Annotated in this window: 53 protein-coding genes, 2 pseudogenes and 1 riboswitch (2 of these 56 running past the window's edge); of the genes and pseudogenes, 34 read left to right on the forward strand and 21 right to left on the reverse strand. The window is 71.6% G+C overall.

Annotation, left to right across the window (positions count from 1 at the left end):
• The 4 genes from AB0K80_RS19625 to AB0K80_RS19640 all read right to left on the reverse strand — a co-directional run.
• Positions 1 to 163: the start of a hypothetical protein gene (locus tag AB0K80_RS19625; protein WP_365671215.1), read on the reverse strand. The gene continues 5,021 nt to the left of window position 1, outside the view; only the first 163 of its 5,184 coding nucleotides appear in the window; its start codon is at positions 161 to 163; its stop codon lies beyond the left edge, outside the window.
• Entirely contained in the window at positions 156 to 812 is a 657-nt protein-coding gene (locus tag AB0K80_RS19630) for a hypothetical protein (RefSeq protein WP_365671217.1), read from the reverse strand. Before AB0K80_RS19630 ends, AB0K80_RS19625 begins: the two co-directional genes overlap by 8 nt.
• 115 nt (positions 813 to 927) lie before the next feature.
• On the reverse strand, positions 928 to 1,545 hold the full coding sequence (locus AB0K80_RS19635; protein WP_365671219.1) for a sigma-70 family RNA polymerase sigma factor: 618 nt from the start codon (positions 1,543 to 1,545) through the stop codon (positions 928 to 930).
• Positions 1,542 to 2,303 (reverse strand): hypothetical protein, encoded by a 762-nt coding sequence (locus tag AB0K80_RS19640; protein WP_365671221.1) that lies wholly within the window; start codon positions 2,301 to 2,303, stop codon positions 1,542 to 1,544. Before AB0K80_RS19640 ends, AB0K80_RS19635 begins: the two co-directional genes overlap by 4 nt.
• 205 nt (positions 2,304 to 2,508) lie before the next feature.
• Between AB0K80_RS19640 and AB0K80_RS19645 the strand changes: the two are divergent.
• From AB0K80_RS19645 to AB0K80_RS19660, 4 genes and pseudogenes are all read left to right on the forward strand, one after another.
• A pseudogene (locus AB0K80_RS19645) lies at positions 2,509 to 3,027 on the forward strand (ATP-binding protein); the annotation flags it as partial.
• A 290-nt stretch (positions 3,028 to 3,317) separates the two neighbouring features.
• Positions 3,318 to 4,457 carry a DNA-processing protein DprA gene (gene dprA, locus AB0K80_RS19650; protein WP_365671378.1) on the forward strand — a complete coding sequence of 380 codons (1,140 nt, stop codon included), beginning with the start codon at positions 3,318 to 3,320 and terminating at the stop codon, positions 4,455 to 4,457.
• A gap of 271 nt (positions 4,458 to 4,728) precedes the next feature.
• Positions 4,729 to 5,577, forward strand: coding sequence for an RNA polymerase sigma factor WhiG (gene whiG, locus AB0K80_RS19655; protein ID WP_365671223.1), 849 nt, complete (start codon positions 4,729 to 4,731; stop codon positions 5,575 to 5,577).
• 107 nt (positions 5,578 to 5,684) lie between these two features.
• Positions 5,685 to 6,242 carry a helix-turn-helix domain-containing protein gene (locus AB0K80_RS19660; protein WP_365671380.1) on the forward strand — a complete coding sequence of 186 codons (558 nt, stop codon included), beginning with the start codon at positions 5,685 to 5,687 and terminating at the stop codon, positions 6,240 to 6,242.
• Between the two features lie 27 nt (positions 6,243 to 6,269).
• Here AB0K80_RS19660 and AB0K80_RS19665 read toward each other — a convergent pair whose 3' ends face one another.
• Positions 6,270 to 6,863 (reverse strand): M23 family metallopeptidase, encoded by a 594-nt coding sequence (locus tag AB0K80_RS19665; protein ID WP_365671225.1) that lies wholly within the window; start codon positions 6,861 to 6,863, stop codon positions 6,270 to 6,272.
• A gap of 272 nt (positions 6,864 to 7,135) precedes the next feature.
• Between AB0K80_RS19665 and rpsB the strand changes: the two genes are divergently transcribed.
• The 6 genes from rpsB to AB0K80_RS19695 all read left to right on the forward strand — a co-directional run bounded on the left by rpsB (position 7,136) and on the right by AB0K80_RS19695 (position 12,447).
• On the forward strand, positions 7,136 to 8,014 hold the full coding sequence (rpsB, locus tag AB0K80_RS19670; RefSeq protein ID WP_365671227.1) for a 30S ribosomal protein S2: 879 nt from the start codon (positions 7,136 to 7,138) through the stop codon (positions 8,012 to 8,014).
• 158 nt (positions 8,015 to 8,172) lie between these two features.
• Entirely contained in the window at positions 8,173 to 9,009 is an 837-nt protein-coding gene (gene tsf / locus AB0K80_RS19675; RefSeq protein ID WP_365671229.1) for a translation elongation factor Ts, read from the forward strand.
• 188 nt (positions 9,010 to 9,197) lie between these two features.
• Positions 9,198 to 9,956 (forward strand): UMP kinase, encoded by a 759-nt coding sequence (gene pyrH / locus AB0K80_RS19680; RefSeq protein WP_365671231.1) that lies wholly within the window; start codon positions 9,198 to 9,200, stop codon positions 9,954 to 9,956.
• Between the two features lie 237 nt (positions 9,957 to 10,193).
• The gene (gene frr, locus AB0K80_RS19685; RefSeq protein WP_365671233.1) at positions 10,194 to 10,751 is read left to right on the forward strand and encodes a ribosome recycling factor; all 558 of its coding nucleotides are present in this window, start codon (positions 10,194 to 10,196) and stop codon (positions 10,749 to 10,751) included.
• Complete coding sequence (locus AB0K80_RS19690) at positions 10,751 to 11,872, forward strand: phosphatidate cytidylyltransferase (protein WP_365671236.1); 1,122 nt, start codon at positions 10,751 to 10,753, stop codon at positions 11,870 to 11,872. Before frr ends, AB0K80_RS19690 begins: the two co-directional genes overlap by 1 nt.
• A gap of 125 nt (positions 11,873 to 11,997) precedes the next feature.
• Positions 11,998 to 12,447 carry an SRPBCC family protein gene (locus AB0K80_RS19695; protein WP_365671239.1) on the forward strand — a complete coding sequence of 150 codons (450 nt, stop codon included), beginning with the start codon at positions 11,998 to 12,000 and terminating at the stop codon, positions 12,445 to 12,447.
• On the opposite strand, the gene AB0K80_RS19700 is transcribed toward AB0K80_RS19695, so the two are convergent.
• Positions 12,416 to 12,685 carry a helix-turn-helix transcriptional regulator gene (locus AB0K80_RS19700; RefSeq protein WP_365671241.1) on the reverse strand — a complete coding sequence of 90 codons (270 nt, stop codon included), beginning with the start codon at positions 12,683 to 12,685 and terminating at the stop codon, positions 12,416 to 12,418. The two genes, AB0K80_RS19695 and AB0K80_RS19700, sit on opposite strands and share 32 nt — an antisense overlap.
• Positions 12,685 to 13,182: a DUF2975 domain-containing protein gene (locus tag AB0K80_RS19705; RefSeq protein WP_365671243.1), complete on the reverse strand. Its 498-nt coding sequence runs from the start codon at positions 13,180 to 13,182 to the stop codon at positions 12,685 to 12,687. Before AB0K80_RS19705 ends, AB0K80_RS19700 begins: the two co-directional genes overlap by 1 nt.
• A gap of 548 nt (positions 13,183 to 13,730) precedes the next feature.
• Between AB0K80_RS19705 and AB0K80_RS19710 the strand changes: the two genes are divergently transcribed.
• From AB0K80_RS19710 to AB0K80_RS19745, 8 genes are all read left to right on the forward strand, one after another.
• Complete coding sequence (locus AB0K80_RS19710) at positions 13,731 to 14,216, forward strand: NUDIX hydrolase (RefSeq protein WP_365671245.1); 486 nt, start codon at positions 13,731 to 13,733, stop codon at positions 14,214 to 14,216.
• Entirely contained in the window at positions 14,213 to 14,440 is a 228-nt protein-coding gene (locus tag AB0K80_RS19715; RefSeq protein ID WP_365671247.1) for an e9imm peptide, read from the forward strand. The genes AB0K80_RS19710 and AB0K80_RS19715 overlap by 4 nt, the downstream gene beginning before the upstream one ends.
• A 389-nt stretch (positions 14,441 to 14,829) precedes the next feature.
• Positions 14,830 to 15,030: a dehydrogenase gene (locus AB0K80_RS19720; protein ID WP_365671250.1), complete on the forward strand. Its 201-nt coding sequence runs from the start codon at positions 14,830 to 14,832 to the stop codon at positions 15,028 to 15,030.
• 178 nt (positions 15,031 to 15,208) lie between these two features.
• Complete coding sequence (locus AB0K80_RS19725) at positions 15,209 to 15,526, forward strand: hypothetical protein (protein ID WP_365671252.1); 318 nt, start codon at positions 15,209 to 15,211, stop codon at positions 15,524 to 15,526.
• A gap of 125 nt (positions 15,527 to 15,651) precedes the next feature.
• Positions 15,652 to 16,758 (forward strand): 23S rRNA (adenine(2503)-C(2))-methyltransferase RlmN, encoded by a 1,107-nt coding sequence (gene rlmN, locus AB0K80_RS19730; protein ID WP_365671255.1) that lies wholly within the window; start codon positions 15,652 to 15,654, stop codon positions 16,756 to 16,758.
• A gap of 75 nt (positions 16,759 to 16,833) precedes the next feature.
• A riboswitch (TPP riboswitch) is annotated at positions 16,834 to 16,940 on the forward strand.
• Between the two features lie 81 nt (positions 16,941 to 17,021).
• Positions 17,022 to 18,113 (forward strand): thiamine ABC transporter substrate-binding protein, encoded by a 1,092-nt coding sequence (locus tag AB0K80_RS19735; RefSeq protein ID WP_365671257.1) that lies wholly within the window; start codon positions 17,022 to 17,024, stop codon positions 18,111 to 18,113.
• Positions 18,114 to 18,151: 38 nt separating this feature from the next.
• Positions 18,152 to 19,753, forward strand: a complete 1,602-nt coding sequence (locus tag AB0K80_RS19740; RefSeq protein ID WP_365671389.1) for an iron ABC transporter permease — start codon at positions 18,152 to 18,154, stop codon at positions 19,751 to 19,753.
• Positions 19,753 to 20,775 (forward strand): ABC transporter ATP-binding protein, encoded by a 1,023-nt coding sequence (locus tag AB0K80_RS19745; protein WP_365671259.1) that lies wholly within the window; start codon positions 19,753 to 19,755, stop codon positions 20,773 to 20,775. Before AB0K80_RS19740 ends, AB0K80_RS19745 begins: the two co-directional genes overlap by 1 nt.
• A gap of 60 nt (positions 20,776 to 20,835) precedes the next feature.
• Here the strand turns inward: AB0K80_RS19745 and AB0K80_RS19750 are convergent, their stop codons facing one another.
• The 7 genes from AB0K80_RS19750 to AB0K80_RS19780 form a co-directional block, all read right to left on the reverse strand.
• Positions 20,836 to 21,567, reverse strand: coding sequence for an LAETG motif-containing sortase-dependent surface protein (locus AB0K80_RS19750; protein WP_365671261.1), 732 nt, complete (start codon positions 21,565 to 21,567; stop codon positions 20,836 to 20,838).
• A 147-nt stretch (positions 21,568 to 21,714) separates the two neighbouring features.
• A complete protein-coding gene (locus AB0K80_RS19755; RefSeq protein ID WP_365671263.1) occupies positions 21,715 to 22,839 on the reverse strand; it encodes an LOG family protein in 1,125 nt (374 codons plus the stop codon).
• A gap of 33 nt (positions 22,840 to 22,872) precedes the next feature.
• Positions 22,873 to 23,292, reverse strand: coding sequence for a VOC family protein (locus tag AB0K80_RS19760; RefSeq protein ID WP_365671265.1), 420 nt, complete (start codon positions 23,290 to 23,292; stop codon positions 22,873 to 22,875).
• A gap of 103 nt (positions 23,293 to 23,395) precedes the next feature.
• Positions 23,396 to 24,769, reverse strand: coding sequence for a hypothetical protein (locus AB0K80_RS19765; protein ID WP_365671267.1), 1,374 nt, complete (start codon positions 24,767 to 24,769; stop codon positions 23,396 to 23,398).
• Positions 24,751 to 25,491, reverse strand: a complete 741-nt coding sequence (locus tag AB0K80_RS19770; RefSeq protein ID WP_365671269.1) for an ATP-binding cassette domain-containing protein — start codon at positions 25,489 to 25,491, stop codon at positions 24,751 to 24,753. Before AB0K80_RS19770 ends, AB0K80_RS19765 begins: the two co-directional genes overlap by 19 nt.
• Before the next feature lie 192 nt (positions 25,492 to 25,683).
• A complete protein-coding gene (locus AB0K80_RS19775) occupies positions 25,684 to 27,063 on the reverse strand; it encodes an aspartate aminotransferase family protein (protein WP_365671271.1) in 1,380 nt (459 codons plus the stop codon).
• The gene (locus AB0K80_RS19780; protein WP_365671273.1) at positions 27,048 to 27,566 is read right to left on the reverse strand and encodes an Lrp/AsnC family transcriptional regulator; all 519 of its coding nucleotides are present in this window, start codon (positions 27,564 to 27,566) and stop codon (positions 27,048 to 27,050) included. The genes AB0K80_RS19775 and AB0K80_RS19780 overlap by 16 nt, the downstream gene beginning before the upstream one ends.
• A gap of 163 nt (positions 27,567 to 27,729) precedes the next feature.
• On the opposite strand from AB0K80_RS19780, the gene AB0K80_RS19785 reads away from it, so the two are divergent.
• The 3 genes from AB0K80_RS19785 (at position 27,730) to AB0K80_RS19795 (ending at position 30,358) form a co-directional block, all read left to right on the forward strand.
• Positions 27,730 to 29,169 carry a gamma-aminobutyraldehyde dehydrogenase gene (locus AB0K80_RS19785; protein ID WP_365671275.1) on the forward strand — a complete coding sequence of 480 codons (1,440 nt, stop codon included), beginning with the start codon at positions 27,730 to 27,732 and terminating at the stop codon, positions 29,167 to 29,169.
• Positions 29,170 to 29,244: 75 nt separating this feature from the next.
• A complete protein-coding gene (locus AB0K80_RS19790) occupies positions 29,245 to 29,790 on the forward strand; it encodes an HXXEE domain-containing protein (RefSeq protein ID WP_365671277.1) in 546 nt (181 codons plus the stop codon).
• A gap of 46 nt (positions 29,791 to 29,836) precedes the next feature.
• The gene (locus tag AB0K80_RS19795; protein WP_365671279.1) at positions 29,837 to 30,358 is read left to right on the forward strand and encodes a hypothetical protein; all 522 of its coding nucleotides are present in this window, start codon (positions 29,837 to 29,839) and stop codon (positions 30,356 to 30,358) included.
• Here the strand turns inward: AB0K80_RS19795 and AB0K80_RS19800 are convergent.
• Entirely contained in the window at positions 30,324 to 31,502 is a 1,179-nt protein-coding gene (locus tag AB0K80_RS19800; RefSeq protein ID WP_365671281.1) for a serine hydrolase domain-containing protein, read from the reverse strand. The genes AB0K80_RS19795 and AB0K80_RS19800 overlap by 35 nt on opposite strands.
• A 306-nt stretch (positions 31,503 to 31,808) precedes the next feature.
• Here AB0K80_RS19800 and AB0K80_RS19805 point away from each other — a divergent pair, with 306 nt between their 5' ends.
• On the forward strand, positions 31,809 to 33,455 hold the full coding sequence (locus tag AB0K80_RS19805; protein ID WP_365671283.1) for a sigma-70 family RNA polymerase sigma factor: 1,647 nt from the start codon (positions 31,809 to 31,811) through the stop codon (positions 33,453 to 33,455).
• A gap of 169 nt (positions 33,456 to 33,624) precedes the next feature.
• Here the strand turns inward: AB0K80_RS19805 and AB0K80_RS19810 are convergent, their stop codons facing one another.
• Both AB0K80_RS19810 and AB0K80_RS19815 read right to left on the reverse strand, forming a co-directional pair.
• On the reverse strand, positions 33,625 to 34,320 hold the full coding sequence (locus AB0K80_RS19810; RefSeq protein WP_365671285.1) for a glycerophosphodiester phosphodiesterase: 696 nt from the start codon (positions 34,318 to 34,320) through the stop codon (positions 33,625 to 33,627).
• A 5-nt stretch (positions 34,321 to 34,325) separates the two neighbouring features.
• Positions 34,326 to 35,454 (reverse strand): annotated as a pseudogene (locus AB0K80_RS19815) (adenosine deaminase).
• A gap of 188 nt (positions 35,455 to 35,642) precedes the next feature.
• Here AB0K80_RS19815 and AB0K80_RS19820 point away from each other — a divergent pair.
• The gene (locus tag AB0K80_RS19820; RefSeq protein WP_365671287.1) at positions 35,643 to 36,362 is read left to right on the forward strand and encodes a DUF4190 domain-containing protein; all 720 of its coding nucleotides are present in this window, start codon (positions 35,643 to 35,645) and stop codon (positions 36,360 to 36,362) included.
• A gap of 102 nt (positions 36,363 to 36,464) precedes the next feature.
• Positions 36,465 to 36,923 (forward strand): DUF4190 domain-containing protein, encoded by a 459-nt coding sequence (locus tag AB0K80_RS19825; protein ID WP_365671289.1) that lies wholly within the window; start codon positions 36,465 to 36,467, stop codon positions 36,921 to 36,923.
• A 460-nt stretch (positions 36,924 to 37,383) separates the two neighbouring features.
• On the opposite strand, the gene AB0K80_RS19830 is transcribed toward AB0K80_RS19825, so the two are convergent.
• Complete coding sequence (locus AB0K80_RS19830; RefSeq protein WP_365671291.1) at positions 37,384 to 37,944, reverse strand: NADAR family protein; 561 nt, start codon at positions 37,942 to 37,944, stop codon at positions 37,384 to 37,386.
• 231 nt (positions 37,945 to 38,175) lie between these two features.
• Between AB0K80_RS19830 and AB0K80_RS19835 the strand changes: the two genes are divergently transcribed.
• The 7 genes from AB0K80_RS19835 to AB0K80_RS19865 all read left to right on the forward strand — a co-directional run bounded on the left by AB0K80_RS19835 (position 38,176) and on the right by AB0K80_RS19865 (position 45,982).
• Complete coding sequence (locus tag AB0K80_RS19835; protein ID WP_365671293.1) at positions 38,176 to 39,714, forward strand: gamma-aminobutyraldehyde dehydrogenase; 1,539 nt, start codon at positions 38,176 to 38,178, stop codon at positions 39,712 to 39,714.
• Positions 39,715 to 39,790: 76 nt separating this feature from the next.
• Entirely contained in the window at positions 39,791 to 41,038 is a 1,248-nt protein-coding gene (locus AB0K80_RS19840) for a spermidine/putrescine ABC transporter substrate-binding protein (protein WP_365671295.1), read from the forward strand.
• 5 nt (positions 41,039 to 41,043) lie between these two features.
• Entirely contained in the window at positions 41,044 to 42,225 is a 1,182-nt protein-coding gene (locus tag AB0K80_RS19845; protein ID WP_365671298.1) for an ABC transporter ATP-binding protein, read from the forward strand.
• Positions 42,222 to 43,151 carry an ABC transporter permease gene (locus AB0K80_RS19850; protein WP_365671300.1) on the forward strand — a complete coding sequence of 310 codons (930 nt, stop codon included), beginning with the start codon at positions 42,222 to 42,224 and terminating at the stop codon, positions 43,149 to 43,151. The genes AB0K80_RS19845 and AB0K80_RS19850 overlap by 4 nt, the downstream gene beginning before the upstream one ends.
• Positions 43,152 to 43,952, forward strand: coding sequence for an ABC transporter permease (locus AB0K80_RS19855; protein ID WP_365671302.1), 801 nt, complete (start codon positions 43,152 to 43,154; stop codon positions 43,950 to 43,952).
• A 22-nt stretch (positions 43,953 to 43,974) separates the two neighbouring features.
• Positions 43,975 to 45,393, forward strand: a complete 1,419-nt coding sequence (locus AB0K80_RS19860; RefSeq protein WP_365671304.1) for an FAD-dependent oxidoreductase — start codon at positions 43,975 to 43,977, stop codon at positions 45,391 to 45,393.
• Between the two features lie 130 nt (positions 45,394 to 45,523).
• Positions 45,524 to 45,982, forward strand: coding sequence for a hypothetical protein (locus tag AB0K80_RS19865; protein ID WP_365671306.1), 459 nt, complete (start codon positions 45,524 to 45,526; stop codon positions 45,980 to 45,982).
• A gap of 91 nt (positions 45,983 to 46,073) precedes the next feature.
• Here the strand turns inward: AB0K80_RS19865 and AB0K80_RS19870 are convergent, their stop codons facing one another.
• Together AB0K80_RS19870 and gabT are read right to left on the reverse strand one after the other, a co-directional pair.
• On the reverse strand, positions 46,074 to 46,724 hold the full coding sequence (locus AB0K80_RS19870; protein WP_365671307.1) for a phosphatase PAP2 family protein: 651 nt from the start codon (positions 46,722 to 46,724) through the stop codon (positions 46,074 to 46,076).
• A 416-nt stretch (positions 46,725 to 47,140) separates the two neighbouring features.
• Positions 47,141 to 48,475 (reverse strand): 4-aminobutyrate--2-oxoglutarate transaminase, encoded by a 1,335-nt coding sequence (gene gabT, locus AB0K80_RS19875; protein ID WP_365671309.1) that lies wholly within the window; start codon positions 48,473 to 48,475, stop codon positions 47,141 to 47,143.
• A 246-nt stretch (positions 48,476 to 48,721) separates the two neighbouring features.
• On the opposite strand from gabT, the gene AB0K80_RS19880 reads away from it, so the two are divergent.
• The 3 genes from AB0K80_RS19880 to AB0K80_RS19890 all read left to right on the forward strand — a co-directional run bounded on the left by AB0K80_RS19880 (position 48,722) and on the right by AB0K80_RS19890 (position 54,223).
• Positions 48,722 to 50,854, forward strand: coding sequence for an ATP-binding protein (locus AB0K80_RS19880; RefSeq protein WP_365671311.1), 2,133 nt, complete (start codon positions 48,722 to 48,724; stop codon positions 50,852 to 50,854).
• A 115-nt stretch (positions 50,855 to 50,969) separates the two neighbouring features.
• The gene (locus AB0K80_RS19885; protein WP_365671313.1) at positions 50,970 to 52,643 is read left to right on the forward strand and encodes a PucR family transcriptional regulator; all 1,674 of its coding nucleotides are present in this window, start codon (positions 50,970 to 50,972) and stop codon (positions 52,641 to 52,643) included.
• 134 nt (positions 52,644 to 52,777) lie between these two features.
• Complete coding sequence (locus AB0K80_RS19890; protein ID WP_365671315.1) at positions 52,778 to 54,223, forward strand: aldehyde dehydrogenase family protein; 1,446 nt, start codon at positions 52,778 to 52,780, stop codon at positions 54,221 to 54,223.
• 127 nt (positions 54,224 to 54,350) lie between these two features.
• Here the strand turns inward: AB0K80_RS19890 and AB0K80_RS19895 are convergent, their stop codons facing one another.
• Positions 54,351 to 55,867, reverse strand: the 3' portion of a protein-coding gene (locus tag AB0K80_RS19895) for a glycoside hydrolase family 3 C-terminal domain-containing protein (RefSeq protein WP_365671317.1). The gene runs 1,321 nt beyond the window's last position; only the last 1,517 of its 2,838 coding nucleotides appear in the window; its start codon lies off the right edge, out of view; its stop codon occupies positions 54,351 to 54,353.

The raw sequence follows: 55,867 nt of genomic DNA on the forward strand, positions 1-55,867 counted from the left end.
AGACTTCCCGCAGCGAGCTAGCCACCTCCTGCTCTGGTGCCTGGCTCGATCCTGACTTCGGAATCTCCCGGGCACACAGATCCAGCCGCAGGAGTGCCTCCTGCAGGCGGAGGGCAAGCTCCCATTGCTGTGAGCCGATCACGGAAGTGGACTGATCAGCCATAGCTTTCCCTGCTTAGCGCCAGTTTCGTGCGCAGCAGCTGAGATGGGGCTTCATCGCCCGGGTTAGAGAGAATGAAGGGTTCCGCGCTGCTTGGCAATGCCTCCATCGATTCCACAACTACCACTTTGTCGGGGCCGCTGCGCTGCCACAGCCAGTACTCCGGGCCAACTCGGATTACCTCCACCGTTGCACTGGCCGCTTCGGAGCTTGGTGACAGTTCATACACCACGGCACGCTCCTTTCCGCTCTCCTCGTCATCGGTGGCGGCCGCGGCTAGGTCGCGTTCGCCGACCGGGATGATTCGGGCGATCTGCCGAAGGCTGCCGACTTGCCAGGCGTTGTCCGGGGCCTCAGGGATCGAGGCCGATGGGTGATCCGCCAGCCGCTCCGAGACCAGCCGGCCCCGTTCGGTTAGCCCTCCGGACCTGCCGGTTTCCACGAGACGCAGGGCCTCCAGTACTAGCCGGGATCCGGGCCCGAGCATCTCAAGAGCTAGTTGCTGGCCAGTTGGCGCGAGGTACGCCAGCCGGGACAGAAATTCTGCGAGTCGTGGTGGCACAGTGCGGGCCAGCTCATCGACTTCGGCTGAGGCGCTCTCGGGCTGGCCCGTCAGGCCTCGCGTGCTCTGAAAGCGTTCTGCGCGCTCCACTGGGCACCTCCATACGTCATTACCGGTCGTATTCGACGTCCCTTGAAGGGGCGCCATAGACGAGTACGGAAGTTGGTCGCCGTTTGGCCACCTGTTCCGGGACTGATCTGGAATGTCAGTCCTGTTCCTCCTGGAGGAGGCTTCGGAACCGTGCCAGCACGTTGGCCACGGTGGTCTTGCTGATCCCGACCATCACGGCGACCTCTCGGCTTGTTGGCTCCCTGCCGTTCCTGTGGGCGAGGTCGAGCCAGGCGGCCACCACGTCCAAGACCATCTGGTCGTTGGAGGCGCGGGCCAGGGCCCGGCGCACTGTCGAAGCGGATGCCAGCGCGTCGAGCATCCGGGTGACCTGGTCGATCTCAGTCCCCAACACCGGGACAGCGTCCTCGAACGGAGTGGTGTCAGGCCCGCGTTCTTTGTCGCGAGCGACGTTCATGGCGACGGTCAACAGGTAGCCGGCTGGCGACCGGTCTGGATCTACACGTCCGGCGCGCACCGCTTTGATGAAGCGTTCGAGTGCTTCCTGGGCGATGTCCTCCGGTTCTCGACCGATCTTCCGGATCCGCTGACCGAGCAGCCGGGGTAGGGTGGCGGTCACATTGGACAGCGCTGAGAACAGCGCCTGCTCATCGGCTGGCTCGAGGAGTTTTCCGCCTTCTTGGTCCTTGAGCAGCCTGGTGAGCGTCGCGCAGTCGGTTGCGAACTGTGTCTGCTGGGGAGCGGTATCAGTCACTGGCGCTCCTTCGGTGTTTCCTTGATCGCGGGTGGTCGGTTCCACCGGCGCTGTTCCATCTCATTGGCGATCAACTCGGCCAAGGCGGCCGCAGCCCGCCTTACCGTGCGGTCATCGGCGTAAGGGTCAATGACCAGGTCCATCTGCTCCCGGAGGGAGTCCAGACGGGTTTGGCAGGCCTGGCGGTGCTTGGTCGGCTGTAGGGTCTTGATCTCCTGGCTGATGACCCCCTCGATCTCTTCAGCGGTCGTCACGAGATTCCTGTAGTCGGCCCCTGGCTTCCGCAGCTGCGACATGAAGGCCACGATGCTCTGGCGTGCACGTGCGTCGAAGCGCCGACATGCCTGCTTGTAGATCCACGAAAGCGCCGAGGCGCTTTGTGCTGACTCAGTACTCCGAATGCCTCGCACCCGGAGGTGGGGGTCAGCACGCAGCATGGCCGCAGCCGACACGCCGGTCACCAGCCCTCTGCCGAACTGTTGTGCGATTCCTCCGCCTGTGGAGACGGCTTGGCACAGCAGCATCGCGAGTACTACCGGGACCAGGGCGAGCAGGGCGCGGCGCCAGAGGTAGCCGAACGGGCCCAACCAGCGCCGCCAGTAGGCGGTGTGGTCAGCGTCGAACGCCAGTTCGCTGAGGAGCACGGCGGTCACCGCGGCTACGGCTACTGTTACGGTCACTTCATCACTACTCTCACCATCTTGGCTGATCTGCACCTCGATGACGAGTACGGGCGATATCGACATGCTGGCCAGCACGCAGGTGCGCCGGAGACGACGCCGCGTCCCCATGGATTTCTGCCGAGACGTAGTCAGCCGTGGAGAGTCTCAGATCACGCGGAGTGACATCAGAAGGAGCGGGGAGTTCGCACCGCGCGTCGTGGGGGCTCCGTGTGCGCGGAGGAAGATCTGAGGTTGTAGCTCCAGGTACGGACAACGGACAGTATTGAAGGACCCCCATAAGCTCGCCGCCAACCCGTGCCCCTGCGGGCGCTTCTCGCAGCGGGACGCCGAGTGTGAGTGCCCGCCCTCGGCGATCCGCCGCTACCAGGCCCGGCTGTCCGGTCCGCTGCTCGACCGGGTCGACCTCCGGGTCGAGGTGGACCGTGTCACCCGCAGCGAACTGACGGCGTGCGGCGCCCAGGGCGAGTCCACCGCCGTGGTCGCCGACCGGGTTCGCGCGGCCCGGGAACGCGCGGCGGCCCGTCTCGCCGGCACCCCCTGGCACACCAACAGCGAGGTGCCCGGACGCGAGCTGCGCAGCCGCTGGTACGCCGCACCCGGCGCCATGGACGAGGCCGAGCGGAGCCTGGAACGCGGCGTGCTGACCGCGCGTGGACTCGACCGGGTGCTGCGGGTCGCCTGGACGGTGGCCGACCTGGTCGGCCACGACCGGCCCGACGCCACGGACGTCGCCCTGGCCCTGCAACTGCGCACCGGGGTGCCACGTGGCGTTCCCATGGCCATCGGGGCGCTGACGTGACCGCCGGCGGTGAACCGGGCTTCGAGCTGCCCGGCCGGAACGGGGAACGCGCGCCGGGCGGGACCGGGGAACGCCTCGGCGAAGCCAGCTCGGGGTGGAGCAGCGAGGACGTGTCCGGCCGGAACGTCGGGGGCCAGTCCGGCGCGAGCGGCCATGACGTGCCCGGCCGGCATGCCGGCGACCTGTCCGGCGCGAGCGGCGATGACGTGTCCGGCCGGCATGACGGGGACCTGTCCGGCCGGAACGACGAAGACCTGTCCGGCCGGAACGACGAGCACCCGCCGAGCCGCATCACCGAGCGGCTCGGCCGGATCTTCCTCACCCGTGTCATCGAACCCGGTGACGAGGCCGGCGGGCGGTGGGTGCGGGAGTTCGGGGTGGCAGAAGTGGTCCGGCGGCTGCGGCAGGGCGGCCCGGCCCTGCCCGGCGTGAGCGGCAAGCGGTGGGCGGGGCTGCTGGCCAGGGCCGAGCAGGCCGAACCGGGCAGGGATCTCGCCGTCGCCCGGGACGCCGGGGTCCGCTTCGTGTGCCCGGGGGACACCGAGTGGCCCGGGCAGCTCGACGACCTCGGCGACGCCCGGCCCCTGGGCCTGTGGGTGCGCGGCGCTCCCAGCCTGCGCATGTGGGCGCTCAGGTCGGTGGCCGTCGTGGGTGCCCGGGCCTGCACCGAGTACGGGGCCCACATGGCGGCCACCCTCGCCGCCGGACTCGCCGAACAGGGCTGGGTCGTGGTCTCCGGCGGCGCCTACGGGATCGACGGCGCCGCCCATCGCGGCGCCCTCGGCGCGGGCGGCGCCACCGTCGCCGTACTCGCCTGCGGGGTCGACCGGCCCTACCCGCGCGGCCACACCGGGCTGATCACCCGGATCGCGGAGCAGGGGCTGGTGGTCGGCGAACTGCCGCCCGGCGACCATCCGACGCCTGCCCGGTTCATCCTGCGCAACCGGGTGATCGCCGCGCTCACCAGGGGCACCGTGGTCGTCGAGGCCGCCCACCGCAGCGGCTCACTGGCCACCGCGCGGGCGGCGCAGCGCCTCGGCCGTCACACGATGGGAGTACCCGGACCGGCCACCAGCGGACTCTCCGCGGGCGTGCACGAACTGCTGCGCGGGGACGCGGTCCTCGTCACCGACGCCGCCGAGGTCGTCGAACTGGTCGGCGACATCGGAGAGCTGGCACCGGAGCGCCGCGGCCCGGTGCTGCCCCGGGACCTCCTCGGGCCGGCCACCCGGCAGGTCCTGGCCGCGATCCCGGCCCGCCGGACGGCCCGGCCGACCGAGATCGCCCGGGGCGCGCAGACCAGTCCGGACGACGCGATCGCGAGGCTGTACGAACTCAGAGCACTCGGATACGTCGAACGACACGGCGACGGCTGGAAGTTGACACGCCAGGCGATGACCTCGCCCCATGGCGGCCACGGAGCGTGGTGAACGGGCTGGTTCGGCCGTCCGGGGGAAGGCCGACAGCCCTTGCAATTCGCTCAGTTGGGCTCGTTCGACGATCACAAAGAGTGATCGCCGTGTCGCGCGGGACGTCGTGAGGAACGTATCTGCGCGCCGTCAGGCCCCCGTTCCTAGCGCACCGCGACACGTCAGTCACGCTACGCTCACGAGAATCCGCGACACGGACAGGCAACCCGACATCAGACAGACAGCTCACCCAGACGCCAGCACTCCACGGCAGAACGGCACAAGGCGACGAATGCCCCAGCACACCTCCGGGTCCGACCGGGCGGCGATCCCCCCAGCCGCCCGCGACGGTGGCAGCGTGCGGCCGCCCGCTCCCTCGACGCTCGACGAGCTGTGGCGGTCGTACAAAGCGACGGGAGACGAGCGGTTGCGAGAGCAGCTGATCCTGCACTACTCGCCGCTCGTGAAGTACGTCGCGGGACGGGTCAGCGTGGGCCTGCCGCCCAACGTCGACCAGGCGGACTTCGTCTCCTCCGGGGTGTTCGGGCTGATCGACGCGATCGAGAAGTTCGACATCGACCGGGAGATCAAGTTCGAGACGTACGCGATCACCCGGATCCGGGGCGCGATGATCGACGAGTTGCGGGCGCTGGACTGGATCCCGCGGTCGGTGCGGCAGAAGGCGCGCACCGTGGAGCGCGCGTACGCGACGCTGGAGGCGCGGCTGCGGCGGACGCCGACCGAGAGCGAGGTCGCCGCCGAGATGGACATCACGGTCGATGAACTCCACGCCGTCTTCAGCCAGTTGTCGCTGGCCAACGTCGTGGCGCTGGAGGAGTTGCTGCACGGCGGCGACGGCGGCGACGGCGGCGACGGCCTGAGCTTCATGGACACGCTGGAGGACACGGCCGCCGACAACCCGGTGGAGGTGGCCGAGGACCGGGAGCTGCGGCGGTTCCTGGCCCGGGCGATCAACACGCTGCCCGAGCGGGAGAAGACCGTGGTCACGCTGTACTACTACGAGGGGCTCACGCTGGCCGAGATCGGGAACGTACTGGGCGTGACCGAGAGCCGGGTCAGTCAGATCCACACCAAGTCCGTGCTCCAGCTGCGGGCGAAACTGGCGAGCTTCGGACGCTGAGGCCGCCGGCCCGGGGGCCGGACCGGAGGCAGGGTCGCGCAGTGACTCCCGCCGCGGGTGGCGCGTCCGTAAAGTGGGTTGACGTGCCAAGGATTCGAGCGGCCTCCGTGGCCGAGCACCGGTCGATGCAGCGTGCCGCCCTGCTGGACGCGGCACGCACCCTGCTGTCCGAAGGCGGGACGGAGGCGCTGACCTTCCCGGCCCTCGCCGAGCGGACGGGACTCGCGCGGTCCTCCGTGTACGAGTACTTCCGGTCACGGGCGGCGGTGGTCGAGGAACTGTGCCAGGTCGACTTCCCGGTCTGGGCGGCGGAGGTGTCGGCGGCGATGGAGCAGGCCGTCGCCCCCGAGGCCAAGGTCGAGGCGTATGTGCGCAAGCAGCTGGAGCTGGTCGGGGACCGGCGGCACCGGGCCGTGGTCGCCATCTCCGCCAGCGAGCTCGATGCCGGTGCCCGGGAGAAGATCCGGGCGGCACACGGGGGGCTCGTCGCGATGATCGTCGAGGCGCTGGGGGAGCTGGGACACGAGCAGCCCCGGCTGGCGGCGATGCTCGTGCAGGGAGTCGTGGACGCGGCCGTGCGGCGGATCGAGCTGGGCGCCGCGGAGGAACCGGCGGTCGTCGCGCAGGCCGCGGTGGGGATGGTTCTGCGGGGTGTGCGGGGCTGAGGCCCGGGCCGAGGGTGCTGAGCACGCCTATGACGGCAACGGCACCCCCAGGACCGGCAGCAGTCTCGACGGACCGTCGTTCAGCAGCCACGGGGGCAGCAGCAGGAGCGGGTTCAGGTAGGTCTCGCCGCTGAGGAGGCCCCAGTGGAGGCAGGGGGACGTGCAGTGCGAGCCCGTCGGCTCCACCGTGCCGATCACCTCTCCGGCGCTCACCTCGTCCCCCTCGCGCACCGACGCACGGACCGGCTCGTAGGTCGTGCGCAGAGGCGGGTCGCCCGTATCGGCCAGGGCCACCGAGACGACGCCCTTCCCGGCCACCCGGCCGGCGAAGGCCACCCGGCCGGGCGCCACCGCCCGTACCGGGGTCCCGGGCGCTGCCGCCAGGTCGACGCCGCGGTGGCCCCGGGCGTACGGCGTCGGCGGAGGGTCCCAGCCGCGCAGGAGGGGTGGGCGCGCCCCGACCGGCCAGGCCCGGCCCACGGCCGGGATCTGCGCGTCCACACCGGTCACGGCACCGGTCGCCAGCAGCAGGTGCGGCGGCGGGGCCAGCAGGGCCGTCACCGTCAGGACCACCAGCAGCACCGATCGTGCACACACCCTCACGCATCGTTTCGTTCGCATGGCGCCAGGGTCCCCGAAATCGGCGATCACGGCGCGGAGCTGTGGACCACCGGCTGGTTGTGGACAACGGCGTCACCCGGCGCCCCGCGGGTCCCGTACACTTCTGGTGGCGACCCGGGCCACCGGGTCGACTTCGCACGCCCCGATACGAGGCCCTCACCAGGCCCGTATCAGCGCCTCTCGGTCCTTCGCGGCACGGCGCACCGGGGCGTCAGGCGCGGAAGCCGTCCGGCATCCGCGGCACAACCGGGAAACACAAGGAGAGTACGGCCATGGCCGTCGTCACGATGCGGGAGCTGCTGGAGAGCGGCGTCCACTTCGGTCACCAGACCCGCCGTTGGAACCCGAAGATGAAGCGCTTCATCTTCACCGAGCGCAACGGCATCTACATCATCGACCTGCTCCAGTCGCTGTCGTACATCGACCGCGCCTACGAGTTCGTCAAGGAGACCGTCGCCCACGGCGGCACGGTCATGTTCGTCGGTACCAAGAAGCAGGCGCAGGAGGCCATCGCCGAGCAGGCCACCCGCGTCGGCATGCCCTACGTCAACCAGCGCTGGCTGGGCGGCATGCTCACCAACTTCTCGACCGTCTACAAGCGTCTGCAGCGCCTGAAGGAGCTCGAGCAGATCGACTTCGAGGACGTCGCGTCCTCCGGTCTGACCAAGAAGGAGCTCCTGGTCCTCTCGCGTGAGAAGGCCAAGCTGGAGAAGACCCTCGGCGGTATCCGCGAGATGCAGAAGGTGCCCAGCGCCGTCTGGATCGTGGACACCAAGAAGGAGCACATCGCCGTTGGTGAGGCCCGGAAGCTGAACATTCCGGTCGTCGCGATCCTCGACACCAACTGCGACCCCGACGAGGTCGACTACAAGATCCCGGGCAACGACGACGCGATCCGCTCCGTCACCCTGCTCACCCGTGTGATCGCCGACGCCGTCGCCGAGGGCCTGATGGCCCGCTCCGGTGTCGCCGAGGCCGGCAAGGGTGACAAGGCCGCGGGCGAGCCGCTCGCCGAGTGGGAGCGCGACCTGCTCGAGGGTGAGAAGAAGGCCGACGAGGCTGCTCCGGCCGCCGAGGCCGCCCCCGCCGCGGAGGCCGCCGAGGCCGCTCCGGCCGAGGGCGAGAAGGCCGCCGAGGGCGAGCAGGCCTGACCGTCAGCGTCAGCGTTGACGGCGGGAGCGGATGACATGAAGTCCGCTCCCGCCGTTCACCCGTAGGTCAGCGGCGAGTCGCCGGTCTGCATCTCCACGCAGGTCGCGGACCCCGCAGATCTTCGATCCTCCAGACTTCGAGAAAGATTCACAGACTCATGGCGAACTACACCGCCGCCGACGTCAAGAAGCTCCGCGAGCTCACGGGCGCCGGCATGATGGACTGCAAGAAGGCGCTGGACGAGGCCGAGGGCAACGTCGAGAAGGCCGTCGAGGCGCTGCGCATCAAGGGCCAGAAGGGCGTCGCCAAGCGCGAGGGCCGCTCCGCCGAGAACGGTGCCGTCGTCTCGATCATCGCCGACGACAACTCCTCCGGTGTCCTGGTCGAGCTGAAGTGCGAGACCGACTTCGTCGCCAAGGGCGAGAAGTTCCAGGCCGTCGCCAACGCCATCGCCGAGCACGTCGCCAAGACCTCCCCGGCCGACATCGAGGCCCTGCTCGCCTCCGAGATCGAGCCCGGCAAGACCGTCCAGGCGTTCGTGGACGAGGCCAACGCCAACCTCGGTGAGAAGATCGTCCTGGACCGCTTCGCGCAGTTCTCCGACGGCTACGTGACGGCGTACATGCACCGCACGATGCCCGACCTGCCCCCGCAGATCGGTGTCCTCGTCGAGCTCGACAAGCCGAACGCCGAGGTCGCCAAGGGCGTCGCCCAGCACATCGCCGCCTTCGCGCCGAAGTACCTCTCCAAGGAGGACGTCCCGGCCGACGTCGTCGAGGCCGAGCGCCGCATCGCCGAGGAGACCACCCGCGCCGAGGGCAAGCCCGAGGCCGCCCTGCCGAAGATCGTCGAGGGTCGCCTCAACGGCTTCTTCAAGGACGCCACCCTGCTGGGCCAGCCGTACGCGCTCGACAACAAGAAGTCCGTCCAGAAGGTGCTGGACGAGGCCGGTGTCACCCTGAAGCGCTTCACGCGCATCAAGGTCGGCATCTGAGTCCGTACCCGACGGGCGCGCGACCCCGATAGGGTCGGGGGCAGTCGTTCGGGTACCCGGTCACGCACACGCGCGTGCCCGACGACAGCAGATCTGACGAGGAGGCCATTGCCGCATGGGATGCGAAACACGCCCCACCGGCAATGGCCTTCTTCGTATGTGCAACACGTGAAAGAGGCGGGATCCCCATGACCACGAAGGCCCAGAAGAGCGACGACGGCAAAGTATCCGGCCGGTTTCTGCTGAAGCTGTCCGGCGAGGCCTTCTCCGGTGGCGGGGGCCTGGGAGTCGACCCCGACGTGGTGCACAAGATCGCCCGTGAGATCGCCGCCGTCGTCCGGGACGGCGCGCAGATCGCGGTCGTCATCGGCGGCGGCAACTTCTTCCGCGGCGCCGAACTCCAGCAGCGCGGCATGGACCGGGCCCGCTCCGACTACATGGGCATGCTCGGCACCGTGATGAACTGCCTCGCCCTGCAGGACTTCCTGGAGAAGGAGGGCGTCGACTGCCGCGTGCAGACCGCGATCACCATGGGGCAGGTCGCCGAGCCGTACATCCCGCTGCGCGCCGTACGGCACCTGGAGAAGGGCCGCGTGGTCATCTTCGGCGCCGGTATGGGCATGCCGTACTTCTCCACCGACACCACCGCCGCCCAGCGCGCCCTGGAGATCGACGCCGAGGCGCTGCTGATGGGCAAGAACGGTGTCGACGGGGTCTACGACTCCGACCCCAAGACCAACCCCGACGCCGTGAAGTTCGACCACCTCGGCTACGGCGAGGTCATCACGCGCGACCTGAAGGTCGCCGACGCCACGGCCATCACGCTGTGCCGCGACAACAATCTCCCGATCGTGGTCTTCGAGCTTCTGGCGGAGGGCAATATCGCGCGTGCCGTCAAGGGTGAGAAGATCGGCACGCTGGTGGGTGACCAGGGCAGCCGGGACTGACCGGATGAACCACACCGTCCTGGGGACAGGTGACCGTGGGGCGTCCGCCTCCCGGACACCCGTCCACGGGGCGCCCGTCCACCGGACGCCACCTGTCCGGGGGACGGACGGGACGGAGCCGGGCCGGGGGATGGACAATGTCCTGCCGGTCGGGAACCGTGCAGGAAGAAGACGCGACGCAGCCGGCCGTTGTCCCGAACCGCAGCCGGGCCTACTCAAGACACGCAGGAGCAAGTGGTGATCGAAGAGACCCTCCTCGAGGCCGAGGAGAAGATGGAGAAGGCCGTCGTGGTCGCCAAGGAGGACTTCGCCGCGATCCGTACCGGCCGTGCGCACCCGGCGATGTTCAACAAGATCGTGGCCGACTACTACGGTGCGCCGACGCCGATCAACCAGCTGGCCTCGTTCTCCGTGCCCGAGCCGCGCATGGCCGTGGTGACGCCCTTCGACAAGAGCGCGCTGCGCAACATCGAGCAGGCGATCCGCGACTCCGACCTGGGCGTCAACCCGAGCAACGACGGCAACATCATCCGGGTGGTGTTCCCCGAGCTCACCGAGGAGCGCCGCCGCGAGTACATCAAGGTCGCGCGCCACAAGGGCGAGGAGGCCAAGATCTCCATTCGCTCGGTCCGCCGCAAGGCCAAGGACGCCATCGACAAGCTGATCAAGGACGGCGAGGTCGGCGAGGACGAGGGCCGCCGTGCGGAGAAGGACCTCGACGACCTGACGGCGAAGTACGTCGCCCAGGTCGACGAGCTCCTCAAGCACAAGGAAGCGGAGCTGCTCGAGGTCTGATGAACGACTCTTCCTGGGGCGCGCCGCCACACACCGGGTACTGGGGACCCCCCGGCGAGGGCCCCGCGCAGGGGGCTGCCCCGGCGGGTCCCGCGTACGATGCGCGAGACGCGCAGCAGACTCGCCCCATGTCCATCGTGCCCGACGTACCCGATCACGGCGGAGACCAGGATGACGACCGGGGGGCCGCTCGGCTGGGCGGCCCTCTGTTCCGAGACGAGCGGAACTCGGACGAGCGGAATCCAGACGAGCGGAATCCGGAGCCCATGCCCGACGCGTCGCAGCCGGCGCCGAAGCCGCAGAAGAAGAGCGCGGGGCGCGATCTGAGCGCCGCGATAGGGGTCGGTGTCGGGCTCGGCGCGGTGATCGTCGCGTCGCTGTTCATCGTCAAGGCCGTGTTCGTCGGCGTCATCGCGGTCGCCGTCGTGGTGGGCCTGTGGGAGCTGACCAAGCGGCTCCAGGAGCGCAAGGGCATCCGCGCGCCCCTCGTACCGCTCGCGCTGGGCGGTGCGGCGATGGTCGTCGCCGGGTACGTCCGCGGCGCCGAGGGCGCGTGGGTCGCCATGGGGCTCACGGCGCTGGCCGTGCTCGTCTGGCGGATGACGGAACCGCCGGAGAACTACCTCAAGGACGTCACCGCGGGCGTGTTCGCCGCGTTCTATGTGCCGTTCCTGGCGACGTTCGTGGCGATGATGCTCACCGCCGACGACGGGCCGCGCCGCGTTCTGACGTTCCTGCTGCTGACCGTGGTCAGCGACACCGGCGCGTACGCGGTCGGCTGGCGGTTTGGCAAGCACAAGCTCGCGCCGCGCATCAGCCCCGGCAAGACCCGCGAGGGTCTGATCGGCGCGGTGGCCTTCGCGATGGTCGTGGGCGCGCTGTGCATGGAGTTCGTGATCGACGACGGGGTCTGGTGGCAGGGCCTGCTGCTGGGCCTGGCCGTCGCGGCCAGCGCCACGCTGGGCGACCTCGGCGAGTCCATGATCAAGCGGGACCTCGGCATCAAGGACATGGGGACGCTGCTCCCCGGACACGGCGGCATCATGGACCGCCTGGACTCCTTGCTGCCGACGGCTCCGGTGGTCTGGCTGCTGCTGGTGCTCTTCGTCGGATCGGGCTGAGCGACTCCCCCCGTCGGCAGAAGTCGAGCCCCCGTCCAGCACCGGACGGGGGCTCGACCCTTGCGGGATGCCCCGGCCCTCACCTGGTGAGACGATGTCAGGTGTACGCCGCACAAGGGGGCATCATGTCCGCCATCCGACAGAGCATCGATGTCGACCGCAGCCCTGAGGACGTCTACGCGTACGTCACGGACCCTCCCCGGATGCCGGAGTGGCAGCTGAGCGCGGTCTCCGCGGAGCGCCTCGAGGAGGGACCCTTCGGTGTCGGCTCCCGCGTCCGGGTCACCCGGCACGTGGGCCGCCGCACCATACCAATGATCATGGAGGTCACCGAGTACGACCCCCCGCACAGCTGGGGTATGAGGGGCGTGGACGGTCCCGTCCGGGCGCGCGTCCACGGTGAGATCGAACCGGTCGACGAGGGGCGCCGCTCCCATGTGACCATCGACATCGATCTCGAGGGCCACGGCCTCGGCAAGGTCCTGGTCCCCCTCGTCATGCGCCCGCAGGTCCGCAAGGAACTCCCGCGCAACGAACGGATCCTCAAGGACCGGCTGGAGCATCTCGGGCAGTGACGGCCACCGGGTCCTCCGGGGCGTCGGGGTCGGGCTCGGGTTCCCAGCGCAGCAGGTCTCCCGGCTGACACCGGAGTGCCTCGCACAGTGCGGCCAGGGTCGTGAAGCGCACCGCCTTGGCGCGGCCGTTCTTGAGGACGGCGAGATTGGCGGGCGTGATGCCGACGCGCTCGGCGAGTTCGCCCACGGACATCTTCCGTCGGGCGAGCATCACGTCGATGTCGACGACGATCGGCATCAGATCACCCCGGCCAGCTCGGCCCGCATCCGCGCGGCCTCGACATCGCGTGCGACGGCCTGGGCGAGCAGCATCCGCAGCACCAGCACGATGAGCGCGACCCCGCCGACGGCCAGGGACACCCCGCACACCAGCAGGACGATCCCCGGGGCGACGGCCTCACCCGGCGCGAGGACGACGGCGAGCGCGAACACCAGCACGGCGGCGGCCACCATCGCGCCGATCACGATGTTGACGTAACGGAAGGCCCCGTACGAGAACACCGTGCCGCGCCGCACCATCGTCACCAGCCGCCAGACACAGACCAGGACGACCTGGGCGGTCACCACCCCCAGCACGATGATCGTCAGAACCGGGGTACGCAGGTGCGCGACCTCGGCGTCCAGCCCCCGCATGTCGACGGCCAACAGCGGCACCATCACCGCCTGCACGAACACCGAGCCGGCGAGCAGCACCACGAGGACGGCACGCAGCGCGAGCACTGTCAGGTTTCCCATCGCCTCTCCTTCTGTCGCGGGGCGTGTGGTCCATCGTCCCACGATGCTTTTCTATCGAAAGTCGATAGATGCGGCAAGGGGATGCCGGGCCCCAGGTCACGTCGCCCGATCTGTGACAGAGGGGAGTAGCCCACTGCATGTGCCCAACGCCGGTTCGACGCGGCCACGCAGCTCGTCGGAGATGCCACCCGGTCTGGAGGGCGCAAGCCCCGAGTTCCTGACGCTTTACGGGACGCTGTTCCTCGCAGGCCCCAGGACACCGGCCCGAGCGGAGGGCCGTGCGACGATCCAAGGCTTCCTCGCGGAGGCCGAACGGGCAGCGCAGCCGCCTCGGAACCGACACCAACCACGTGTGGATCGCTGCCGGGTCGACGAACGGGGCTATCCACCGAGTGGCCACCGCGGCAGAAGTGGGCAGGTACGAAGCCACTACCTTGCGCGTGAGCTTGTCCTCACCTGGGTCCGGAACCAGAAAGGCCGGCCGAGCCGCAGCCTGGCGGACCTGGCCAAGAGGCTGCATGTCGTCTGAGCTGGGTACCCTCGGCTGCATGGCGCCCAATGCACAGGAAGCGCAGATGGCGCACCCGCGTATGGCAGCGGGTGCGCTCTTCTTTGATGCCGCCGGGCGGGTCCTCATGGTCGAGCCCTCCTACAAGGACTACCGGGAGATCCCTGGCGGGTACGTCGAGACCGGCGAGTCTCCGTTGCATGCCGCCATCCGTGAGGTCCAGGAGGAGCTGGGCATCACACCGCCCATCGTGCGTCTGCTCGCGGTCGACTGGGCTCCGAACGAGGCCGAGGGTGACAAGGTGCTGTACCTGTTCGACGGCGGCCAGCTCAGCCAGGAGGACCTGGCAGCGATCACCTTGCAGCCCGAGGAGTTGAAAAGCTTCGCGTTCCTCTCCTCGGAGCAGATCACCACGCGAACGATCCCCCGACTGGCCCGACGCATCCTTGCGGCGGCCGAGGCCCGCAACGAAGCTGCGCCGGTCTACCTGGAACACGGGCGCAGGCCCGGCAGCGAGGCAGGATGACCACGCCACGCAGCATGAGCCGAGAGGAAGGCATCCGCCTTGTCCAACGGCTCATGGACGCCGACTACGCCGACGAGGCGGAAGGCGACGAGATCCTGGCCGCACTTGAACGAGGTCTCGTTTGCCCACACATCAGTGACTACATCTTCTGGGAGTCCGACCCCCGACTGACGGCTGAGAAGATCGTGGACCGAGCACCGGCCTACCAGCCGTTCGCCCTGTGATCAGACGTCGTGTAATCGAGGCGCGGTAAGAGTTTCCCTACGTCTATCAAGCCCGCGCACGGCGCGGGTGCGCGCCGCCTTTTCGGCGGGGCCGCCGCTCTGTCTTCGCCAGCGGCGGCCCCGCCCGGCGGCGCGCCGGCGGCAGCGGGCATTACAGCGGGATCGTGCTCACCGTAGCTAGCTGGCAAGACAGACGGTGGTTCTCACTCGCCTCTCGTGTCTGTGGCAGGACATGATGTCCGATCCGTAGGTGAGTGTGTAGCTGCGTGACAACGCCCACGCACGCAGACCAGGGGACCTGACAGCAGGTCAGAGCCACGCCAGCCCAAGGTCAACCGCCCACCCAAGTTGCTTCGGGACGAAGAGGTCGTTCCGTTAGGGTGCGCCGCATGACCAACGATGCCCCGGCCTGTCCCGAGTGCAGCAAACCCATGGAGTCCGGCGGCCTGGTGCTCTCCGAGCGGGAGGACGACGGCCGTCGGACCTGCCGGTCGCTGTGGCGGTGTGCCGATCAGCACGTCTGGTGGAGCTGGACAGACCGGCCGGACGAACCGTTGGAGGTCTGCCCGGTACCGGGGCTGTTCCGCTGACATGCGGTGCTCACGGACGTTGCCGCCGACGGCAGTGACGGCAGCGCTGACGGCAACGACGGCGGACGGCAGCGGCGCTCGGCAGCCCGGCGCGGTAGCGGCACAGGACGATCGGACCGGCTCACCAAGGCGTGCCCGCATCTTCTAAGCACCGGTCCCAAGGCGTCATGATCTACCGATGGATGAGTACGCCTGGCCCACGGGCTCTGAAGCGCCGGCCGCTGATGCGGTCCGGTCGAACTGGGCGGCAACCGTCGCGGCCCTGCCTGTAGGAAGCCGAATCACCGGCGAGGTCATCGGTCGCCAGCCCTTCGGGGTCTTCATCTGTATAGACGGCGTGCCGAACGCCATAACGCTGGCAGAGATCACAGCCATGCCCCACGGGATGGACCTCCCGGCCCTTGGGGCCTTCGTCAGCGGGGAGGTTATCTGGCATGTCGCCCACAACCACCAGGTCAAGCTCCGGCTCGATGAGTGGCTCGCAGCCGACGAGTGATCTCCGCTGGGCCGTCTCTGGGCCGTCCGAGGCCGCTCAGTGCCGACCGACGACGACTACTGACGACCGTCGTAGCGAGCGACAGCCCCAGGTCACCCGATTGGATCTGCGACACTGGTTGAGCCATGCCTAAGCCCGGAGAACTCACTTTCGTCGCCCCGCGCGGAGCCAAGAAGCCGCCGCGGCATCTCGCCGATCTCACGCCCGCCGAGCGCAAGGAGGCGGTCGTCGCGGTCGGTGAGAAGCCGTTTCGTGCCAAGCAGCTCTCGCAGCACTACTTCGCGCGGTACGCGCACGACCCGGAGCAGTGGACCGACATCCCGGCCGGCTCGCGGGACCGGCTGCGCGAGGCGCTGCTGCCCGAGCTGATGACGGTCGTGCGGCATCTGTCGACCGACCAGGGCACCACCCGCAAGACGCTGTGGCGGCTTTTCGACGGCACGCTCGTCGAGTCGGTGCTCATGAGGTACCCGGACCGGGTGACCATGTGCATCAGCTCGCAGGCCGGGTGCGGTATGAACTGCCCGTTCTGTGCCACCGGGCAGGCCGGGCTCGACCGGAACCTGTCCACCGCCGAGATCGTGCACCAGATCGTCGACGGGATGCGCGCCCTGCGCGACGGTGAGGTGCCGGGCGGTCCGGCGCGGCTGTCCAACATCGTGTTCATGGGCATGGGGGAGCCGCTCGCCAACTACAACCGGGTCGTGGGGGCCATCCGGCGCCTGACCGACCCGGAGCCGGACGGGCTCGGGCTGTCGCAGCGCGGCATCACCGTCTCGACGGTCGGTCTCGTGCCGGCCATCCACCGGTTCGCCGACGAGGGCTTCAAGTGCCGGCTCGCCATCTCGCTGCACGCGCCCGACGACGAGCTGCGCGACACCCTCGTCCCGGTGAACACGCGGTGGAAGGTGCGTGAGGTGCTGGACGCCGGGTTCGAGTACACCGCCAAGTCCGGGCGGCGGCTGTCCATCGAGTACGCGCTGATCCGGGACATCAACGACCAGGCGTGGCGCGGCGACCGGCTCGGCCGGCTGCTCAAGGGCAGGCCCGTGCACGTCAACCTGATCCCGCTGAACCCGACGCCGGGCTCCCAGTGGACCGCCTCCCGGCCCGAGGACGAGAAGGCCTTCGTGGAGGCGATCGCCGCCCATGGTGTGCCGGTGACGATCCGGGACACCCGGGGCCAGGAGATCGACGGGGCCTGTGGTCAGCTCGCCGCGAGCGAGCGGTAGTCTGACCGGCGTAAGTACCGTGTAAGGACGCGGGTGAGGACATCCGCGTACGAACATCCACGCAAGAACATCTGCATATTCCGACAGGGGAGCGCCACAGCGCTGAGAGTGCGGCGACCGGCCGCAGACCCTCTGAACCTCGCCCAGGTCATTCTGGGTAGGGAGATCGGTCATCACTCGAGCTGTTGCGCCCTGCTCGGGACATCCGCCAAGGGGTCCCGGGCAGGGCCGCGTCTCTTCCTGGTCCCTCCAGGAGGAATCCAGTGAGCATCACCAAGAAGCGGTTCACGGCCGTGGTCGTCGGGCTGGGCATGGTCGGCGGCCTCGCCGCGTGCGGGTCGTCCGAGGGCGGCGGCCAGGGGGCCGGGACCGAGTCCCGGACGGTGACCCTGGTCAGCCACGACTCGTGGGCCGCCTCCAAGAAGGTCATCGCCGCGTTCGAGGAGGAGTCCGGCTACAAGGTCAGGGTCCTCAAGAGCGGCGACGCCGGGCAGGCCGTCAACAAGGCCATCCTGACCAAGGACAACCCGCAGGGCGACGTCTTCTTCGGCGTCGACAACACCCTGCTCTCCCGGGCGCTCGACAACGGGCTGTTCCAGCCGTACGAGGCGAAGGGCGCGGACCGGATCAAGCCCGAGTACCGCGTCGATGAGGACAAGCACCGGGTCACGCCCATCGACACCGGCGACATCTGCGTCAACTACGACAAGAAGTACTTCGCCGACCACAAGCTCCAGCCGCCGCGGAGCTTCGACGACCTCGTCAAGCCCCAGTACAGGAACCTCCTCGTCACCGAGAACGCCTCGACCTCCTCGCCCGGCCTGGGCTTCCTGCTCGGCACCGCCGCCAGGTACGGGGACGGGGGCTGGCAGGGCTACTGGAAGAAGCTCAAGGCCAACGGCGTGAAGGTCGTCGACGGCTGGGAGCAGGCCTACTACGAGGAGTTCTCCGGCTCCTCCAGCGGCAAGAAGGCGAAGGCCGACCGGCCGCTGGTGGTGTCGTACGCCTCCTCGCCGCCCGCCGAGGTCGTCTTCGCCGACCCGCGGCCGAAGACCGCGCCGACCGGGGTGGCCGACGGCACCTGCTTCCGGCAGATCGAGTACGCGGGGCTGCTGGCCAACGCCAAGAACACCAAGGGCGGCAAGGCGCTCCTCGACTTCCTGATCAGCAGGCGGTTCCAGGAGGACATGCCGCTCAACATGTTCGTCTACCCGGTGCTCGAGGGCGCTCAGGTGCCGCAGGAGTTCCTGACGTACGGACCGCAGGCGAAGGATCCCCAGACCATGGACCCGGCGAAGATCGCCGGCCACCGTGACGAGTGGGTCAAGTCGTGGACGTCACTCGTACTGAAGTAACCGGCCGGATCAGGGGCGCGGGGGCGCGGCTCGGGCTGATGGCCGTGCCCGTCGCGTTCTTCGCGGTCTTCTTCGCCTACCCCGTCGCCGCGATCGTCGTGCGCGGCCTGAAGCTCGACGGGGTCTGGCGGATCGGCCGGATCGGGGACGTGGCGGCGCAGCCGGACATCCGGCACGTGCTGTGGTTCACCACCTGGCAGGCGCTCGTCTCCACCGCGCTCACCCTGCTGCTGGCGCTCCCCGGCGCGTATGTCTTCGCGCGCTTGGAGTTCCGGGGCAAGCAGATCCTGCGGGCGGTGGTGACCGTCCCGTTCGTGCTGCCGACCGTCGTGGTCGGTACGGCGTTCCTGGCGCTGGTCGGGCGCGGCGGACTGCTCGACGAGCTGTGGGGCGTACGGCTCGACACCACCGTATGGGCGATCCTGCTCGCGCACGTCTTCTTCAACTACGCGGTCGTGGTCCGGACGGTCGGCGGGCTGTGGGGGCAGCTGGACCCGCGGCAGGAGGAGGCCGCACGGATGCTCGGCGCCTCCCCGCTGAAGGCCTGGCGGCAGGTCACCCTGCCCGCGCTCGCGCCCGCCGTGGCCGCCGCCGCGCTGATGGTCTTCCTGTTCACCTTCACCTCCTTCGGCGTGGTGCAGATCCTCGGCGGGCCCACCTTCTCCACGCTCGAGGTGGAGATCTACCGGCAGACCTCGGAGCTCTTCGACCTGTCCACGGCGGCCGTGCTCACGCTGATCCAGTTCGTCGCGGTCGGGCTGATCCTCGCCCTGCATGCCTGGACCGTACGGCGCCGGGAGACCGCGCTGCGGCTGGTGGACGCCTCCGTGACCGCGCGGCGGCCCCGCGGAGCCGGGCAGTGGGCGGTGCTGGCCGGGGTGCTGGGCACGGTCGTGGTGCTGCTCGTGCTGCCGCTGGCCGTGCTGGTCCAGCGGTCCCTGGACGCGCCCGGCTTCGGCTACTACCGGGCGCTGACCCGGCAGGACGGGGGCACCTTCCTCGTCCCGCCGATCGCCGCGATCGGCGCCTCCCTGCAGTACGCCGTCGCCGCCACCGCCATCGCCGTCGTGATCGGCGGTCTCGCCGCAGCGGCCCTGGCCCGCCGGGACGCGGGGCGGCTGGTGCGCGGGTTCGACGCGCTGCTGATGCTGCCGCTCGGGGTGTCCGCGGTGACCGTCGGTTTCGGCTTCCTGATCGCTCTCGACCAGCCGCCGCTGGATCTGCGGTCGTCCTGGATCCTGGTGCCGCTGGCGCAGGCGCTGGTCGGGGTGCCCTTCGTCGTCCGGACCATGCTGCCGGTGCTGCGGGCGGTGGACGTGCGGCTGCGGGAGGCCGCGGCCGTGCTCGGGGCGTCGCCGTGGCGGGTGTGGCGGGAGGTGGACCTGCCGATGGTGCGGCGGGCGCTGCTGGTCGCCGCCGGGTTCGCCTTCGCGGTGTCGCTCGGGGAGTTCGGGGCGACGGTGTTCATCGCACGGCCCGACAACCCGACGCTGCCGGTGGCGGTCGCCCGGCTGCTGGGGCGGCCCGGGGACCTCAACTACGGGCAGGCGATGGCCCTGTCCACGATATTGATGATCGTGTGCGCGGTGGCGCTGCTGGTGCTGGAGCGGCTGCGGACCGACCGGACCGGGGAGTTCTGATGCTGCTGAGCCTGGCCGGCGCGACCGTCCGCTTCGGCGGGCGGGCCGTGCTCGACGCGGTCGATCTGGAGGTGGCCGAGCACGAGATCGTGTGTGTGCTCGGGCCCAGCGGCAGCGGCAAGTCCACGCTGCTGCGGGTGGTGGCCGGGCTGCAGCCCCTGGACTCCGGGCGGGTGCTGCTCGGCGGACGCGACCAGGCGGGCGTGCCCGCGCACCGGCGCGGCGTCGGGCTGATGTTCCAGGACCACCAGCTGTTCCCGCAGCGGGACGTGGCCGGCAACGTCGCCTTCGGGCTGCGCATGCGCGGCGCCTCGCGGTCCGAACAGACCGAGCGTGTACGGGAGTTGCTGGACCTGGTCGGACTGCCGGGCGCCGGGCGGCGGGCCGTCGCCGCGCTGTCCGGCGGTGAGCAGCAGCGGGTGGCCCTGGCCCGGGCGCTGGCCCCCAGCCCCCGGCTGCTGATGCTCGACGAGCCGCTCGGGCAGCTCGACCGGTCGCTCAGGGAACGGCTCGTCGTGGAACTCCGGGAGCTGTTCGGCCGGCTGGGCACCACCGTCCTGGCCGTCACCCACGACCAGGGCGAGGCCTTCGCGCTCGCCGACCGGGTCGTGGTGATGCGGGAGGGGCGGATCGCCCAGTCGGGGACGCCGCTGGAGGTGTGGCAGCGGCCGGCCGACGCGTTCGTGGCCCGGTTCCTCGGCTTCGAGAACGTGGTCGAGGCGACGGTGGGCGAGGGGGCCGCGGTCACCCCGTGGGGCAAGGTGCCCGTCCCGCAGGGCGCCGCGCAGGGGCAGCGGACGCTGCTGGTGCGCCCCGCCGGGGTACGGCTGGTCCCCGCGGGCGAGGGCCTGCTGCGCTGCACGGTGACCGCCCGCACCTTCAAGGGCACCCACGTCGCCGTCCACCTCCAGCCCGAGGACGCCCCGCGCCTGGAGGCGGCCTGCGCGCTGCGGGACGCACCGGAGGTGGGGGACGAGGTCGAGGTGGAGTTCGACGCCGCCGAAATCGCCGTGCTGGGATGACACGCAAGAGGGCCCGCCCCCTCGTGGTACAGGGACGGGCCGGAGGCAGGATGCCGGGCGTCAGCGGTCGCTGCTCGCCCCGCGGCGGCGCATGCCGAAGAACACCGCGCCGCCGCCGATCACGACCAGGGCGGCCGCGATACCGGCGATGATCCCGGTGTTGGAGTTCGCGCCGGTCTCGGCGAGGTTGGACTCACCGACCGCGGGCGACGGGGCGTTGTCCGCGGGGGCGGCGGCCGTGCTCGTGCTCTGCGACGGCGACGGCGACGCGGCCGGGGTGCCGCTCTCCTCGGCCGGGGTGGAGGCGGACTCGGAGGGGGCCGGCTTGCTGGGCTCGGCCGGCGGCGCCGGGGGCTTGCCGTTCTCCTTCTTGCAGGCCGTCGCCGGGGTGACGAGGTTCGGCTCGATGTCGTCGTCGACGTAGCCGGCGGCCTTGACGTGCACGCGGTACTCGGCGTTCGGCTTCCAGTCCTCGTCGAAGGTGACGGTGACACCCTCGGACGAACCCTTGACCACCTGCTCGCCGACCTTCTTGGCGTCAGCCCCGTGGTTCTCCAGGTAGACGGTGACGGTCGCCGGGACACCGGTGGGGTCCACGTCGGTGACGGTGATGACGCCCTTGGCGCCGTCGCACTTCGCCTCGGCGGAGAACTCGCTGATGTCGCAGGCGAAGGCGTTGCCGGCGGCACCGAGCGCCAGCGCCGCGGAGGCGGAGGCGACACCGAGGGCGCGCAGGGAGCGCGCAACCGTACGGTGGGACGCAGGACGACGGAATATGGACAGGACTGCCACGTTTGTCCTTTACAGGATGCGCAAATGCGGGGGGTGAAGGGAGTGTTGACATCGCATCAGCACTCCCCAGAGGCTCACAGGTCTATAAGCGCCGCATAAGTAGTGTCAACGTGAGACGGGACAGCAAGCGCTGGCTTTGCCTTCTTATTAACCGCCGAGACGTTTCAGCTCCGCCGGTGCCTCCTCGATCCGGTCGACCAGCGCGATCCGCGCCTGCATCGACCGTCCCCGGGCGAGCGACTGGAGCAGCGGCCAGGTGGGCAGCTTCCGCGTCCAGTGGTCCCGGTCCACCAGCACCATCGGCGTGGGCTCGCCGCGCGACTCGTAGTAGTTCGGCGTCGCGTTGTCGAAGATCTCCTGCACGGTGCCGGCCGCGCCCGGCAGGAACACCACGCCCGCGGTGCAGCGGGCCAGCAGGCCGTCCTCGCGGGTGGCGTTGGCGAAGTACTTGGCGATGTGCGAGGCGAACGGGTTCGGCGGCTCGTGGCCGTAGAACCAGGTCGGGATGCCCACGGACGTGCCGCCCTTCGGCCAGCGGTCGCGCACCTCGAACGCGGCGCGCGCCCAGTCGGTGACCGACGGCGTGAACGAGGGGGCCTTGGCCAGCAGCGGCAGTGCCTCGTCCAGCATCCCGTCGTCGAACGTGGCCGCGTACGCACCGAGGTTGGCGGCCTCCATCGCCCCCGGACCGCCGCCCGTGGCGACGGTGAACCCGGCGCGGGCGAGCTCCCGGCCCAGCCGTGCGGCACCGGCGTAGGCCTCGGTGCCGCGCGCCATCGCGTGGCCGCCCATCACCCCCACCACCCGTGCGCCGGACAGGAGTTCGTCCAGCGCGTCCGAGACGGAGTCGTCGTGGATCGCGCGCAGCATGGAGGCGTAGATGTCCCCGTCGGCCTTGGTCCGCTGGAACCAGGCGTACGCGCGGGCGTCGGGCGTGGCCTCGTAACCGCCGTCCGCCAGTGCGGCGAAGAGCTCGTCGGGGGAGTAGACCAGGCCCCGGTACGGATCGAAGGGCAGGTCCGGTATCGGCGGGAAGACCAGCGCGCCGTCCGCGCGGATCTTCGCGGCGGCGTCCTCCCGCATCGCGCAGCCGAGGAAGACGGCGCCCGCCGTGTCGGTGGTGAGCAGTTCGCGCGTACGGTCCGTCAGATCGACGGCCTGGACGCGGAAACCGGCGAGTGTGCCGCGCACCGCGACGGTCGCGTCGAACTCCTGGAGCGTCTCGATCTCATGGTCGTCGTGGTGGGCCGCATGGGCGGGCATCGTCTGCACCCGCCCATGCTAGGCACACCCGCACAGCCGGCCTCAGCCCTGGACGGCCTCGGGGCTCATCCACGCGACCTCCCACGTGTGGCCGTCGAGGTCGTCGAAGGAGCGGCCGTACATGAAGCCCAGGTCCTGCACCTTCTCCGAGGCGGTGCCGCCCGCGGCGACGGCCTTGTCCACCAGCTCGTCCACCGCCTCACGGCTCTCGGCGCTCAGGCAGATCAGCACCTCGCTGGTCCGCGTGGCGTCCGCGATCTCCTTGTCGGTGAACGTCGCGTAGAACGGCTTGGTCAGCAGCATCGCCACGATGGTGTCGCTGATCACGACGCAGGCCCCGTTCTCGTCGCTGAACTGCGGGTTGATCGAGTAGCCGAGCTCCGTGAAGAACTTCTTCGACGCGTCGAGGTCGTTCACGGGCAGGTTCACGAAGATCATCTGCTGGTACGTCGTCGAGGTCATCGCCGTCTCTCCCATCGGGCACTGTCCTGTGCGGTTCGGTGAGGTAGACCGGGCACCGGCGCGGAACTCATCGGCGTGCGCGGACATTTCTTCCCGGCGGCTCTCAGCGGGCCGGCGGCAGCGCCGCCAGCCGGGCGACGACCAGGGTGAGCGGACCGAACCAGACGAGCAGCGCGCCGGCCCGCAGGGCGGCGGCGGCGCGCAGCGTCGCCGCGGGCGCGCCCATCCGCAGCAGCGCGGCCGTGGTCTCGGCGCGGGCCTGCCGGGCCTCGACGGCGGCCGTCAGCAGCGTGGCCAGGGTGCAGCCGCACACCAGCAGCGCGCCGAGGGCGGTGAGCGGGCCGAACGACGGGCCGCCCGCCGCGGACAGCGAGGCCAGGGCGTACGTGGCCCCCGCCACCGCGCAGACCACGCCGAGGGGGCGGCCGATCCGGGTGGCCTCCGTCATCAGGACGCGACCGGCCAGCAGCCGCAGCGCGCCCGGGCGCACCGCCTGGAGCAGCCGCCCGCACAGGTGGACCAGGCCCGGACCGGCCAGGGCGAGACCGAGGGCGGTGAGGGCCCAGCCGGCCAGGACACCGGGATGGCCGCCGGGCGGGGTGGCGGCGGTGCGGCCCGCGTACGTCTCGACGGCCAGCCCGGCGGCCAGCACGGCGATGCTCCAGGGCAGGCCGCCGGGTGGGGCGGTGGGGACGTCGTCGGCCGCCGCGGTGAGCGGCGCCGCCGTGCCGGGGCCGGCCGCGGAACCCGGTTGGGGCGGGCTGCCGTTGGCCGTGGCCGGCGGGTGGGGCGCGGTGGCGTGCGGCGCGGTGGGTGCCGCCGCGGCGGTACGGCCGCCCGCGGGCTCGGTGACCAGGTGGTGGCCGAAGCGGGCGTACGCCTCGAACGTCTCCGGCGCGCTCTCCAGGCGGTACGCCCCGAACCGGCCGAGGCGCCGGGCCGGGCCGCGCGCGGCCGGCGGCGTGGCCTCGCGGGGCCGCAGCACCACCGCCACCGTCACCGAGGCGATCACTGGCACCACCGTCAGCAGGGTCAGCGCGGCGGGCACCGGCAGCGGCCGGCCCGCGGCGAGGAAGCCGGCGGCGGCGCCGTCGAACGGCATGCCCGTCAGGTCGCCGCGCAGGTGCAGGAAGACCAGCAGGGCCAGCATCGAGCCCAGCGTGCACGACAGGGCCGTCGTGGTCGCGGAGACCGCCATCAGGCGGGCGGGGCCCAGACCGATCGCCGACAGGCCGGGGCGGGGTGCCGTACCCGGGTCGGTGCGGGCCACCGCCACCGCGAGGTGCACCGTGGCGGCCAGCGGGGGCGCGCACCAGGCCAGGCGCAGGAAGGAGGCGCCGGGGGAGCCCGGGTGGGCGATCGCGTAACCGAGCGCGCTCAGCAGCAGGAAGCCCGTGCCCGCCGACGCGGCCGCCACCAGCAGGCGGCGCAGCTGGACGGCGGGGTGGGCACCGCGCGTCAGGCGGAGAGCGAGCACGTGGCCCGGCCTTCCGTGTCCGTGGCGGGGGGCAGGTGCACGGTCCTCACGCGCCGCCCGTCCAGCAGCGCCACCGTCCGGTCGGCCAGGTCGGCGGTCTGCGGGTCGTGGGTGGCCAGGACGACCGTGATGCCGTGCGAGCGGGCCGCCGTGGTGAGGGTGCGCAGCACGTGGGTGCACTCGGCGCGGTGCAGGGGCGCGGTGGGCTCGTCGGCGAACAGGACCGAGGGCGCGCCGGCCAGGGCCCGGGCGATGCACACGCGCTGCCGTTCGGCCTGCGTCAGCTCCTGCGGGCGCCGGCGGGACCGGTCGCCGACGTCCAGGCGCTCCAGCCACTCCAGGGCGGCCCTCTTGGCGCGGCGGCGGCTGGTGCCGCGCAGCATCAGGGGCAGGGCGGCGTTCTCCCAGGCGTTGAGCTCCGGGACGAGCGCGGGAGCCGGGTCGATCCAGCCGAAGCGGTCGCGGCGCAGCCGTTCCCTGGTCAGCGGGCCCATGGTGTGCACGGGCACGCTGTTGAACCACACCTCGCCGCGCCGGACGGGCACCTGGCCGGACAGGCAGCGCAGCAGGGTCGTCTTGCCGCTGCCGCGTGGGCCGCTGACGGCGAGGATCTCCCCCTCCCGGACGCCGAGCGAGACACCGCTGAGCGCGGGCGAGCCGTCGGGGTGCTGGTAGTGCAGGGCGCGTGCCCACAGCACGTCGTTGTCCGGCGGGGCCTCCATGGGCGTACACCTCGGTTCAGATCCGTAGTTCCCGTGCCGTTCCCCCGTACGGGGGAACGAAGGCGGGGCCGATCGGTTACCAGGGCACGCTAAGGAGCCGGAGCGGCGATGCCGGACAGCACGCGGCCCGGGGCGCGCCCTTCTCACTCCTACGGGCGCGCCCCGTGCGTATAAGCGGCTGAACCGCCGGGGCTAGAGCTTGGTCCAGGCCTCCGACAGGGTCGCGCGCAGGATCTGCTCGATCTCGTCGAAGGTCGCCTGGTCGGCGATCAGCGGCGGGGCGAGCTGGACGACCGGGTCGCCGCGGTCGTCGGCGCGGCAGTACAGGCCGTTCTCGAACAGCTTCTTGGACAGGAACCCGTACAGGACGCGCTCGGTCTCCTCGGCGTCGAAGGACTCCTTGGTCGCCTTGTCCTTGACCAGCTCGATGCCGTAGAAGAAGCCGTTGCCGCGCACGTCGCCCACGATCGGCAGGTCGTGCAGCTTCTCCAGCGTCGCGCGGAAGGCGTCCTCGTGGTCCAGGACGTGCTGGTTGAGGCCCTCGCGCTCGAACAGGTCGAGGTTGGCCAGGCCCACTGCGGCGGAGACCGGGTGGCCGCCGAAGGTGTAGCCGTGCAGGAAGGTGTTGTCGCCCTTGTAGAAGGGTTCGGCCAGCCGGTCGGAGACGATGCAGGCGCCTATGGGGGAGTAGCCCGAGGTCATGCCCTTGGCGCAGGTGATCATGTCCGGTATGTAGCCGAACTTGTCGCAGGCGAACATCGTGCCCAGGCGGCCGAAGGCGCAGATGACCTCGTCCGAGACGAGCAGGACGTCGTACTGGTCGCAGATCTCGCGGACCCGCTGGAAGTAGCCGGGCGGGGGCGGGAAGCAGCCGCCCGCGTTCTGCACCGGCTCCAGGAACACGGCCGCGACCGTGTCCGGGCCCTCGAAGAGGATCTGCTGCTCGATCTGGTCGGCGGCCCAGCGGCCGAAGGCCTCCGGGTCGTCGCCGTGGACCGGGGCGCGGTAGAGGTTGGTGTTGGGGACCTTGTGCGCGCCGGGGACGAGCGGTTCGAAGGGGGCCTTCAGGGCCGGCAGGCCCGTGATGGACAGGGCGCCCTGCGGGGTGCCGTGGTAGGCGACCGCACGTGAGATGACCTTGTGCTTGGTGGGCTTGCCGACCAGCTTGAAGTACTGCTTGGCGAGCTTCCAGGCGGTCTCCACCGCCTCACCGCCGCCCGTGGTGAAGAAGACCTTGTTGAGGTCGCCGGGCGCGTGGCCCGCGAGGCGCTCGGCGAGCTCGACGGCCTTCGGGTGGGCGTAGGACCACACCGGGAAGAACGCCAGCTCCTGCGCCTGCTTGAAGGCGGTCTCGGCGAGCTCGACCCGGCCGTGCCCGGCCTGGACCACGAACAGACCGGCCAGACCGTCGAGGTAGCGCCTGCCCTTGTCGTCGTAGATGTAGGTGCCCTCGCCGCGCACGATGGTGGGGACGGGGGCGTTCTCGTACGACGACATGCGCGTGAAGTGCATCCACAGGTGGTCGTACGCGGTCTGGGAGAGGTCCTTGCTCACGGCTATCGGGTTCCCCACATGTAGGTCTGCTTCTTCAGCTTGAGGTAGACGAAGCTCTCGGTGGAGCGCACTCCGGGGACGGCCCGGATGCGCTTGTTGATGACCTCCAGGAGGTGGTCGTCGTCCTCGCAGACGATCTCCACCATCAGGTCGAAGGACCCGGCGGTCATCACCACGTACTCGCACTCGGACATGGCGCTCAGCGCGTCGGCCACCGCCTCCACGTCCCCCTCGACGTTGACGCCGACCATCGCCTGCCGGCGGAAGCCCACGGTGAGCGGGTCCGTGACGGCGACGATCTGCATCACGCCCTGGTCGAGCAGCTTCTGCACGCGCTGGCGCACGGCCGCCTCGGACAGGCCCACCGCCTTGCCGATCGCGGCGTAGGGGCGCCGGCCGTCCTCCTGGAGCTGCTCGATGATGGCGAGGGAGACGGCGTCCAGCTGGGGACTGGAGCCGTTGCGGGACTCGCGGGAGTCCTTCGGTTCTGCGCTTCGACTGGCCACGGCCCCACTGTGCACGACGTCTCGACAGTTTCGCAAGGCTCGATCGATGAAATCCGTTGTTTACGAGCATGGAGCTTGCGGATTTCGCAGGAGCGGGGTGGCCGGGGGTGTTGAAAACGTCGGGGTACGGATTAGGGTGGGTGTCTCACAGGTTGGACAATCCCCAGGAGGGCCTGCAGTGAGCACCGAGCTGCGTCGGCTGCGCAACTACATCGGCGGTGAGTTCCGGGACGCCGCCGACGGACGGACCACCGAGGTGGTCAACCCCGCGACGGGCGAGGCGTACGCGACCGCTCCGCTGTCCGGGCAGGCGGACGTGGACGCCGCGATGGCGGCCGCCGCCGAGGCCTTCCCCGGCTGGCGGGACACCACCCCGGCCGAGCGTCAGAAGCGGCTGCTGAAGATCGCCGACGCCTTCGAGGAGCGCGCCGAGGAGCTGATCGCGGCCGAGGTGGAGAACACCGGCAAGCCGGTCGGGCTGACCCGCTCCGAGGAGATCCCGCCGATGATCGACCAGATCCGCTTCTTCGCGGGCGCGGCGCGGATGCTCGAGGGCCGGTCGGCCGGTGAGTACATGGAGGGGATGACCTCCATGATCCGCCGCGAGCCGGTCGGGGTCTGCGCGCAGGTCGCGCCGTGGAACTACCCGATGATGATGGCGGTGTGGAAGTTCGCCCCGGCGATCGCGGCCGGCAACACGGTCGTGCTGAAGCCGTCGGACACCACCCCGGCCTCCACGGTCCTGATCGCGGAGATCCTCGGCGAGATCCTGCCCAAGGGCGTCTTCAACGTCATCTGCGGCGACCGCGAGACCGGCCGCATGATGGTCGAGCACCCCGTCCCGGCGATGGCCTCCATCACCGGCTCGGTCCGGGCCGGTATGCAGGTCGCCGAGACCGCGTCCAAGGACCTCAAGCGCGTCCACCTGGAGCTCGGCGGCAAGGCCCCGGTCGTGGTCTTCGAGGACACCGACATCGCCAAGGCCGTCGAGGACATCGCGCTGGCGGGCTACTTCAACGCCGGGCAGGACTGTACGGCCGCCTGCCGCGTCCTGGTCCAGGAGGCGATCCACGACGAGTTCGTCTCCGCGCTCGCCAAGGCCGCCACCGAGATCAAGACCGGCATGCCGGACGACGAGGACGTGCTGTTCGGTCCGCTCAACAACCCCAACCAGCTCAAGCAGGTCGAGGGCTTCATCGAGCGGCTGCCCGCGCACGCGCGCGTGGAGGCCGGCGGCAAGCGGGTCGGCGACAAGGGCTACTTCTACGCGCCGACCGTCGTCTCCGGCGTCAGGCAGGACGACGAGATCATCCAGAGGGAGGTCTTCGGCCCGGTGATCACCGTGCAGTCCTTCTCGGACGAGGACCAGGCCGTGCAGTACGCCAACGGCGTCGAGTACGCGCTGGCCTCCTCGGTGTGGACCAAGGACCACGCGCGTGCCATGCGGATGTCCAAGAAGCTGGACTTCGGCTGCGTGTGGATCAACACCCACATCCCGCTGGTCGCCGAGATGCCGCACGGCGGCTTCAAGAAGTCCGGCTACGGCAAGGACCTGTCGGGCTACGGCTTCGAGGACTACACCCGGATCAAGCACGTGATGACGTCCCTGGACGCCTAGCCAGTACGGTCCGCGCGGCCCCGGAGGGATGCATTCCCGTCCGGGGCCGCCTGCGTGTGGGGCAGACTGCCACCCATGAACAATTCACCGGGTGATGAATCGGTGGGAGCGGCCGTGACGCTCGGGCTGCTGGCGGCCTGGGCCGTGCACGACGCCGAGGAGCTGGCCCTGGGGCCGCGCTGGATACGCGAGCACCTTCCCGAGCTGCGCGCCCGCTTCCCCGGCGCGCCCGACGGGCTCTGGCGGGCGCTGGAGGGCGTCGACGAGCGGGAGTTCGCCGTCGCGGTGGGCGTGATGGCCGCGGTGGTGGGCGCGGGGGCGGTCGCGGGGCGGCGCAGCGGGGGCCGTTCGGCCACGTACCAGGCCATGCTCAACGGCTTCGGGCTGCACGGGCTGGTGCACCTGGCCCAGGCCGCGGCCGTCCGTGGCCGTACGCCGGGGTCCGTGACCTCCGCGGCGGTGGTGATCCCGTTCAGCCTGTGGGCCCGGGGCCGCCTGCGGCGCGCCGGCGTGCTGCGGCCGGCGCGCCCGGCGGACGCCGTCCTCGGGCTCGGTCTGGCCACAGCGGCGGTCGTGGCGTCGCACACGGTGGCGCGGCGGTTCAGTCGCCGAAGTCACTGACGGGGGTGCTTTTGAACGCGTTCAAACAGGGGCGTACGCTGCCGCCATGAGCGACAGAGCCGCCCTGCTGAAGGGCATTCGCGCGTGGTTGGTCCTCTTCGTCGTCTGCCTGGTCCTCAGCGGGGCCACGGCCTTCCCCCTGGTCCACGAACTGCGCTGGACCGAGGACCTGCTGCGCGCGCTCTCGGCGGGCGAGTACCTGCCCGGACTGACGGAGTGGATCGGGCGGGTCCGGGCCGGCCTCGACGAGGCCGAGGCGCGGTACCCGTTCCTGCTGTACGGCACCGACTGGCTGGCCTTCGCGCACCTGGTGATCGCCGTCGCCTTCTACGGGCCGTACCGGGACCCGGTCCGCAACATCTGGGTCGTCGAGTTCGGGATGATCGCCTGCGCGGGCATCATCCCGCTCGCCCTGATCTGCGGACCGGTCCGGGGGATCCCCTTCTGGTGGTCGGTGATCGACATGTCCTTCGGGGTGGTCGGGGTGATCCCGCTGTACGTCGTACGGCAGAAGATCAAGCGGCTGGAGACGGTCAGCGCGCCCGCGGTGCCGGTGCCGGCGGCGTGAGCGCCGCCTGTGCGACCCGCTGGGCCACCGGGTTCATGCCCTGGCCCTTCGCGTCCGTGGTGTTGATGGAGTACACAAGGGTGCGGCTCAGATCCCGAGTCGCCGCGATCATGGTGCTGTATCCGTACCGGGCGCCGGTCTTGAGCCAGTAGACGGTGCCGTCGTACGTGTACTGCTGCAGTCCCGCGGACATCGTGGCGTCCTTGAGGCCCTCCGGCAGCGTGAACATCTCCTCCAGCTGCGGCTCGGGCACCAGGTCGCCGCGGAACAGGCGGGTCAGGAGCCGCTGCAGATCGGCCGTCGTGGAGATCATGCCGCCCGCCGCCTCGTCGGCCGGGATCCAGTCCGTGACGTCCACGAACTCCGTGCTGCCGTCGGGCTGCTGCACCACCTGGTAGCCGTGGTTGTGCGGGCCGCGGATGCGCGGGTCGGCGCCAGGGAAGTACGTGTTGCGCATCCCGGCGGGACCGAAGATCCGCCGGGCCGCCTCGTCGGCGTACGGGTGCCCCGTCACCTTCTCGATCAGCAGGCCGAGGAGCGTGTAGTTGATGTTCAGGTAGTGCTGCCGCTCGCCCGGGCGGAACTCCGGGCCCTTGGCCGCCGCGGACGCCACGACCTGGCGTGGCGTCAGGCGGTCGAAGCGGTGGGCGTACTGCTCCTCGAAGGAGTTCCCGAAGCCGTCCCCCGCCGGGATGCCGCTGGTGTGGTTCAGCAACTGCCGTACGGTGACGGGCCGGAAGTCCGGGCCGAGCAGTCCGGGCAGGTAGCGCTGGACCGGCGTGTTCAAGCCGACTCTGCCCTCCGCCGCGAGTTGCAGGACGACCGCGGCCGTGACGACCTTCGTCGTCGAACCGGCCCGGAACCTGGCGTGCGGATCCGCGGCCCGGCCGCTGTCCAGGTCGTGCACACCCGCGCTGCCGTGCCAGGTCCCGTCGCGCCCGCCGACCCGGACGAGCGCGGCCGTCGCGTCGTCGTTCGGCAGACCGGTGAGGGCTTCGCACAGGGCCTCGGCATTCGTTCCCTGCGCGCAGTGCCCGGCGGCGGGCGGGGCGGGCGAGGCGAACGCCGGAGCGGCCAGCGGGCCGGTGGCGAGGGCCACGGTGAGGGCGGCGGCGAGGAGGATGGTGCGGCGGCGAGCGCGCATCGAGTGGCTCCAGAGGGGATCGGTGAAGGGCGTGTGATCATCCTCCGGCCGTCCGCTCGCCCGCGGATCATCGCCGCGGAGGACGCCGCGCCCTGAGGTACCCCTGAGCAAGTCCCGTAGCGGGCAAGGGGATTGTCAGGGACGCCCCCTAGGGAGGAGGGGCGCGCCGCCGGGCGCGGGGAGAAAAAGTGTTATCCCCAAGGTCTTCACACCGTCTCCCCCTGTGATCCCCGGCATAGCCAGGATCCCCGCCCTCCCTGAGAGGGTGCGGGCGGAAGGTACGCGGACCGGCGGCGGAAGGACACCGTGGACAGTCAGGACTGGCGCTCCACCATCGCGGCGGCGCAGGCCGGTGACCGGCATGCGCTGGACGAGCTGGTCGCGGGCTGGCTGCCGCTGGTCTACAACATCGTCGGCCGCGCCCTGAACGGCCACGCCGACGTCGACGACGTCGTCCAGGAGACGATGCTGCGCGCCGTGGACCACCTCGGCGCGCTGCGCGACCCGGACAGCTTCCGGTCCTGGCTGGTGGCGATCGCCATGCGGCAGATCCGGGACCGGGCCCGGCGCAGGCCCGCCGACCGGCTGGAGGCCGCCGGGCAGGACGCCGCGCAGGCCGCCGACTTCGCCGACCTGACCGTGCTGCGCCTCCAGCTGGAGGGCCAGCGGCGCGAGGTCGCCGAAGCGGTGCGGTGGCTCGACGACGAGGACCGGCAGCTGCTGTCGCTGTGGTGGCTGGAGGTCGCCGGTCAGCTCACCCGGCGCGAACTGGCCGCCGCCGTCGGCATCACCCGGCAGCACGCCGCCGTCCGCGTCCAGCGCGTCAAGGAACGCCTGGAGACCGCGCGCGGCATCGTGCGCGCCCTGGACGGCGCCTGCCCGGAGCTGCGCGAGCTGACCGCCCGCTGGAACGGCCGCCCGGACTCGGTGTGGCGCAAGCGGCTGGCCCGGCACATCCGGGGCTGCGGCTACTGCGGCGACACCCGCGAGGCCGTCGTACCGGCCGAGCGCCTGCTCGCCGGCATCGCGCTCGTTCCGCTGCCCGCCGGCTTCACCCTGTCGCTCGCCTTCGGCGGCAAGACGGCGGTGGCCGCGACATCGGCGGGCTGGTCCGCCAAGCTGCTCGGCGCGCTGGCCACGCCGGCCGTCGCGGTGACGGCCGGCGCCACGCTCGTCGCGGGCGGCGCGTACGTCGTCACCCAGCCGCCCGACGCCCCGCCGCCGCGGGCGGCCACCCTCCCGACCGCCCGTGCGGTGCCACCGCCCTCGGCCTCCGCCCCGGCCCGCCCGTCGCCCTCTGCGCCGGTGACGAAGCAGGCCGGCCTGTACGGCACGGTCGTCGACACCGTCGACCGCGCGCCCGACCCGGACACCCGGCCCGCCGCCCTGCCCCACCGCCCCGAGTCCGGCGTCACCAGCACCGGCGGCCCGAAGGCCGTCATGCAGCACCGCGGCGACCGCGTGACGCTCAGCGGGCAGGGCTACGTCCTGGTGCGCTGGCAGATCTCGCCCAAGTACCGGCCCGGCGCGCTGGTCATGCCGGCCTGGACCGGCCTGAAGGGCAAGCTCTTCCACGTCGCCTCGGGCGGCGGCCGCCGCATGGACGACCCGCTGCCCGGCGCCCCCGGCGGCTACGCCACCGGCATGGGCGGCCCCGCCATCGGCTACGCCGTACTGCCCGCCGGCACCCAGCAGATGTGGCAGAACGAGTACTTCTACCTCGACGGCTCGGTCACCCTCACCCAGAACGAACGCGGCGCCGACTACGGCATCATCGTCTTCCCCACCGACTGGGCGGCGGTCGTCAAGGACATCACCACCGGCCCGCCCCAGGGAGCCCTCCGCTACGGGCTGGTCAGGGACACCGGCACCGACAGCGCTCCCGTCCCGCAGTACGTCACCCGGGCGACCCCGGCCGATCCGGCGACGGTGCCGCAGCGCTCGCGCGTGTAGCGGTGTGCGGCGGTCCTGGGCCGCCGGCACCTCCTCGCCGGCGCCCGGCCCCGCCCCTCTTCGACGGCCGGCCCCGCGCGGTGCCGCTGTGCGGGGACGGCGAGCACGCGCTGGGTGTCGTACGGCGTCTCGTGCGCGACGTGGGCTGCGAGCCGCTGAACGCGGGCGGTCAGTCGCCGTCGCGCAGGGCGCGCAGGGTGTCGATGCGGTTGGTGGTGATCGAGTCGACGCCCAGGTCCAGCAGACGGCGCATGGCGCGGCGGGTGTCCGGGGTCCAGGCGGACAGCAGGTAGCCGTCGGCGTGGACGCGTTCCGCCAGCGCCGGGCCCAGCAGGCCGAAGCGGTAGTTCAGCCAGCGCGGGCGGATCGCCTCCAGCAGGGCCGGGCGCGGCGGGGCCAGGGTCGTCCAGGTCAGGGCGATCTCGGCGGCCGGGTCGGCGGCGCGTACGGCGAGCATGGCCCGGGCGTCCGCGCAGTAGTACACCCGGTCCCGCGCCCCGCACTCGTGTACGACGTCCACCACCCGGCGCGCCGCCCGCGCGTCGGGCGTGCCCGGCAGGTCGAGCATCACCCGGTGCCCGTCGGTCGCGGCCAGCGCCTGCGCCAGGGCCGGCACGCCGCCGCCGGTCAGCTCGCGCACCTCCCGCCAGGACAGGGCGAGCAGCGGCCGGTCGTGCTCCCACAGCCGTTTCAGCGTCGGGTCGTGCAGCAGCACGGGCACGCCGTCCCGGGTGAGCCGTACGTCGACCTCGACCGCGTCCGCGCCCCGGGCGAGCGCGGAACGCAGCGAGGCGATGGTGTTCTCCCGGACGCGGTAGGGGTCGCCGCGGTGGGCGACGGCGGTGACGGGGCGGGGGGAGGTCATGGTGGTCAGCGCGCCAGCCAGGCCGAGGTGTAGGCGTCGATCTCCTGCTTGATGCGGGCCTTGCCGGGCTCGTCAAGGAAGGAGGCCTCCACCGCGTTCTTGGCCAGGTCGGCGAGGCCGCGCTCGTCGAGGTCGAGGAGGCGGGCGGCGACCGCGTACTCGCTGTTGAGGTCGGTGCCGAACATCGGCGGGTCGTCCGAGTTGATCGTCACCAGGACACCTGCCCGCACGAACTCCCTGACGGGGTGCTCGTCGAGGGTGCGCACCGCGCGCGTGGCGATGTTGGAGGTCGGGCACACCTCCAGCGGGATGCGGTGCTCGGCGAGGTGGGCGAGCAGCCCGGGGTCCTGCGCGGAGCTGGTGCCGTGGCCGATGCGCTCGGCCCGCAGGTGGGTGAGGGCGTCCCACACGGTCTCGGGGCCGGTGGTCTCACCGGCGTGCGGCACGGAGTGCAGCCCGGCGGCGATGGCCCGGTCGAAGTACGGCTTGAACTGCGGGCGCGGCACGCCGATCTCGGGCCCGCCGAGCCCGAACGACACCAGGCCCTCCGGGCGCAGCCGGTCGTCGGTGGCGAGCCGCACGGTCTCCTCGGCGGCTTCGAGCCCGGCCTCGCCGGGGATGTCGAAGCACCAGCGCAGCACGGTCCCGAACTCGGCCTCGGCGGCCTTGCGGGCGTCCTCGATGGCGTCCATGAAGGCCCGGGCGTCGATGCCCCGGCGGGTGGAGGAGTACGGCGTGATGGTCAGCTCGGCGTAGCGCACCTGCTGCCGCGCCAGCTCGCGGGCCACCTCGTAGGTCAGCAGCCGGACGTCCTCCGGGGTGCGGATCAGGTCCACGACGGACAGGTACACCTCGATGAAGTGGGCGAAGTCCGTGAAGACGAAGTAGTCGGCCAGGGCCTCGGGGTCGGTGGGGACCTTTGAGTCGGGGTGGCGGGCGGCCAGCTCGGAGACGATCCGGGGGGAGGCGGAGCCGACGTGGTGCACGTGCAGTTCGGCCTTGGGCAGTCCGGCGATGAAGGCGTGCGGATCGCGGGCCGCACCGGCGGCGCGTGCGGCGGGACGGTCGGTCAAGGTTCCTCCCCGGGAACGGCGTCCCCGGCCGTGGCACACGGTGGGCGGGGACGCGGGTGATCGGCTGATCGTGACTGGGGTCATCGTAGGCGGGCCCGGCAGGCCGTGCGGGTGGGGGCCGGGCAGGTCCGGGGAGGCAGACCGGGCAGGCCTGAGGCGGCGCGGGGTGCCGTGGGCGGGGGACCCGGTCGTGGCACGCGGGGCCGTGGCCCGTAGCATGGCAGCACGATCGACCAGGGGGGACGTCACATGACGGACGCGACGCAGCCGGGCGGGGACATGGCGGGCGGCCACGACCCTTGGGCTCCCCCGGAGCGCAAGACCTCGCTGGACAAGGGCCCCGGGACCGCCGCCGGGCAGCCGCCGCAGGGACCGGACGTGCCGGCCTCGGCTGGGCCCTCGGGGCAGTTCGCGCCGCAGCCGCCGTCCGTGCACGACCAGGCCACGGTCACCTCCCTGCCGGCCGCCGGCTTCACCCCGCCCGGCGCGGCCGCTCCCGCCGCCGGTGCCGCCCCGTACGACGGCTCCGGCTCCGCGGTGCCCCCGCCGCCCGTCGCCCCCACCGGCCCCGCGGCACCCGGGAGTTACGGCTACCCCGGCTATCCGCAGGGCTACGGCTGGCCCGGCATGCCGATGCCCCCGCAGAACGGCATGGGCATCGCCGCGATGGTGCTCGGCATCCTGTCCTGCTGTCTGTTCTGCCTGTACGGCGTGGTGTCCGTGGTGCTCGGCATCCTCGCCGTGGTGTTCGGCATCAAGGGCCGCAAGAGGGCCGAGCAGGGCGTGGCCGACAACCACGGCCAGGCGCAGGCCGGCCTGATCATGGGCATCATCGGCATCGTCCTGGGCATCACCGTGATCGTCCTGATCGCCATCGGTATCACGGCCGCCATCAACAGCGACCGGGGCGGCTCCTCCTACGGCGCCCAGGGCCCGGTCACCACAGCGCCGCCCACGGCCCGGCGGTGAGCACCCCGACCGGCCCCTGAGACCGGCTTCCGCCAAGCGCGGCCCGCGCGGACAACCGGGCCACTAGCATGCGGAGGTCTGTCAACGGAGGGGAGACCGCTCATGTCCCACACCAATCCCGCACCCGGTGGATTCGGGCCACCGTCCCAGCCCCCGCAGCAGCCCGCCCCCGGCTACGGCTCTCCGCAGTCCGGCCCGGCCTACGGCTACCCGGCGAGTTCGCCGTACCCGGCCGCACCGCCCGCGGCGTACCCGCAGGGGCCCGGCTACGCGATGCCCATGCAGCCGCGCAACGGCATGGGGACCACCGGTCTGGTGCTGGGCATCATCGGCGTGGTGTGCAGCGTGACCTTCATCATGTGGTTCATCGGCATCATCCTCGGCATCCTCGCGATCATCTTCGGCGCCATCGGCCGGGGCAAGGCCAACCGTGGCGAGGCCACCAACAAGGGCGCGGCCACCACCGGTCTGGTCTGCGGCATCGTGGCCACGGTGATCCTGCCGCTGCTGGGTCTGCTGCTGTTCGCCAGCGTCATGGGCGGTCTCGGCGCGGCGTCCTGACCGAGTCGGCGACCCGCCCGACGGGGGCCGGTCCTGGACCGGCCCTTCGGCGTTCGAGGGCCGCTTGGGGATCGGCCCTTCCGCGTGGGAGGAGGCGGTTCCGGGGGAGGGTCCTGGACTGGTTCCCCGGTACGGGTGCGGGTCTTGGACTGGCTCTCCGGTACGGGGGCGGGTCGGGGACCGGCGCCTCGATACCGGGGCGGGTCCAGAACCGGCTCTCGGTACGGGCGGGTCCAGAACCGGCTCTCGGTACGGGCGGGTCCGGGACCGGCTCTTCGCTTTGAGGGGCGGCATGCGGACCGGCCGTTCGCGCGAGGGGCCGGGCCTCTACGCGGCCGTCAGCGTGAGGGCGCCCGGCCTCGGTCGGCCGTCCGGCCCTAGGGCCGGTTCGTGGACGGCCCCTTCACCTTGAGGGCATGAACGCCGTCCGGCCCGAGGCCGGGTCCCGACCGGCCCTCCGTCACCCCGCCCGCAGCCGCTCCCGGGCCTCCATCAACGCGAAGCCCAGCAGGTTCGGCCCGCGCCAGCGCTCCGGGTCCGTCGCCGCCTCGTCGTCCGCCGCCAGGCCGATGCCCCACACCCGGTCCACGGGACTCGCCTCCACCAGCACCCGCTCACCGGTGCCGAGCAGGAACTGCCGGAGATCCTCGTGCGCGGCGAACTTGTGGACGCTGCCCTCCACCACGATCCGGAACCGCTCCCGCTCCCAGGCCGCCTCGTCGAAGCCGCGCACCAGCCGCCCGGCCTTCTTGGCCAGTGAGGGATGGTCCGCGGCCAGCACCCGCCGCTCCGCCTCGGCGTCCTGGAACAGCCGGGCCTTCTCGGCCATCATCCAGTGCTCGGCGGTCCGGTACGTGACCTGGCCGACCGTGAACGGCGACGGCCACCACTGGCTCAGGCAGCTCGGCCCGATCCGCCCGTCCGGCCGCGGCCGATGCCCCCAGAAGTGCAGATACTTGACGCGGGTTCCCGCGCGAACCTCGCTGATCAGCGCCTCGCGCGACCTGATCACCCCTGTCATGCCCCTCACCGCCCCGTGATCTTTCCCTGTGCACGCGAGTCTGGCACGCGGCACTGACACTCCGTCCCGCTTTTCCGTGGCTGCTCGCCCTCCCTGCCGACAGATTCCGTCGCGTAACCGAAAGGCAACAACGGAATCCCTTGTCGAGGTGGCCTCCCTCTGTCAGGATCGGCACTCACATCGAGCGTGAGCCACGCCGGGCCCCGCCACGGGGACACGGAGGAGAGCGACATGCACCACCCGGGCACCACCACCCCGGATCGATTTCCGGCCAAGGACCGCTTCGCGGACGGCGCGCAGTACATCGCGGGCCGTCTGACACGGGGCACCTCCGGCCGCACCCACGCCGTCGTCAATCCCGCGACCGGCGAGGAGGTCCTCGCCTACGAGCTCGCCGGCCCGCAGGACGTCGACCGTGCCGTCGCCGCGGCCCGCGAGGCGTTCCCGGGGTGGGCGTCGGCCACCCCCGGCGAGCGTTCCGACGCCCTGCACCGCTTCGCCGCCGTGCTCGCCGAGCGCGCCGAGGACCTCGCCCGCGCCGAGTCCCTCCAGTGCGGCAAGCCGCTCAAGCTCAGCCGTGAGTTCGACGTCCCGGGCACCCTCGACAACACCGCCTTCTTCGCCGGTGCCGCCCGCCACCTGCAGGGGCAGTCCGCGGGTGAGTACTCCGGCGACCACACCTCCTACGTCCGCCGCGAACCCGTCGGAGTCGTCGGTTCGATCGCGCCCTGGAACTACCCCCTCCAGATGGCCGCCTGGAAGATCCTCCCGGCGATCGCCGCGGGCAACACCATCGTGCTGAAGCCCGCCGAGCTCACCCCGCTGACCTCGCTGATGTTCGCCCAGGCCGCCACCGACGCCGGCATTCCGGACGGTGTGATCAACATCGTCACCGGCACCGGGCAGGAGGCGGGCGAGCACCTCGTGTCCCACCCCGACGTGGCCATGACCTCCTTCACCGGCTCCACCGCCGTCGGCAGGCGGGTGGCCGCGCTGGCCACCGCCACCGTCAAACGCCTCCACCTGGAGCTCGGCGGCAAGGCGCCCTTCGTCGTCTTCGACGACGCCGACCTGGAGGCGGCCGTGCACGGCGCGGTCGCGGGCGCCCTGATCAACACCGGGCAGGACTGCACCGCCGCCACGCGCGCGTACGTGCAGCGGCCGCTGTACGAGGCCTTCGTCGAGCGGACCGCCGCGCTGATGGAGACCGTCCGGCTCGGCGACCCGTTCGCCCCGGGCACGGACCTCGGCCCGCTCGTCTCGTACGCCCAGCGCGACCGCGTCGCCGGGTTCGTCGACCGGGCCCGGGCCTACGCGCGCGTGGTGACCGGCGGCCGGGCACCGGAGGGCGACCTCGCCAGGGGCGCCTACTACCGGCCGACCCTCATCGCGGACGCCCCCCAGGACAGCGAGGTCGTGCAGTCGGAGATCTTCGGTCCGGTCCTCGCCGTCCTGCCCTTCGACACCGACGACGAGGGCATCGCGCTCGCCAACGACACCCCGTACGGGCTCGCCGCCTCCGCCTGGAGCCGGGACGTCTACCGGGCGCACCGCGCCACCCGCGAGATCAGGGCCGGGTGCGTGTGGGTCAACGACCACATCCCGATCATCAGCGAGATGCCGCACGGCGGCTTTCGGGCCTCCGGCTGCGGCAAGGACATGTCCCTCTACTCATTCGAGGAGTACACGCAGGTCAAGCACGTCATGTTCGACAATACGGCGGTTGCCGCCAAGGACTGGCACCGCACGATCTTCGGGGAGCGGCGGTAACCGGTCCGGGCACCGCCGGATGTGACGACAGGCCGCCGACCACGGCCGACCTACCCTCCGAAAGGGCACCACGCGCATGGAGCAGTACGAGCCCGACCGCCTGTCACCGGCCCAAGTGGCCGCCATGCGGCGCAGTTTCCGCAACGGCCGGGCCGCCCTCACCCGCCGCTCGCTGCTGCGCGCCTCCGCGGGCGGCGCGCTCACGGCCGGCGGACTCGGCGCGCTGAGCGCCTGCGGCATCCCCGCGGCCGGCCAGACGCAGGGCGGCGTGTCCGCCGAGGACCACTCGGCCGAGGAGAAGGTCGTGGCCTTCTCCAACTGGACCGAGTACATGGACGTCGACGACAGCGGCAAGCACCACCCGACGCTGGAGCGCTTCACCCGGCGCACCGGCATCAAGGTCAGGTACACCGAGGACATCAACGACAACAACGAGTTCTTCGGCAAGATCAAGCCGCAGCTCGCCGCCGGCCAGGACACCGGCCGGGACCTGATCGTCCTCACCGACTGGCTGGCCGGGCGACTGATCCGCCTGGGCTGGGTGCAGAAGCTGGACCCGTCCCACCTCCCGCACGCCTTCGCCAACCTCTCCCCGCAGTTCCGCAGCCCCGACTGGGACCCGGGCCGCGCCTACTCCTACCCCTGGCAGGGCATCTCCACGGTCATCGCGTACAACAAGAAGGCCCTCGACGGCGTCGAGGTGACGTCGGTCTCCGACCTGCTGGACAACCCCAAACTCAAGGGCCGCGTCGGCTTCCTCACGGAGATGCGCGACACGATCGGCATGACCCTGCTCGACATGGGCAAGGACCCGGCCGACTTCACCGACGACGACTACGACGCGGCCGTCGCCCGCCTGCAGAAGGCCGTCGACAAGGGCCAGATCCGCCGCTTCACCGGCAACGACTACACCTCCGACCTCACCAAGGGCGACTTCGCCGCCTGCCTGGCCTGGGCCGGGGACGTCGTGCAGCTCAAGGCGGACAGCCCGGACGTCGACTTCCTCATCCCGGACAGCGGCTACCTGACCTCCAGCGACAACCTGCTGATCCCCAACAAGGCCCGGCACAAGACGAACGCCGAGCGGCTCATCGACTACTACTACGAGCCCCGGCCCGCCGCCGAACTCGCCGCGTACATCAACTACGTCTGTCCCGTCGACGGCGTGAAGGACGAACTCGCCAAGATCGACAAGGACGCGGCGAACAACCCGCTGATCCTCCCCGACAAGGCCATGCAGGCCAAGTCCCACGCCTTCCGCTCCCTGAGCGCGAAGGAAGAGACGGCCTACGAAGAGAAGTTCGCGAAGCTGACAGGGGCGTGACGGCGATGACGACGAAGAACACGACGAAGCCGGGCAAGGTGACGACACTGGACGCCGGTGGCGACGTCCGCCTCTCGGCCATCAGCAAGACGTACGGCTCCTTCACCGCCGTCCACCCGCTCGACCTGACCGTGCCGCAGGGCTCCTTCTTCGCCCTGCTCGGCGCCTCCGGCTGCGGCAAGACCACCACCCTGCGCATGATCGCCGGTCTGGAGGAACCCACCAGCGGCACCGTGCACCTGGGCGACCAGGACGTGACCGCGCTCCCGCCCCACAAGCGGCCGGTGAACACGGTCTTCCAGTCCTACGCCCTCTTCCCGCACCTGGACATCTTCGAGAACGTCGCCTTCGGCCTGCGCCGGCGCGGCATCAAGAGCGTGAAGAAGCAGGTGGAGGAGATGCTGGAGCTCGTCCAGCTCGGCGAGCAGGCCCGCAAGAAGCCCCACCAGCTCTCCGGCGGCCAGCAGCAGCGCGTCGCCGTGGCCCGCGCGCTGATCAACCACCCGAAGGTCCTGCTCCTCGACGAGCCGCTCGGCGCGCTCGACCTGAAGCTGCGCCGCCAGATGCAGCTGGAGCTCAAGCGCATCCAGACCGAGGTCGGCATCACCTTCATCCACGTCACGCACGACCAGGAGGAGGCCATGACCATGGCCGACACGGTCGCCGTGATGAACGCGGGCCGCGTGGAGCAGCTCGGTTCCCCGACCGACCTGTACGAGAACCCGCGCACCACGTTCGTCGCCAACTTCCTCGGCACCTCCAACTTCATCGAGGCCGAGGTCGACTCCCGGGCGGGCGAGGAGATCGTGCTGAGGGCGGGCGGCGGCAAGCTGGTCCTGCCCGCGGCGCGGTGCAGCGCGCCCACCACGCCCGGCGGCAAGGTGCTGGTCGGGGTCCGCCCGGAGAAGATCGCTCTCGCCCACGCCGACGACGCCGGCGAGATCGCGGCGGGCCGCAACCGGATCACCGGCCGGATCGCCGACTCCAGCTTCATCGGCGTCTCCACGCAGTACGTCGTCGACAGCCCGGTCTGCCCCGGCTTCGAGGTGTACGTCCAGAACATCGACCGCGACGCGCGGCTGGTGCCGGGCGCCGAGGTCGTCCTGCACTGGAACCCGGCGCACACCTTCGGTCTCGACGCCACCCAGGACGCCGACGCGGGCCTCGAGGAAGAGGCCGCCCGATGACGACACTCACCGAGGCGCCCCCGCCCCTCGCCCCGGAAGCGCCCGAGCCCGCGCCCCCGAGGAAACGGGGCCGCTGGACGCCGTACGTGCTGCTGCTGCCCGGCATCCTGTGGCTGCTGGTCTTCTTCGCGCTGCCGATGGTCTACCAGGCCTCCACGTCCGTGCAGACGGGCTCCCTGGAGGAGGGCTACCGGGTCACCTGGCACTTCGCGACGTACTGGGACGCGCTGGCCGCGTACTGGCCGCAGTTCGTCCGTTCGGTGCTCTACGCGGGCACCGCGACGCTGCTGTGTCTGCTGCTGGGCTATCCGCTGGCGTATCTGATCGCGTTCCGGGCGGGCCGCTGGCGGAACCTGATCATGATCCTGGTGATCGCGCCCTTCTTCACCAGCTTCCTGATCCGCACCCTGGCCTGGAAGACGATCCTCGCGGACGGCGGGCCCGTCGTCGGGGCGCTCAACACCCTGCACGTCCTGGACGTCACCAGCTGGCTGGGCCTGACCGCCGGCGACCGCGTGCTGGCCACCCCGCTGGCGGTCATCTGCGGTCTGACGTACAACTTCCTGCCGTTCATGATCCTGCCGCTGTACACCTCGCTGGAGCGGATCGACCCGCGGCTGCACGAGGCGGCGGGCGACCTGTACGCCCGGCCCTGGACCACCTTCCGCAAGGTCACCTTCCCGCTGTCGATGCCGGGCGTGGTCTCCGGCACGCTGCTGACCTTCATTCCGGCGGCCGGCGACTACGTCAACGCCGACCTGCTCGGCTCCACCGACACCCGCATGGTCGGCAACGTCATCCAGACCCAGTTCCTGCGCATTCTGGATTACCCGACGGCGGCGGCGCTCTCCTTCATCCTCATGGCCGCGATTCTGCTCATGGTCACCCTCTACATCCGTAAGTCCGGGACGGAGGATCTGGTCTAAATGCCCTTCGTCACCTGGCTCAAGCGCCGTCTCGTGGTCCTCGCGGGACTGCTGACACTCGCTTATCTGCTGCTGCCGAACATCGTCGTGACGGTGTTCTCGTTCAACAAACCCAAGGGGCGTTTCAACTACGCGTGGCAGCACTTCTCGCTGGACGCCTGGAAGGACCCCTGCGGCGTTTCCGACCTGTGCGGCTCCCTGTCGGTCAGCCTCCAGATCGCCTTCTGGGCGACGCTGGGCGCCACCCTGCTCGGCACGATGATCGCCTTCGCCCTGGCCCGCTACCGGTTCCGGGCGCGCGGCGCCGTCAACTCGCTCATCTTCCTGCCGATGGCGATGCCCGAGGTCGTCATGGCCGCCTCGCTGCTCACCCTGTTCCTCAACATGGGCGCCGAGCTGGGCTTCTGGACGATCCTCATCGCCCACGTCATGTTCTGCCTCAGCTTCGTCGTGACGGCGGTCAAGGCGCGTGTGATGTCGATGGATCCACGCCTGGAACAGGCCGCCCAGGACCTGTACGCCGGTCCTTTCCAGACGTTCGTGCGGGTCACCCTGCCGATCGCCGCCCCCGGTATCGCGGCGGGCGCGCTGCTCGCCTTCGCGCTCTCCTTCGACGACTTCATCATCACCAATTTCACCGCGGGTTCGACCGTCACCTTCCCGATGTTCGTGTGGGGATCGGCCCAGCGCGGCACGCCCGTGCAGATCAACGTCATCGGCACGGCCATGTTCGTCCTCGCCGTGCTCCTCGTCCTGACCTCGATGGTCGTCTCACACCGCAGAAACAAACAGAAGGCGTAAAGCCCTGTAGGGAGTTGAAATCATGGCCCCGAGCGCCATGAACCAGTGGACCAGATCCCTCTCCGAAGCCCAGCCGGTCCCGTACTGGCTGGACGACCCCGGCAGGCCCCGCCCCGAACCCGCCCTGACCACCTCCGAGACCTGTGACCTGCTGGTCGTCGGCGGCGGCTACAGCGGACTGTGGACCGCGCTGATCGCCAAGGAGCGCGACCCGCAGCGGGACGTGGTGCTGGTGGAGGGCCGCGAGGTGGGCTGGGCCGCCTCGGGCCGCAACGGCGGCTTCTGCGCCGCCTCCCTCACCCACGGCCTGCCCAACGGCCTGGCCCGCTGGCCCGGCGAGATCCACAAGCTCCAGGAGCTGGGCATCCGCAACCTCGACGCGATCGAGGCGTCCCTCGCCCGGCACGGCATCGACTGCGACTTCGAACGCACCGGCGAGATCGACGTCGCCACCGAGACGTACCAGGCGTGGGAACTGCGCGACTGGCACGAGGAGATGGCACGCCGGGACCTGGCCGACGGCGTGGAGTTCCTCGACGCCGACGCGGTACGGGAGCAGGTGAACTCCCCGACCTTCCAGGCGGGCCTGTGGGACCGCCGCGGCGTGGCCATGCTCCACCCGGCCCGGCTCGTCTGGGGCCTGAAGCGGGCCTGCCGGCAGCTCGGCGTCCGCGTCTACGAGCACACCCCCGCCCTCGCCCTGAAGCCGTACGGGGCCGGCCTGGCCGTGCGCACCCCGTACGGCCAGGTCCGCGCCCGCCAGGTCGCCCTCGGCACCAACGTCTTCCCGAGCCTGCTGCGGCGGGTCCGCTCGTACACGATCCCGGTGTACGACTACGCCCTGATGACCGAACCGCTCACCGCCGGCCAGCTCGCCTCGATCGGCTGGAAGAACCGCCAGGGCCTGGCGGACAGCGCCAACCAGTTCCACTACTTCCGCCTGTCCGCCGACCACCGCATCCTGTGGGGCGGCTACGACGCCGTCTACCCGTACGGCGGCCGGGTGCGCGCCGAGTACGACGACCGGCCGGAGACCTACGCCAAGCTCGCCGGGCACTTCTTCACCTGCTTCCCGCAGCTGGAGGGCGTCCGGTTCACCCACGCCTGGGGCGGCGCGATCGACACCTGCTCCCGCTTCTCGCCGTTCTTCGGTACCGCCCACCAGGGGAAGGTGGCGTACGCGGCCGGTTACACCGGCCTCGGCGTCGGCGCGACACGGTTCGGCGCCGAGGTGATGCTGGACCTGCTGGCGGGGGAGCGTACCGAGCGCACCGAGCTGGAGATGGTGCGCCGCAAGCCGCTGCCGTTCCCGCCGGAGCCGCTGGCCTGGACCGGCATCGCGCTCACCAAGTGGTCCCTGGCCCGGGCGGACGCGCACGGCGGGCGGCGCAACCTGTGGCTGCGGACGATGGACCGGCTGGGGCTGGGCTTCGACAGCTGAGGGGGCACGCCGGCCGGTGAGCCGGTTCACCCGGAAGTGTCGGCAGAACCCGCGTAATGCCCACCGGGGGACCTCCCTCTCTCCTGCGGGACGCGACCGGCGTCCGCGCGAGAGAGGGAGGTCTTCGACGATGACTGGGTCCAAGGCGGCGGTGGAGTGGCTGGCATCCGTCGCACCCGATCCCGAGGCCTGCCGCTGGGCGTGGGAGCGCAACCCGCACGGGGTGGCGCTGCTGCCGGCCGGCAAGGCCTGGGACGTCCTGATCCTGCCCGCCGCGCTCGGCTACCCCACGCTCGACGTGCTCACCCGGGTGCTCGACCGGCCGGGGCCGGTCCTGGCCGACTTCGGCGACGCCCGGACGGGTTTCTTCGTGCCGCCGGGCACCGCGTCACGCTGGCTGGGCACCGGCATCCGCACGGCGGGGCAGGGCACCTGGATCGTCGTGCCCCATCCCGGCCGCTCGGCCGCCGGCGGTATCCGCTGGCTGGTCCCCCCGGACGGCTCGGGCACCCTCACCGACCCGGCACTGCTGGAACTGGCCCTGCACGAGGCGGCGGCCGGACCGGCGACGGAGGAGGACCGCTGGTGAGGCACGGGGCACGGCTGGTGAGGCACGGGGCACGGCTGTCGAGGCACCGTCTGCCCGCCGGGTGAGGCACGCTCTCCCCGCCCCCGCGGGGTCACGGTCTGCGGCGCAGGAGCAGCGCGAAGCCCGTCAGCAGCACCGCACCGAGGCACCAGCCGGCCACGACGTCCAGCGGCCAGTGGTAGCCCCGCCGGACGAGGCCCAGGCCGACGCCCACGTTGACGACGACACACCCCGCCACCAGGACGCGGCGAGCGAGCACGGCGCGCAGCCAGGGCAGCAGGAGCAGGGTCGCGCAGCCGTAGGCGACGGTGGCCGTGGCCGTGTGGCCGGAGGGGTAGTAGCCGGTGCCGGGCGGCATGACCGGTGTGCCCGGGCGGTCGGTCAGCTCCTTCACCGGGACGACCAGGGCGGGCACCAGCGCCATCAGCAGGGCGGCCGCGGCCGGCGGCAGCCACCAGTGGACCGTACCGGTGGCACGGGCCCGCCAGGCGACGCAGAGCAGCACGGCACCGAGGACCGGCACCGCGACGGGGACGTTGCCGAGGTCGGCGAGGAGTTCCGCACCGCGGTCGGGGTGGAGCAGGGCCCGGCTGACACGCTCGTCGAGGCCCAGCAGCGGGCCGTCGGCGGTGACCTGCCAGGTGATCAGGGCGAAGAGCGCGGCCGGGAGACCGAGCAGGATCACCGGCGCGGAGCGCCTTCCCGTGGGGGCGTCGCGGCCTTGCTTGCCGGAGATCGACATGGCGGACAGCTTGGCACGGCGACGGGGCAGGGCCGGCGGCGCCCGGGGTGACCGAGAGCGCCGCCTCGCCGGTGTGGCGGGGCGGCGCAGGAGGGGGAGCCGGCCGCCCCGGAACAGGGGGGGGTGGTTCCGAGGCGGCCGTGCGGACCGGAACGTCGCACGCCCCGGGGGGTTTGGGGCGGCGACCGTCCGATCGGTGAGGAGATTCCAGAGCTCAGGCTCCGGTTGTGTGCGCGAGGGCACGACCAGGTCGAAGCTGGGGAGGCCCCGGCCTGATGCCACCCACAGTCCCCTGTGGGCGGGGTGTATCTCTCATCTGCGTAGAACGTACGACAGGGGATGCGCGTGCGACAGGGTGAAAGGGCTCCTGCCATCCACCTCGCACACGTTCTTCACACGCTCTGCGGCTGTGGCACTCAGATGCGCGTGAAGGCCTGCTCGATGATGTCGAGGCCCTCGTTCAGCAGGTCCTCGCCGATGACCAGCGGCGGCAGGAAGCGCAGCACGTTGCCGTAGGTGCCACAGGTCAGGACCAGCAGGCCCTCGGCGTGGCAGGCCTTGGCGAGCGCCGCCGTCGCCTCCGGGTTCGGCTCCTTGGTGGCACGGTCCTTGACCAGCTCGATGGCGATCATCGCGCCGCGGCCGCGGACGTCGCCGATGATGTCGAACTTCTCCTGCATCGCGGTCAGGCGGGCCTTCATCACGGCCTCGATCGCCTTCGCCTTCGCGTTGAGGTCGAGCTCCTTCATCGTCTCGATCGCGCCGAGCGCGCCCGCGCAGGCCACCGGGTTGCCGCCGTAGGTGCCGCCCAGGCCGCCCGCGTGCGCCGCGTCCATGATCTCGGCGCGGCCGGTCACGGCGGCCAGCGGCAGACCGCCCGCGATGCCCTTGGCGGTGGTGATCAGGTCCGGGACGATGCCCTCGTCCTCGCACGCGAACCACTGGCCCGTACGGCAGAAGCCGGACTGGATCTCGTCGGCGACGAACACGATGCCGTGGTCGGAGGCGAACTGGCGGATCGCGGGCAGGAAGCCCTTGGCCGGTTCGATGAAACCGCCCTCGCCCAGCACCGGCTCGATGATGATGGCGGCGATGTTCTCGGCGCCGACCTGCTTGGACATCTGGTCGATGGCCTGCGCGGCGGCCTCCGGACCGGCGTTGTCCGCACCCGTCGGCCAGCGGTAGCCGTACGCCACCGGCACCCGGTACACCTCGGGCGCGAACGGCCCGAAGCCGTGCTTGTACGGCATGTTCTTCGCCGTCAGCGCCATGGTGAGGTTGGTCCGGCCGTGGTAGCCGTGGTCGAAGACGACGACGGCCTGGCGCTTGGTGTAGGCGCGGGCGATCTTGACGGCGTTCTCGACGGCCTCGGCGCCCGAGTTGAACAGCGCCGACTTCTTGGCGTGGTCGCCCGGGGTCAGCTCGGCCAGCGCCTCGGCGACGGCGACGTAGCCCTCGTACGGCGTGACCATGAAGCAGGTGTGGGTGAAGTCGGCCAGCTGCGCGGTGGCCTTGCGGACGACGGCCTCGGCGGAGGCGCCGACGGACGTCACGGCGATGCCGGAGCCGAAGTCGATGAGCCGGTTGCCGTCGACGTCCTCGATGATGCCGCCGCCCGCGCGCGCCGTGAACACGGGCAGCACGGAGCCCACGCCCTGCGCGACCGCTGCGGTACGGCGGGCCTGAAGCTCCTGCGACTTCGGGCCGGGGATGGCGGTGACGACGCGGCGCTCCTGCGGCAGTGCGGTCATGCGGGGCTCCTGGGGGTGTGCGGTGCGGTTCCTTGCCTTGTCTCTTTCTCGCAGGCTAGGACCGGTGCCGGGGAGTGGGCATGCTCCATGTGGGCGCTGTCGGCGCTGCCGGTTGTCCGCGGTGGACATAGCAGCGCACGGGCCGGTTGCTCCCGGACCGGCCGCGTAAGCGGTGAACTCGCCCTGCCCGGGCGCTAGATTGGCTCGGCGATGGTGGACGGAACGGCTGGTCAGGGGGCAGCGGAGATGGACAGCGACGGGACGCGGGACGCACGCGGGACGCATGCGGATCCTGTGCCGCAGGCACGCTCCGCCTTTCCCCCGAGGCCCTCGGTGGCGCCACCGGTGCCCCCGCTGCCTCCGGGGGCCCCGCCCTCGCCGGACGGCTCCGCGTTCCTGGCCTGGCTGCGTGCGCCCCGCCCGGAGACCCTGCCGGGCATCTGGCGGTTCGCACACCGGCCGCGGCCGGAGGAGGAACCTGAGGTTGTGCCGGCGCGGCAACTGGTGAGCGGTGCGGTGATCGCAGCTCTCAGTGGCTGGCTGCTCTGCTCTTTGCTCTATAACGGCTATCTGGGCAGTTTCTGGCTGTGGCCGTGGTTTGTGCTGGCTCCGGACTCGTGGATCCTTGGCCGGGGCGGCCATGTGGGGGGCGTGGCTTCTTATGTCTACGAGGGTCTTTTCTTCGCCATCATCTTCGTGATCTTCGGGAGGATCGGCCGCTGGCCGGAGCTGTGGCGCCGCTACGGCCCGCCCGCCTGGCGTGGCTCCGCCCCCGGCGACCAGCCGCCGCCCGCCCCCGGCCAGGACCCCGCCGAGTGGCCGCAACTGCGCGCCGCCGGTGCCCCGGAGGCCGCCGACCGACTGGCCGCCGAGGCCCGGGCCGGGCTGATGCGGGACGTCGACTACGCCCGGATCACCCGCGCCTGGCAGGGCGTGCGCAGCGGCCGGCACAGTCTGGCCACTTTCACACATGCGGTGCTCAGCGAGGGTGCCGCCGCCTGTCCGCACCCGTCCGGCGCCCGCGACCTGGCCGCCAGGCACGCCCGACACGACCTGATGACTGGGCAGGTGCGGCTCGGCACCACGGCCGACGACACCCGCAACCCCTATGCCTACCGGGGCGCAGGCCTCGGCCTTGGTCCCGAGCTGCTCGGCACCTCCCTGCTCGCCGTCGGGCCGGCCGGGTCCGGCAAGACCGGGACCGTCGTCCGGCCGCTCGCCGAGTCGCTGTGTCTGCACGCGCTGGCCGGACGGGCCGCGGTCGTCGTGGTCGGCGCGGCGGGCGCGGGACTCGGCCCGGCCGACGCCTACGACGTCGTCGTACGGATCGGAAATCCGGACTCCGCGTACGACCTGGACCTGTACGGCGGCACCACCGACCCCGACGAGGCGGCCGCCGTGCTAGCCGAGGCCCTGGTCGGTGACCTCGCCGACCCGCATCCGGGCAGCGACAGCCGCCGTTCCACCACCGTCCTCGCCCAGCTGCTCGGGCCGTTCCGCGCGGTTCACGGGCGTTTCCCCTCCGTACCGGAGCTGCGGCAGTTGCTGGACGGGGCGCCCGGGCCGCTGGCCGCGTTGCGCCAAGCGCTCCAGGCCGCAGGACAGGAGTCGCTGCTGCGCGAACTCGACGCGCGGGAACGCCAGCTCGGCCGGCCCGGTGATGTGAGCGGGGTCCTCGCGGACCGGGTCGCACTGCTCGACAGGCCCGCCTTCGCCGGCTTCTTCGACACATCCGGCACCTCGCGGCCGTTCTCACTCAAGGCCCTCGACCACCCGGTGCGGGTGCGCATCGACCTGCCCGAGCGCGGGCACGCCGACGCCTCGCGGATGCTGGCACGGCTGGTGCTGGCCCAGTTCACCGCCAGCGTGGCGGTGCGCGAGGACCGCTCGCTGTTCGCCTGCCTGGTGCTGGACGACGCCACCGGGGTCGTCACGCCCGAGTCCGTGCGCGGGGTCCAGCGGCTGCGGTCCGCCAACGCCGGCGTCGTGATGACCCTGCGCACGCTGGACGACGTTCCGCGTCCGCTGCGCGGGCCGCTGCTCGGAGCCACCGGGTGCCGGATGGCGCTGTCCGGGCTCACACCGTGGGACGGGCAGGACTTCGCCGAGGTGTGGGGGAAGGAGTGGACCGAGGCGCGGGACGTCACCGACCGGCAGATCATCGCCGAGACCCCGGCCGGGAAGGCCGTGCACATGCTGCGCCGGGTGATCACCGGCAAGGCACCGACGGCCCGGGCGGTGACCGTACGCCAGGTCGAACGCGAGCGCTGGTCCGCCTCCGAGCTGGCGCATTCCGTGCCGCCCGGGCACGCCGTGCTGTCGCTGACCACCGTCCAGGGCGAACACGCGCCGCCGCTGCTGGTGGACCTGCGGGGCTGAGGCTGCGACCGGAGCGGGCGACCGTACAGTGAGGCAGAATCGGCACGGGACGTTCATACGTCCCGGCCAAAAGATCACAACGATCACACAGCCCTGACGCAGACCTGAAGGCCTCATGCCCCCGACGCTCGCCTCGCTCGTCCACCACTCCGCGCTCAAACTGACCGTGCGCGCGGGCGAGGACCGCCTCGATGTGCCGGTCCGCTGGGCGCACGTCAGCGAGCTCGCCGACCCCGTGCCCTACATGGAGGGCGGGGAGCTGCTGCTGATCACCGCGCTCAAGCTGGACGCGGAGGACCCGCAGGCCATGCGCCGGTACGTCCGGCGGCTGGTGGGAGCCGGGGTGGTCGGGCTCGGCTTCGCCGTGGGCGTGAACTACGACGAGATCCCCGAGGCCCTCGTCGACGCGGCCCGGGAGGAGGGCCTGCCGCTGCTGGAGGTGCCGCGCCGCACCCCGTTCCTGGCCATCAGCAAGGCCGTCTCCGCCGCGATCGCCGCCGACCAGTACAAGGCGGTCACGGCGGGCTTCGCCGCCCAGCGCGAGCTGACCCGGCAGGCGCTCACCGACGGGCCGGAGGGCCTGCTCGCCGCGCTCGCCGCGCAGGTCGACGGGTGGGCGGCGCTGTACGACGCCTCGGGCGCCGTCGTCGCCACGGCACCGGAGTGGGCCGGGCGCAGGGCCGCGCGGCTCACGGCCGACGTACAGCGGCTGCGGCAGGGGCCCGCGCCCGCCTCCTCGGTGGTGGGCGGCCCCGACACCGAGGACCGGGTCGAGCTGCACTCTCTGGGCACCGGCCGGCGCCCCCGCGCGGCCCTCGCCGTGGGCACCGCCGCGGCCCTCGGCACCGCCGAGCGGTACGCCGTCCACTCGGCCATCGCCCTGCTGACCCTCACCACCGAGCGCTCCCGCTCCCTCCAGGCCGCCGAGCAGCGGGTGGGCGCGGCGGTGCTGCGCATGCTGCTCGCCGGGGAGCCGGACCACGCCCGCGCGGTCGCCGGCGACCTGTACGGCGGACTGCTGGACGCGCCGTTCCGGGTGATCGTCGCCGAGTCGGTGGCGGCTTCGGCGGCCCGGGCCCAGGTCGACGCCCCCGCGCGGGTGCCCGCGACGGCACCGTCGGCCGCCGCGCTGGCCGCCGCCGACTCGGGCGGCGACCCGCTGGGGGCCCTCGCCGACGCGGTGGAGTCCGCGGCCGCCCGGGCCGGCGAGGCCGTGCTCGTGGTGCCGGAGGGCGAGCGGCTGGTGGTGCTCGGCACGGACGGGGGAGCGGCCGTCGCGGCCTGCGGCGACTACGCGGCGGCCCTGGAGGCGGCCCGCACCGCGGCCCGCACCGGCACGGCGGCCGAACGGGCCGCGGGCGAGGACGAGATCGTGGCCGGCCTGTCGGCCCCGGCCGGCCCCATCGCCGCGGCCGCCGCCTACAAGCAGGCCGAACAGGCCCTGTCCGTGGCCCGGCGGCGCGGCAGGGTGCTCGTGGAGCACGAGCAGATGGCGTCCGGGTCGGTGCTGCCACTGCTCGCCGACGACGCGGTGCGGGCGTTCGCCGACGGGTTGCTGCGGGCGCTGTACGAGCACGACGCGACGGGGCGCGGCGATCTGGTGGCCTCGCTGCGGGCCTGGCTGTCACGGCACGGGCAGTGGGACGCGGCCGCGGCGGATCTCGGGGTGCACCGGCACACGCTGCGCTACCGCATGCGGCGGGTCGAGGAGATCCTCGGGCGGTCGCTGGACGACCCGGACGTCCGGATGGAGCTGTGGCTGGCGCTGAAGGCGACCTCCACCGAGTAGGCGTACGCCGAAGCGGAGTGCCTGCGTCCCCCTCCACTCCACCCCGGCCAAACGCCCGCCGGCCGCCGCCGCCCTACCGTGGACCCTGCACATCAGGCAATCCACTCCAACGCGGAAGGGCCGGGAACTCACCTATGACTTCCACCCACGCCTTCTGGCTCGCCGGCCGCCAGGTCACCGGCGAGGACAGCTTCGACGTCACCTCCCCGTGGGACGGCCGGGTCGTCGGCCAGGTCAGCGTCCCGACCGACGCGCAGGTCGAGGAGGCCGTGGCCGCCGCGTACGCCGTACGGGACGAGTTCGCCGCCACCCCCGCCCACGTGCGCGCCGCCGCCCTCGACCACGTCAGCAAGCGGCTCGCCGAGCGCACCGAGGAGATCGCCCGGCTGATCTCCGCCGAGAACGGCAAGCCGGTCAAGTGGGCCCGCGGCGAGGTCGGGCGGGCCGTGTCCGTGTTCCGGTTCGCCGCCGAGGAGGCCCGCCGCTTCAACGGCGGCGAGGCCCAGCGGCTCGACACCGACCTCGGCGGACAGGGCCGGCTCGCCCTCACGCGCCGCTTCCCCAAGGGCGTCGTGCTCGGCATCGCGCCGTTCAACTTCCCGCTCAACCTGTGCGCCCACAAGGTCGCCCCGGCCATCGCCGCCGGCGCGCCGATCATCCTCAAGCCCGCCCCGGCGACCCCGCTGTCCGGCCTGCTCATCGGCGAACTGCTCGCCGAGACGGAGCTCCCGGCCGGTTCCTGGAGCATCCTGCCGGTGCCGAACGACCGTATGCCCGCCCTGGTGCAGGACGAGCGCCTGCCGGTCATCTCCTTCACCGGCTCCGAGAAGGTCGGCTACGCGATCATGGACTCGGTGCCGCGCAAGCACTGCACCCTGGAGCTCGGCGGCAACGGCGCGGCGGTCGTGCTGGCCGACTGGGCGAGCGAGGAGGACCTGGACTGGGCGGCGAACCGCATCGCCACCTTCTCCAACTACCAGGGCGGCCAGTCCTGCATCTCCGTGCAGCGCGTGATCGCCGACGCCTCCGTGTACGACCGGCTGCTGCCGCGCATCGTCGCCGCCGTCGAGGCCCAGGTCACCGGCGACCCGTCCGACGACGCCACCGACGTCGGCCCGCTGATCAGCGAGGACGCCGCCCAGCGCGTCGAGGCGTGGGTGAGCGAGGCCGTCGGGGCCGGGGCCACCCTGCTCACCGGGGGCAAGCGCGAGGGTGCCTCCTACGCGCCGACCGTGCTGACCGACGTACCGGCCGGCGTGACGCTGTCCTGCGAGGAGGTCTTCGGGCCCGTCCTGACGGTGCAGAAGGTGGACGGCGAGGCCGAGGCCTTCGCCGCCGTCAACGACTCCAAGTACGGCCTGCAGGCGGGCGTGTTCACCCACGACCTGCAGACCGCCTTCCGTGCCCACCGCGCCCTGGAGGTCGGCGGAGTGATCATCGGCGACGTGCCGTCCTACCGCGCCGACCAGATGCCGTACGGCGGTGCCAAGCAGTCCGGTGTGGGCCGTGAGGGCGTCCGGTTCGCGATGGAGGACTACACCTACGAGCGCGTGATGGTCCTGACCGGACTCGCCCTGTAGGACCGCGGACGCGTCCCCGGAAGCTTCTAGCTCATGGGAACCGTTTTCATATAGGCTGGGGGAAGAGGCCCGGCACCGCTGCCTTCCGGTGCCGGGCCCCTTCTGTGTGCCGGCCTCGTCCGGACCCTCAACCGGAGAAGCCGACGCGCGCGAGCCGCACCGGGCCGCGCAGCTTCAGGTGCACGTCGTGCACGCCCTCGGCGGCGACGGGCGCGCCGAGCGAGGTGTAGTCGTACGGGCCCGAGGACGCCCCCGCACGAAGGGTCAGCACGGCCAGCGCCGGACCGCCGTCCAGGGACAGCTCCAGCACGCCCTCACCCGCCACCTCGGCGGTCACCCCGGTGACGCCCGCCCCGAAGTCGCAGGCCCGGAAGACCAGTTCCCCCGTCGCGCCGGGCGCGGGCGTCACCGCGTCGCCCGCCGTCTTCGTCCGGTCGACGAGCTCCGTGCCGCTCTGCTCGTCGAAGTCGGCCGCCTCCAGGCCGCGTTCGGCGACCTGGCGGGGCGCCCCCGGCTCGCCGTCGAGCGTGACGGTCGTCCGCAGGCGGATGTCCTCGCTGGAGGCGCCGGCCAGCAGGTCGTACGGTCCCGGCTCCACGCGCCACCGGCCCTGCGCCACGTCCCAGAACGCGAAGGACGACAAGGGGACCTCGAAGGACAGCTCCGCCTTCTCGCCGGGGGCGAGCGTGACCCGGCGGTGGGCCACCAGCTCGCGCCGCGGGCGGGGGACCGACGGGTTCACGGCCCGCGTGTACAGCTGGGCGACCTCGTCGGCGGTGCGCTCGCCGGTGTTGGTGACCGAGAAGGAGACCCGCACCGACCCGGCCTCCACGTGCGCCGCCAGGTCGCCGTAGGCGAAGGACGCGTACGACAGGCCGTGCCCGAAGGGGAACAGTGGGGTGCCATCGAAGTACAGGTACGTCTGGCGGCTGCCGATCACGTCGTAGTCGAGCAGGTCGGGCAGGTCGCCGTCGTCGGCGTACCAGGTCTGCGGCAGACGGCCCGCGGGGGAGACGTCACCGGCCAGCACACGGGCCAGGGCGGTGCCGGCGGCCTGGCCGCCGTGCGCGGTCCACAGCAGCGCCGGGAGCGGCGCCGCCTCGACCGCGTAGGGGTAGGCGGAGACAAGCGTCAGCACGGTGTCCGGGTTCGCCGCCCGGGCGGCGCGCAGCAGCCGCTCCTGGTGGCCGGGCAGCCGCAGGGTCGTCCGGTCCTGCGTCTCCCGGCCGTTGATGTGCGGGTCGTTGCCCGCGACCACCACGACCACGTCGGCCCGCGCGGCGGCCCGGGTGACGGCGTCCTCGCCGCGCTCGACGACGACCACCTCGAAGACCTCGGCATCCTCCGCGTCCGCCGGGGCAACCTTCACGCCGTCGGCGGCGACCGTGACGTGCCGATCCGTTCCCAGGTGCCTGAGGAGGTGGCCGTCCCCGTGCGGTTCGAGACGGAAGGTCTCCTGGACGAACCAGCCGCCGGGCTGGTCGGCGGAGGCACGCAGGTAGCCGTCCTCGGCGACCGAGAGGTAGCGGCCGTCGGGCGCGCGCAGGGTCAGGACGTCCTCGCCCCAGTCCACGAGCGCGAGTTCGGTGCCGACGGGGTCGGTGGTCAGCGCAGGCAGGTCGGTGCGGCCCGTGAGCAGGGCCG

Source organism: Streptomyces sp. NPDC052682, from assembly GCF_040678435.1.
In the GTDB taxonomy this organism is placed as follows: Bacteria; Actinomycetota; Actinomycetes; order Streptomycetales; family Streptomycetaceae; genus Streptomyces.

Bases quoted from the DNA above. Each gene is read 5' to 3' on its own strand.
- whiG (WP_365671223.1), top strand. From the start codon at position 4,729: ATGCCCCAGCACACCTCCGGGTCCGACCGGGCGGCGATCCCCCCAGCC.
- AB0K80_RS19665 (WP_365671225.1), bottom strand. From the start codon at position 6,863: ATGCGAACGAAACGATGCGTGAGGGTGTGTGCACGATCGGTGCTGCTG.
- rpsB (WP_365671227.1), top strand. From the start codon at position 7,136: ATGGCCGTCGTCACGATGCGGGAGCTGCTGGAGAGCGGCGTCCACTTC.
- tsf (WP_365671229.1), top strand. From the start codon at position 8,173: ATGGCGAACTACACCGCCGCCGACGTCAAGAAGCTCCGCGAGCTCACG.
- pyrH (WP_365671231.1), top strand. From the start codon at position 9,198: ATGACCACGAAGGCCCAGAAGAGCGACGACGGCAAAGTATCCGGCCGG.
- AB0K80_RS19690 (WP_365671236.1), top strand. From the start codon at position 10,751: ATGAACGACTCTTCCTGGGGCGCGCCGCCACACACCGGGTACTGGGGA.
- AB0K80_RS19695 (WP_365671239.1), top strand. From the start codon at position 11,998: ATGTCCGCCATCCGACAGAGCATCGATGTCGACCGCAGCCCTGAGGAC.
- AB0K80_RS19700 (WP_365671241.1), bottom strand. From the start codon at position 12,685: ATGCCGATCGTCGTCGACATCGACGTGATGCTCGCCCGACGGAAGATG.
- AB0K80_RS19705 (WP_365671243.1), bottom strand. From the start codon at position 13,182: ATGGGAAACCTGACAGTGCTCGCGCTGCGTGCCGTCCTCGTGGTGCTG.
- AB0K80_RS19710 (WP_365671245.1), top strand. From the start codon at position 13,731: ATGGCGCCCAATGCACAGGAAGCGCAGATGGCGCACCCGCGTATGGCA.
- AB0K80_RS19715 (WP_365671247.1), top strand. From the start codon at position 14,213: ATGACCACGCCACGCAGCATGAGCCGAGAGGAAGGCATCCGCCTTGTC.
- AB0K80_RS19720 (WP_365671250.1), top strand. From the start codon at position 14,830: ATGACCAACGATGCCCCGGCCTGTCCCGAGTGCAGCAAACCCATGGAG.
- AB0K80_RS19725 (WP_365671252.1), top strand. From the start codon at position 15,209: ATGGATGAGTACGCCTGGCCCACGGGCTCTGAAGCGCCGGCCGCTGAT.
- rlmN (WP_365671255.1), top strand. From the start codon at position 15,652: ATGCCTAAGCCCGGAGAACTCACTTTCGTCGCCCCGCGCGGAGCCAAG.
- AB0K80_RS19740 (WP_365671389.1), top strand. From the start codon at position 18,152: ATGGCCGTGCCCGTCGCGTTCTTCGCGGTCTTCTTCGCCTACCCCGTC.
- AB0K80_RS19745 (WP_365671259.1), top strand. From the start codon at position 19,753: ATGCTGCTGAGCCTGGCCGGCGCGACCGTCCGCTTCGGCGGGCGGGCC.
- AB0K80_RS19760 (WP_365671265.1), bottom strand. From the start codon at position 23,292: ATGACCTCGACGACGTACCAGCAGATGATCTTCGTGAACCTGCCCGTG.
- AB0K80_RS19770 (WP_365671269.1), bottom strand. From the start codon at position 25,491: ATGGAGGCCCCGCCGGACAACGACGTGCTGTGGGCACGCGCCCTGCAC.
- AB0K80_RS19790 (WP_365671277.1), top strand. From the start codon at position 29,245: ATGAACAATTCACCGGGTGATGAATCGGTGGGAGCGGCCGTGACGCTC.
- AB0K80_RS19795 (WP_365671279.1), top strand. From the start codon at position 29,837: ATGAGCGACAGAGCCGCCCTGCTGAAGGGCATTCGCGCGTGGTTGGTC.
- AB0K80_RS19800 (WP_365671281.1), bottom strand. From the start codon at position 31,502: ATGCGCGCTCGCCGCCGCACCATCCTCCTCGCCGCCGCCCTCACCGTG.
- AB0K80_RS19810 (WP_365671285.1), bottom strand. From the start codon at position 34,320: ATGACCTCCCCCCGCCCCGTCACCGCCGTCGCCCACCGCGGCGACCCC.
- AB0K80_RS19820 (WP_365671287.1), top strand. From the start codon at position 35,643: ATGACGGACGCGACGCAGCCGGGCGGGGACATGGCGGGCGGCCACGAC.
- AB0K80_RS19825 (WP_365671289.1), top strand. From the start codon at position 36,465: ATGTCCCACACCAATCCCGCACCCGGTGGATTCGGGCCACCGTCCCAG.
- AB0K80_RS19830 (WP_365671291.1), bottom strand. From the start codon at position 37,944: ATGACAGGGGTGATCAGGTCGCGCGAGGCGCTGATCAGCGAGGTTCGC.
- AB0K80_RS19835 (WP_365671293.1), top strand. From the start codon at position 38,176: ATGCACCACCCGGGCACCACCACCCCGGATCGATTTCCGGCCAAGGAC.
- AB0K80_RS19840 (WP_365671295.1), top strand. From the start codon at position 39,791: ATGGAGCAGTACGAGCCCGACCGCCTGTCACCGGCCCAAGTGGCCGCC.
- AB0K80_RS19845 (WP_365671298.1), top strand. From the start codon at position 41,044: ATGACGACGAAGAACACGACGAAGCCGGGCAAGGTGACGACACTGGAC.
- AB0K80_RS19850 (WP_365671300.1), top strand. From the start codon at position 42,222: ATGACGACACTCACCGAGGCGCCCCCGCCCCTCGCCCCGGAAGCGCCC.
- AB0K80_RS19855 (WP_365671302.1), top strand. From the start codon at position 43,152: ATGCCCTTCGTCACCTGGCTCAAGCGCCGTCTCGTGGTCCTCGCGGGA.
- AB0K80_RS19860 (WP_365671304.1), top strand. From the start codon at position 43,975: ATGGCCCCGAGCGCCATGAACCAGTGGACCAGATCCCTCTCCGAAGCC.
- AB0K80_RS19865 (WP_365671306.1), top strand. From the start codon at position 45,524: ATGACTGGGTCCAAGGCGGCGGTGGAGTGGCTGGCATCCGTCGCACCC.
- AB0K80_RS19870 (WP_365671307.1), bottom strand. From the start codon at position 46,724: ATGTCGATCTCCGGCAAGCAAGGCCGCGACGCCCCCACGGGAAGGCGC.
- gabT (WP_365671309.1), bottom strand. From the start codon at position 48,475: ATGACCGCACTGCCGCAGGAGCGCCGCGTCGTCACCGCCATCCCCGGC.
- AB0K80_RS19880 (WP_365671311.1), top strand. From the start codon at position 48,722: ATGGACAGCGACGGGACGCGGGACGCACGCGGGACGCATGCGGATCCT.
- AB0K80_RS19885 (WP_365671313.1), top strand. From the start codon at position 50,970: ATGCCCCCGACGCTCGCCTCGCTCGTCCACCACTCCGCGCTCAAACTG.
- AB0K80_RS19890 (WP_365671315.1), top strand. From the start codon at position 52,778: ATGACTTCCACCCACGCCTTCTGGCTCGCCGGCCGCCAGGTCACCGGC.